The following is a 45307-nucleotide window of genomic DNA, read 5'->3' on the forward strand; positions in this document are numbered from 1 at the left end:
TGAATGACGGCAAGGCGCAAATCCGGGGTGGAGAGGAAAAGGACTTGTCTTTGGGTATAAACTTTTATCTTAACGAATATTTCGGAGTGAAGGTTAATGGCGGTTATGTATGGGGGGGGGGGCATTGCAACAGCTTTTTTTAGGAGGGTTTTTTTTTNGTATGGGTGGGGAGGCATTGCAACAGCTTTTATCAGGAGGATTTCTTTTTGGTACAGGCACGTATGCAGTATATCTTCTGAACGGCCCAATGAACATTTTCGGAATATTTATGAGGGGGGGGAATCATTTGGGTGTGGGGAATTTCATCTAACTGTTTTCCGGTGTTTCAGCTGGTTACTATATCGGAGTAGTCCAGGAAGATATGGTATATGGAAAATGTTTCTTTTATGTTTGTGTTCCGTCGGTGTATGGATTTGTAGGTACCCGGGATGTCCGGATGGATGGGGCATGGCCGTAATGGCCGTTCTGTCGTAATGTGGCTTGCATGCCGGAGTTTGGCGTTTATCTCTTCGACTATTTGCCGGTCGGACAGGGAATGGGACTCTATGAATCCCAGCTGTCCTTCGAAGGGCAGCCTTATCTCGATGTAGCTTCTGTTTGTGAATTTGAGCAGGTCTCCGATGTAGCGGCTGGTGTCTGATAGGTTACTGATTCTTTTGCATTCTATGGCGAAATATATTTTGTCTTCGTTTTCTCCCCAGGTTTGTGCCAGTCCTAATTTATTGATAAATATGTCGATTTTGTCGGTTTTTTGTTTGTAATCGGTCTGGTCTATGTATTCTTTTTGTGTTTCTGAGGTAAAACTGATTTCGTCGAGGTCGGATGTCCTGGCTTTCAGGAGGTTTTTGTTTTTGGCCAGGTAGTCTTCGACCAGTCTGAAGCGCAGGAAGTCTTCGAAGTGTATTGCCGTGTGTTCTTTTACGTATGTTTTGGAGTATTTTGCTTTGTCGTTACGGAGTAGTATATAGCATTCTCCGATGTACCATAGTATGTTTTTTATCCTGTTGGCTGTAATGGACTGCTTGCGGTTGGATACGAATATTGAGGCTTCTCTCATTTGGTTACATGTTTAACTGGTCCAACTCTGCGTTTTCAATCTCTGCTTTGAACTCTGCGACGTCATACCATGCCATAGCGCGGTGCCAACATTTGTATTCGTTCGGCTTGATGATATAGAACGAGTTTTGTTCGAATCCTTTTATGTCTTTCCGGATAAACAGGTTTTTGGCCTTGTCGGCGGTGTTTGTGATTTGCGATATGCTCAGGTTGCCGATTTTTTCGAGGACTTCTGCTTCGTTTTTCTTGTCTTGGGGATATGTGATTTTGCCGGTCGCTTCTTCGGGCGAAAAGATAAAATTCATCGCGATGAAGTGCTTCAGGGGATAAATTTCGACTTGGATATGCTCATCGGGGTATATTTTCTGAAATTCGCGGATGTATACTTCTGCATATTTTTCAAGGACTGTTTTTTGGTATCTGTAATCGGATTTGTTGTTGAATGTAAAGTCTGTGACCAGATGTTGCTTGCTGTCCTGGAACTGGTATCTGGATATTTTCAGGACGTAGTCGATGAGGTCTTTTTCGTATTCGTTTATCCGGTATATGTGGTTTATGGTATGGTTTATGGTGTCCAGGGCTTCGCGATTTATACGGGGTTCTGATTGCATGAATCCGGTGTCGCCTGCTTTGAATTGCCCGATGAGCCTGTCTATGCTGCTTGCAAGGGTGACCGATTCTTTTTCGCCGGCATCGATTATGGGGAATGACAGGAACTCTTCTTTCCATCTGATTTGGGGCCTTGTGGAGGTTCCCCACGAGCCGGATGTCATATAGATATAGTACTGGTACAGGTCGGTGATGAGGTATGTGTATAGCTTCTTGATGGTGTCTTGGGAGTGTGTGCTGCTGATGGCGAAGACTCCTTTTCGGAATACGTATTCTTTGTCTGCCAACGAGATGACTATTTCTGATTCGTTCTTGGCTTGTTCTTTAATCAGAATCTGTCGTCCTTCGTATAGTCCTTTGATTCTTCCGCTTTTGATGTAGATGTCGTCGTTCTCTATTTTGCCGGAGGGGTCTTGGGAGTATGAGAAGTATCTTTTTATGTCTGCATTTTCGATGACGGGTTTGCCGAGGATCGGTGTGAAGGGCCCGTATTCGTCTTTTGTGCCTTTGAGTATGCCTGCTCCTGCGAAGATGGTTTTGTTGTCTATGTAGTCGATTATTTTTTTCTTGTTGTTTTGTATTTTTTTGAGCAGGTTGAAGTCCAGGATGTTACCGTATAGGGCTACTTTGAACATCCAATCGTATTCGAGGAAATATCGTTGGCAGATGCTTTTCTGGTCGTATTTCTCGATGAGTATCATCTTGAAGTATTTGAGAAAGTAGTTGATTTTAAGGGATTGGTGTATGATGATGTTTTTCAGGTAATCGTTGTTGTGGGACAGTTGGTAGTATACGATACTGGCTGGACTGTCTTTTTCTTCGAAAATCAGGCGTCTTACGGGTGACAGGTCAAAGAACTTGTCGATGTTGTATGTGGTGAGAAATTCTTTTTTGAACTGTCTTGTGGTCTGTGATACGTTGTAAAATATGGTGCTCGTGACAATCAGCGCGGCTTTTGTGCCGGAGTGCATGAAGTCTTTTGTCCGCAGGAGGAAGGATTGGGCTATCTCGAACCGTCCTACGGTTTTTTTGTTCGACTTCAGCCATTCGAGATGGAAGCGGTCTTTGTTGCTTTTCCACGGCGGGTTTCCCAGGATGTAATGGGGCCTTGTCCGGTTGATTACCTGGTTGAAGGGATGGGCCGTGTCGAAGAAATTGGCATGGAAGAGGTTCTCGTCCAGCAGATTGGGAAATTGGCATGTGTTGATGTCTTTCGGCTCTTGGTAATCCAGCAGGGCGATGTATATGGAGAAGCATGTGACTTTCAGGGCTTCTTTGTTGATGTCGATTCCGAACAGGTTGTTCTTGGCTATACTCCTGATGCGTTCGCTGAATGTCTTTTTATCGTCGTTGCCGTGCAGTTCTATTTCTTTTTCGATCATCCTTCTCAGGGATTGGACTAAGAAGATGCCAGAACCGACGGCTACTTCAAATATTTTGCATTCGGATGTGTCGTTTTGGGAGAGATATGCGTCGATGGTGTCGTGGAGTATGTATTCTACCAAAAATGAGGGTGTATATACTGCGGATTGCAGGTCTCTTGTCTCGGGGTCGATCAGGGACTCGTAGATTCCGGAGATGACTTCTACGGGGATTATGGAGAAATCGAATATTTCGAAGTAGAAATCGCTTCCGTAGAAGAGGGTGCCTTTTTCGGGTGTTTCTCCTTTGAATATGTCGGATAGTGCTGATGCTTGTTCGTGTGTGAGCTTGATGTCTACGTCTTTGAACAGGACTCCGTTGAACCTGTCGTTCAATTTGGCGAATAGTTCGAATAGCTTGTCTGGTTCTTGAATCAGGTTGCTGAAGCTGTATCTTCTTGCGGGTATGTCGTCTCCTGTTATGTATCGGGTATCGATGTTTATGTTCCTGTCAATGAGGTATCTGATAAAAATCAGCCTGAGGATGAGGGAGTTCGGGATGCTGCCTTCGGGGTCGTTTTCTTTGTCGGCCAATGCATTCCTGATGTCTTTTATGTTCTGGAAAAGGCGTTCGTTGACGCGCTTTTTTATGCCTTTCTTTTTGTATGGCTCGATGTATTCTTTTTGGAACCATGTCCATATTCCGGTGCTTTGGATGTTCCAGAATGAGAATTTCCTGGTAATTTCTTCGTCTGTCAGATGCAGTTCTTCCAGGCGGCGCTTGTCTTTTATGTAGTTGAGCGCATTGTATACTTTTATTTCCCGGTTTTTGATGACAAAGGCTATGGGGGAGTAGTCGAACGACCAGACTTTTTTATGAATGTCTTCTTCTCTTTTCGTATCGGTGTTGCCCGACAGGTCAAAGAAGAGTATGAGCGGCTGGTTGTTATAGATGAATATGGCATCGGGGTCGATGAGGCTTAATTTGTTCTGTATGTCGAAATGTATGGTGGGGGAGTATGTCCCGTTTTCTTTTTTGAAGGAAACGGCTTCTCCGATGTTCAACTGAGACAGAAATTGGTTTAACGATTTTCCCATGCCATTTTGTTTTCTTCTACAAAGATAGGAAGAATTCGTGAGATTCAGCAGGTTTGGAAAGCAGAATATCGAGGGGTTATGAGGCAATTGGGCTACCACGAAAAGATTTTCGTGGCATACAGGTATGGCCGAACAAAATATCTTTGACAAACGCCTAAATATTATAAAGGGCCGCTCTAACAACTCAAAGCTATCTGATGAAAATGTGTCACAAAAGAATGTCACCGTAAGGGCAAAGTGAATTGGCTGTCGGATGAATGCTGCAAGTTGTTTTTTCCCATGAATTGGGGGCATGGCTATATAGTTAAATAATCATGGAAGGTAAACATGAATTCAAATAAAAATGATACTCGTAATAATTTTAGGTGACTATATACGATAATACCCTAAATCGTGTGACACATTCTGCGAATGTCTTTATTTAGAATCTGTCTGAATTTTATTTATTGATAGTCAGTGAATTGAATTGTTTTACAAACAAAGTTCACTAAAAATCTGCCCAAAGAATTTTTTTCACCAGAGTTACTAAACCCAAATAGCAGAACATTTTGGGTATGCGATTGTAACTCGCCGGAGAATAGCTGATGAAATAGCTTTAAGGAATCTTTCTATTAGCGGCCGTATGGATGACGCAGACTTCAGCCCGGCAAGAATCAATGTTTTGATAATATGTTTCATCTTTATTTTTTGATATGGCATGCTTTTAATTCTGTAATCATATCCTCATTGGTTTTGGATTGATTGAAATATCGTTTTTTTATAGGTATGGAATCTTGTCCTTTGCCTCCCCAAACTAATTCTCCGGAATATATGACCCTGCTTTTCCAGTACAGCGTGCCTTCGAGAAAGAACGTATAGTTTCCCGGAGGGACGCGGTTGCCTTTATCGTCTGTCCCATCCCATTGGTAGGTAATGATACCGTTCCGGGGTGTCGCTCCCGTTATGGCATCTACTTGTGCGGAAGGGATGGTTTGGGGCTTCGCCTTGCTTACCCAAAGCGGAAGGGCATCTTTCCGGTATTCGTATCCGCCTTTTGCCGTAAACGATGTGGCACAGGGTGCGTACCAACCGCCCTGCCGCATCTTCTATCCAAATGGCGTATTGGCTGGAAGCAATGCCGCCCCGGTGGAATCGGAAGGAAATCTCCAACCGTTCTTCTCCACGGTCGGCGGTCGGTGTTTCTTCTGCTCTTAAATGATTGCACTTGTATAGTGCGGTACAGGCAGATGCGAGTGTAATCAGCATAAATACAACTTGTTTCATATGTCATGTTCTTTAATGGCTTTCAGCCTGATTCGTACATAATCGATGTGCCAGCTCCCGTTATTGAACAGGATGCCGTTCAATGACTGCTCTGCTTCAGACAGGATTTCGTTTTCCGTGTTCGTGTCTACCGTGCGGAACGCTTGCTTGTCAAACATCTTTACCCAATTCCTCAAACCGCGCTCGCCGTTTTTGCAGGCTGTGGGGCGGTCGAATAGCAAGGCGTAGACTACTTTGAACCCGTTCTGTCCCAACAAGGTGGCGTATTCGCCTATGGTCGGGAAATAAAAGGGAAAGTCATATTCCATTCCTCTCTTGCGGAAACTTTGCCGCAGGGCTCCATGCACTGTTGCCGTGCATCCTTTGCCTCCGAATTCGCATACCAGTTCACCGCCGGGCTTCAAGGCGCGGTTTATCTGTCTTAAAAGAACCGGTTGCTTGTTCTCGTCGATCCAGTGGAAGACTGCATTGGAAAAGACGGCATCCACCGGTTGATTCAGAGTGAAGTCCAATGCATCCGATTTTATGAATGCCAGTTCAGGATAACGGCTTCGGGCTATGCCAAGCATGTCTTCTGAAGCATCAATGCCTGTAACGTTCAGTCCCATCTCGGACAAACGTTTTGTCAGCATTCCGTTTCCACAGCCCAAGTCTATGACATGGCTCCCGGCATGTGCGTCCAGAAGGTTCAGCACGTCTTCTCCGTACCGGGGTACGAATGAAAAGTCTTGGAGGTATTCTTGTGCATTCCAGTCTATGTTCATAGGTTTTTATTTTTCAAAATCATAAATATTCAATCCCAAGTCTGGATTGTATACGCGCTTTACTTGTTCGCCATAATTTTCCACGACAAACTCTCCGGCTCCGTTCAGAGTAGCGGCAAGCAGATGTCCTGCCAAGGCGGAATAATCGTTGCGCCCTACGGTGATATGCAGATGGAGATATGTTTTCTCGTCCATGGTTGATATATTTCCCGTAAGGTTGGAGATTTCCATTTGCTCCCGGAATGTTTTGTCTTCATAAGCTTTTGTCTGCGGATTGAAGAAACGGAGGGTAAGTTCTCCGATGGCTCCGATACCGCTGATAGAGCCCGACCGGATTTTTTTCTCCTTGCAGAAAGCATTCAGTGCATTTACGATTTCTGCGTGATTGTCGATGCTGACAATGTATCTGTTGCCAATTTTTTTGTATGAGTACATATTTTTTTCGTTTTGTGCGTTTGCCGGAGCAATCAATAGCCCGGCAAACAGCATGATAAGCCATAGTTTTTCCATAACATTCTCCATCAGAATACTTGTGTCGAAAGTTCGGGCCGCTGGTCTTGATGCCAGTAAGGATAAGGTTTCTCTGTTTTGCCGGCGGCATCGAGGCGTTGTATCTGCTCTGCCGTAAGCTTCCAGTCTGCCGCGCCGAGGTTCTGGCGGAGCTGTTCCTCGGAATTGGCTCCGATGACAAGGCTGCATACTGTGGGGCGTTGCAGCAACCAGTTCAGGGCGACTTGCGCCACGGACTTTCCCGTTTCCGCTGCCAGTTCGTCCAATACGTCTATTATATCATACAGACGGTCGTAGGACACGACATTATCCCTTACGGGTGCACCGCCACGAGCCACTCTTCCGTCTTGCGGCGCGGGGTTGTTCCTGCGGTAGCGTCCTCCCAAACGTCCGGCTGCCAGCGGGCTCCAGACCACGGTACCTACTTGCTGGTCTATGCCGAGCGGCATCAGTTCCCGTTCAAAATCGCGGTTCAGCAACGAGTAATATACTTGATGGGCCACGTACCGGCTCCATCCGCGCCTTTCGGACACTGAAAGCGACTTCATCAGTTGCCAGCCGGAAAAGTTAGAGCAACCTATGTAGCGTATCTTGCCGCTTGCCACCAAGTCGTCCAACGCCCGGAGCGTTTCTTCCACGGGTGTGTTGGCATCGAATCCGTGGATGTAGTAGAGGTCGATGTGGTCTGTGCCAAGGCGTCTCAGGCTCGCCTCGCATGCTTCTATCAGGTGGAAGCGTGAAGCACCTTCCTCATTGCGGCTTTCGCCCATGGGGAAGGTGCCTTTGGTGGCTATGAGCACCCTGTTGCGTTTTCCTGCAACCGCCTTGCCCAATATCTCCTCGGCAAGTCCGCGCGAATACATATCTGCCGTGTCAAACATATTCAGTCCGGCTTCCAGGCATATATCAATCATGCGGGCGGCTTCTGCCACTCCTGTATGGCCCCAGCCTTCGAAGCCGTGGGTGCCGCCGAATGTTCCTGTTCCCAGGGTCAATGCCGGGACGAAAAGTCCCGAGCCGTTCAGTCTGCGATATTCCATAATGACAAGTATTTAAATGTTTTATAATCCGATGGTTTCATATGAGGAGCATAAGTACCGACACGCAGGTGACGGCAGTCGTGAAATAGCGGAATCCCTTTTCAGGCAGTCGTTTGACCAGCAGAATGCCGAACATGCCGCCTAATAGGACGAAAGGCACGGCACAGGTATCCAGGAGGAGTGATGAGGCCGTGATATTGTTCCACGCCAGTGCCTGAACGGGGATTTTCAGGTAGTTTATCATCAGGAAGAACCATGCGTTGGTTCCCACAAAGCTGTATTTAGGCATCTTGACGGACAGGAGGTATATAGCCATGACCGGCCCTGCGGCATTTCCTATCATGGTAGTGAAACCGCCCAAAAGGCCGAAAAGCGGACCATACCACCAGCAAGACGGAAGCTTGTTTTCTTTTCTTTTCCATTCTGGCCAAAACATAATAAGCAATACCACGGCAAGGCATCCTCCCATCAGATGTTTGAACTCGGCAGGTGGTACTATCTTATCTACAAACAGGGCCAGGACAAAACCTGCCAAAGCGGCCGGAAGCAGTTTGAAAACATATTTCCATTCCGCGACGCTGCGGTAGTAGAGTACGGCTATCAAATCTGCCACGCACAATATAGGAAGTATCAGCCCGGTGGAAGGTTTTGCTCCGAAAGCTATTGCCATCAGCGGCACTGCCAACAAACTGATACCCTGGATACCGGTTTTCGACATTCCTATGAGTGTCGCCGAAAGGAAAAGCATTCCCCAATCAGAGGGGGATTGTATCCATGTGGAAAGGTCCATTGCTTTACTGTTTTAGCAATCCTAAGACTCTCATCAGTTCTTGCTTCATGATATCGGTATCGACGTCTTTCCCTGTCCAGTATTTTATGGCTATCATTGCTTGGTAAATAAGCATGTTCATTCCGGGAAGAATTTGCTTGCATCCGTTTGCCAAGGCATCTTTTAGTAAATGTGTATAAACGGGATTAGGGATGCAATCTGCGACTATCATCTGTGGCCGTAATGTGTCGACGCGAATATTGAGGCGTTGCTCAATGTCAGGATACAGGCCTACGGGGGTGGCATTGATTACTATGTCTGTATCGGAGGGAATGCTGAATGTACGGTTCCATGGCCGGAATGAAGCTTTTGCCGGTGTTCGGTTGTTCAGTAGGTCGGCCAATGATTTTCCTCTTTCACTCACATTCAGTATGGTGATTTCTTCTGCTTCGGCTAATGCCATCTCTACAGCTATCGCACGGGCTGCCCCGCCTGCCCCGAAAATGACAATCTTTTTGCCGGGTATGGATGTCATTTCTGAAATTGCTTTTACAAATCCTTTTCCATCTGTATTTTCACCTGTTGTCTGCCCGTCAGGGTCGATTATGACCGTATTGACCGCACCTATAATCTGTGCGGACTCTCCAATCTTGTCTAAGTACTTCATGACTTCCACTTTGTTGGGGATTGAGCAGTTGAACCCCCGCCATCCCATTGCCTTGGCACCTTCAAAGGCTGCCTGCAAATTATCGGGCCCTACTTCGCAATTGATATAGCGATAATGTAGTTTGTGGTGGCGGAATGCAGCTTCCATAATGGCCGCGGTAGGATTTTCGGCCGCAGGTTTTGCAAATGACCCAAGCAATTCATACAGGAAGTTCGGCGAAGAAGCCTTTTGTTCCTTGATGTTCATAATACCGATCTTTTTCATTTCATTTGACTCTGCAAAATTAACAGTAATAAAAGGAATATGGTTCGGTTATATTTGCAGTATTATCTATTATATTTGCAATCGAACAAAAAGCGTAAGTATGCCAATATTAGAACGTAAGATTATACATGGCGTAGCGACAGTATGCAGCCATATTTCTTATCCTCGTTTCGTACTCCCTTTGCACAAGCATGTAGAGTTTGAAATCATGTTGTTCACCCAAGGCAACGGAAAACAGTTTGTCGGTGAGGGTGTATCTGAATATAGAGCTGGGGATATCGCCCTCATCGGAAGCAATGTGCCTCATCTTCACTTGTGTGATTCCAAGTTGCATCCTATATCCGCAAACGGCCAAGATAATAAATGGAGTGCCGGAGAGGCTATACAGTTCAGGCCGGATATGTTTCCGGAAAATATGAAAGATATTCCGGATTATCGTTTTATCTACGATTTGCTGCAGAAAAGCCAATATGGAATCCGCTTCTACGATGAGGGTGTGTTTGATGAAATGCTGGGGATGGTACGGGTGTTTGATTCTTCTGAATATACCTCACGTCTTGTCTGCTTGTTGCGTATGCTCGAAAAACTGCATGACTGCCGGCATTTCAAATTACTCTCCGACACTGCATATAATCAAGCGAATCATATTCCTGATGTAAAGGAACCTGTCAATAAAGTGTATGCATATCTTTATAATCATTTCAAGGAAAAAGTGACGTTGGGGGGGATAGCGGAGTTTGTCAAACAAAATCCTACGGCATTGTGCCGGTATTTCAAACAGCGCACGGATAAGAGCATTTTCCAATGTTTGGCCGAGATACGGATTGAACACGCATGCAAATTGCTGGCTTATTCAAAAATGAATGTTTCGCAAATAGCGTATGAATCGGGGTATAATAGTGTCACTCATTTTATCGCTCAATTTGAGAAAATTACCAGACAGACACCGTCTGAATATAGGACACGGATAAAATTGTGAGAATTCTTAAGTGTGGTGAACGATGGTATACAACTTACGCTATGTCTTGATATATGGGAACAGGTTGTTTGGGTATGCCTGAAATACAAACTTGCTTTTTTTAAAACTTTGTTGGATTGATTCAGAGTAACTTCCAAAACGCCATTTCCTGCTACAAGTTGCCATCACTATGCCAATCCATTGTTTGATGCACAATGTCCGTTTGCTTTGTTTCCAAAACAGGGTATCAACGTTAAAAAAAACGTACCGTCAATGGAAGTATTGTTTTTTCGGAAAGAGATTTTCGAGGAAATGGGGGTGAAGTTTGGATGAATTTCTTTTCATGTCCCTACCGTTTTCTCGTTGGTCAAAAGTAGGAAACCATGCACGCTTTCTTGATATGCAAAATATTGCAAATCAGAGATAAACAATCTTGTTCGGTGGAGATTCGCACTCCACCTTTTCCGCTCTACTTTCTGGAACACCGGAAGCGGCCATATTCCGCATTTTTTTGCGTCCTCTCGGAAAACAAAATCCTGATTCCGTTTGGAAATCAGGATTTTACTGTCTTTTGCTTTTCTTTGAAGTGGTGCCACCAGGAATCGAAAAACGGTTTGTATAGCACTATTTCTCAATAAGTTATATCTTTATTACGATGTTAGTCCCTTGAATAAGGTTTTCACAACTTTGCACCGTTCGACATCAGTTTGTATCTTGGGTACGATTTCTGAATGCAAAGATAGAAGATAATTGTTATTTTTCTATAGGTTTTACTTCTTTTATTTCTTTTCCAGCATATGTCCCATATGCTTTTCCGGAAACTTCTCCTTTTTTATAGTAGTCTGCTAACATCTTTAATGTTAAATCTATATCATTTTCTGATTCTATATGGAGTTTTCCATCCTTAACATTCAATTGATTACCATATTTCTTGCAAATCCGTTGCATTTTGTTTATGGCTTTGGTGTCAATTCCTTTGTAATTCCCGATTTTGGTAAGTCGAACCAGTTTTTTATGGATTGATGGATTAGATTCAATTTGTTGGTTGATAATCTCTAAACCTGTAATCATCTTAGTTTCTTCAAGTTGAGTTAAAACTTCTTTTGCTTGCTTTTTATATTCCTCTTCCAATCCAACTATCTGTTCAAATTGAGTTTTCTTAGCAATATAGAAAATATCATTATAATATAAACAATCTACTTGTTTGTCAAGATTGACGGTTTCTCCTTGTATCAACTCTAATTTTTGGCTTTTGGTATTGAAGACAGTTCTTAGTGCCTTAGGAATCCATTTCCGATTGTTACTGTCTTTTTCATNAGTTTTTTTATTAATGAGATACGATAATTGTTCTTGCGTCAAGGAATATAAATGATTACGGATTTCATCATTTATATCAACTTGATATACTTTAAAAAGATATTTATCCAGAACTTTGCTATTTTTTTTCTGATTATGTTTTAAAACTCGCGTTATAAAATAGAGATATGTATCACTAACCTCTATATCCTCCAATCTCTCAAGTAAATCTTCTAATATCATATTTATTCTTTGTTTATTGCGAAAAACAGCTTGTTTCCTATTTCATATAATTTTATTTTATCTTCATCCTGTAACGAATTATTTTTTGATATGATAAATCCGTTTTTTATTTTTTTGTTCTTAGAATACTCAATATCATAAATAGAATATTTACAACTAAGAATTGGATTTATTAATATCATTGATGAATTTATATATATCCTATATATAATACCCATTAAAAATAAGATAGAAATCCCTTCATACCACCCATTAAGGCTTTGAAATAGAAAAGGAATTATATAAGTTGCTATATATCCGATAGATTCACTATTTTTATTCTTAATATCAATAATTTGCGCATTAAATCCATTTTCTGATATATCTTCAATATTTTTCAATGTATTATGCAATCCGATAATTCCCAATATAGAGACCAAAGTTAGTACACTTGATAAGCCAAAGAAAGATAGAAATATTTTAATACTATTTATTGATATTCCACCCCAATGGAGATAATTATAGTTATCCGAAAGTTGCCTGAGTATTACCAATATAAATAATGGTAAATATGAAGATACGAATAAAGCAAATTTAGCTCCTTTCTTTAAATCGTTATTCTTATATCTCATACGTTTCGTTTTTCAAAAAATATCCTCCAGTTTTAGGCGCACCTCTAAACTCTATCAAGGTTTTATCTTGTAAAACCTTGATATATCGCATAGTCGTTCTTAAACTCTTGTTGATATGCTTGCTGATTTCAGAAGCATTCAAACCGGGAGTGGTTGCCAGCAGATTGAGAATAGCTTGTTCATTCTCGTTTATTGTATCATTTACTATGTCATTTACTCTGCCATTTACTGTGTCATAGTTGGCAGAGTTAGTGATTTTACGTTTGAACACTGCTGTAAATATCCCCTCTGTGTGAAATTCCGGTTCGGGCAGATTCGCTTCTCTCATGGCTTCCTGCATACGAGGAATACCGGATGCAACTCTTTCAACCAAGTGCATACGGGTAAATAAACCAAAAATTAGCGGATTACGTGTCATGCTTTTATGCCCGAAATCTTTAGCCACAACAGGCAGAAGTCCTCCGGGATTGGAAATCTCTACCCGGTCGTCAAACATTTCTACCATAATGCTTGCGCCTTGTTCGTAATAATCACGGTGCGACAGGGCATTTATAATGGCTTCTTTAAATACGGTCAGAGGTATTTCCCAGATTTCCTCTCTTGGTCCTGCACCCTCTATTTTATAAGCTACTTGCAGTTTGCTTTCCAGCCAAGACATAGCCTGTAAATATTGTTGGTACAATGAACCTCCGAAAGTTTTATCATCTATAATATAGACTTTATTTGTTCCCTTGAAAAGAACACATCTTGTAACAGCATGTGGAAACTTTCGTTCAGGTTGTTTGCCGAAGAACATCGCTGCTCCATTCTTTGCCGTTCCGCTCTCAGTAAACAGTTCCAAGTTCTCAAAAATTTGTTTGTCGGGTGTGGACGAACTTAGTTTGGCTTCCGTTCGGAAACTCTTTATCATCTGTTCGTCTGCATCCGTGTAAATATTGAACCAATGGCAGGGTATATGGTCAAAAAAGATTTTGTTACACTCCTGAAAGAAGCTGCGCATTTCTTCGGCTGTGCGAAGTTTCTGTGAGTTTGCCCCCTCACGCACATAGATAGAACCGGAAAATATATAAGGTTTATCCTTGCCGGACGGAACATCAATCACCCAAACAGTTTTATCTCCAATATTTATGGAATACAATTCACAGTGGAGTGCAGGAGATATTTCGCTGATAGAACCTTGAATGGCAGAACGCTTATCGTTTTCTAAGTTAGTATCTACCACTTGTCCGTTATCATCTACTCCAATAAGCAAATATCCTCCGTTTGCATTGGCAAAAGCACATATTTCTTCTGTCAGTTCACGAACCTTTGAAGGAACACGAACCTTAAATTCCACATTGTAGCCTTCTCCACTATCAATGAGTGATTGTATGTTTTCTGTATTTAACATGAACTTTTATAATAGTGCCACAAAAATAGTTATTTGTTACGATTGTAAGTTGTTAGTTTCATTTTATTTATGGCAAAACATTCCTCTTTTCGCTTTTATCAATACTGTATTTATTGAACAAACCCAGTCTTTGAGCGAAGTTGACAGCTTCAATCGAATTGTTAGCTTTTAATTTTTGTAATATATTCTGTCTATGACTATTCACTGTATTGATACTAACTTTCAATGTTTCTGCTATCTCTTTACTCAATAAGCCTTTCTTCATAAATCGTAAAACTTCTAATTCCCGGTTTGTCAAAGGTTCATCCAGTGTATCAGATAAATCTATAAATATCTGTTCTCCAGTTTTAAAGTTATATAGGTGGCTTTTAATAATTTCCGATTCATGGCTTGCATCAACATCAATAACCGATAGCATAAGCCAAANCCATAATCTATATCGTCCGGATGTATAACCTCAATAACTGGCTGATGTCCATGAATAAACAACCTACGGGAGTCAAGCCCATATAGTTTAGGAATATTATCAGAAACAAAAACGAATTTATTAGTGTAGCAATCAAATACCAATACGATACTATGCGTAACTTCTGAAAGTTTAATCCAATCATTTTTCCTCTTTTCAAGAATGAAATAATCAATTTCATCGAACTCTATGCTTGATGTTGGCAGTATATTTATGACTTTCTTTTCTATTTCACTAATTATCATGCTTGCTATGACGTTTATTGTTAGATAGTTAGGTTACATCTCATTATAAATGACTATTGTCCTTAGAGTATCTTGCATCTAACTTTGTACAAAGTTAATAAAAAGAGCATAAGTGTAAGGTAAATAGATGTTTAATGTTTTAATTATTCCTATATGATAAAAAAGATTTGTTTAGTGACACGGAGAGGTAAAAGAGTTATGGGTCGCAAAGTTGTAGTGACATCAGTATTTGAAACTGACATTGAAAATATTTGGTGCAAGATTCAAGATATTGAAACGCTAAGAGAAATTTGTAAACCCAAAGCAAGTTTTATATCTTATGGCAATATTCCTCCTGTTTGGAAAGAGGGGGAAACATTTTATTTTAAGATGTTTCTTCATCGATTTATTCCTATTGGAAAACATACAATCAACGTAATTAAGATTGATAAAAAATCAAGAGAAATAGTTTCAAATGAGTATAATAACAGAGTAACTATATGGAATCATTATATTCAAATGGAAAAGATTACCGAAAATGTTACAAAATATACCGATAGTGTTGAATTGTATGCTGGTTATCTAACCCCGCTTGTTGCTTGGTGGACTCTTTATTTTTATAAACACAGACAAAAGAAATGGCAGAAAATCGCAAAGAACTTATAAAATGTTCACGATAGCTACTTAAGTTAATTATGGCAAACTGGAATTTAGCAGAAAAACAGATATATAAATTATTAAAACATCCTTTCCAAAAGGAAAAATCTGATATAGAATCTATTACTGCTGCATATCTTGAATTTGTAGAAGAATTATTCGATTACCTTAATAAAGAAAATGATAACAAAACACGTATTAGGCAATTAAATATGAGTTATATAGATTTTGGTACAATTAAGGCTTTAGAAGAAACTTCACCTACGGAAAATAGCAAGTTAAAAATTATATATCTTGACAAACTGTTATCTTTAATAAATATGGAGCAAGAACTAATCTATCGGCAAATGGAATACCCCAAATTTTTCATTAATATTGAATCAGATTGGAAATCTCCCTTTTATTTAAACAGTGAGGTAATTAATATTATAGATATAATGGAATTAGTTTGTGGTATTTTTTATATCAAAGATGGTATTATTCGCATTGATAACAAGGATATTTTTCTAAGTGATATATCACATATTTTTGAGAAAATGTTTAATATCAGTTTTGGTGATATATACAAAAAAGAAATAGCAGTTATTAAACGAAAACCTACTAAAATCACAGATTTTTTAGGTAGGTTGAAATTAGCTATTATTAAAAAGAGTAAAGACAATGGCTACGATTATTTTTAAATATTTTTTATTTGATAATCAATGAGATATAAATAATTTATAGGGGAGTGGATGTACCATTCCCTTATTTTCTTTGCTCTCGTTTTCTGAACTTTGCTTCATCAATCGATTGACAGACAAGAATGTATAATCAGAAAAATGAAGCAATCATGTATATAGATAATGACGATTTCAGCGTATGGATGCAGAAGCTGTACGCCAAACTGGAAGAACTCTGCAAGGATGTACGGGTACTGCGCAATGCCGACAGGGTGCTGCCCGAAGATGACAACCTGCTGGATAATCAGGACTTGTGCCTGCTGTTCAAAGTAAGTATTAAGACCCTGCAACGCTACCGGGCTATCGGTGCGCTGCCGTACTTCACAATCAGCGGAAAAGTCTACTACAAGGCTTCCGATGTCCGGGAGTTTATCAAGGAACGGTTCAGCGTCACCACGCTACGCCAGTTCGAGAAAGAACACTGCACGAAGAAAAAGAAGTGAATTAGAAAGCCGGGGCGGTTCTGCTCCGGCTTCGCTTTGGGTTTATGGTTTGCCCAGCTTGTCGGCTTGCTCCCTTAGCTGCTCGGCTTGTTCGTTTAACAGTCTTGCCCGTTCCAACGCTTCCGCCTGCTTCCTGCTGCGGTATTCAAAGCCTTTCACCGAATCGGTCAGGCTTCGGATGAAAGCGTTGTCCCGTTCCCGGCTGAACTTCGTTTCCAGCAAATCAAGGCTGCTGCTGTCTGCCTTTCCTTTCATCAGGATATAGCGGTATTTTATATCATTGTCCTGTAACCGTTGCATCCGTTCCGTAAAACGAATATTCAAGATTAGCGAAGTGATACAGATAATAAAACCTGCTGAAAGAAGAAAGAACTTGGGTTTCAAGTAGGGAGTTACCCGGTATATCAGTTTGCCGTACCATGAAACGGGCGTTGTTTCTCCGGTCGGTGTATCATCAGCTGGGAACACCCCCTTTAACCGCTCCTTAAAATATCGGTGCGAGGTCACGATAAGCCCCTTTATATCTTCAAGGTCTTGTTTTTGGTTCTCGAATTGCCCTTTTCCGATACTGCCGATTTGGTTTAGAATCTCCTGCACCGTGTTTTCAGTAATGCCGGATTTGCCCTGCATTTCCGAAATGTGCTGTTCGATAACGTCCAGTCGGTTAATCGTTTCCTCCCGGCTGGCTGGCGTTACCTGCTTCTCCTGCCGTTCTTTCAGTTCCGTAACCATAGAGAGAAGCCCCTCCAAAATTAAGTTATTTTCCATGTTCCTATAATTTTAAGTGTCGTTTCTTTTTCTTCTTTTTTCTTTCACCGGGATTGTCGGGCGTTTCATCAGCCGGAGAGGACGGGGCGGAGAACAGACCGCCCAAGCCTGCCAGTAACGGACTGTCGGCTTTTCCCGGTGTCTGCGCTGGCTCCTGAACAGGTGCGGAAACCGTCTGCCTATTGTTTCCGGCAGTGTTCAGCCCCACATCCCCGAAGCATTTATCCAGCTTGGAGAAACTGAAACTGCGGTCTATCTCCGAACCCTTGAACGTGTATTCGCCTTTGGAAAAGGATATGCCCTGTACTTCGCCAGTCTGTCCCCTGTACTTGAAATGAATCCCGATACCCTTTTCTGCCAGCCGGGTTTGTAACTGCTGCCAGTTCCTTGATTTCCCGATTTCATCCTTTACGGCATTGTAAATCTCGTATTTGGATTTGTCCGGCTCTCTCAAACGGTGCTGCTTTACATGCTCCTTGCCTTTAGCGAAATAAAGCCCGTGTTTGGCTTTCAGCTTCTTGCATATCTGCTCGTTGCGGTACATGTCGTTCCTGTCCGAAATGGTCTTGCCGTTGTTGTCTATACGGTTGAACACGATATGCACGTGCGGGTGTTCCCGGTCTTGGTGGCGCACGATGATGTACTGCGTATCGGTGATTTTCATTTCACGCATGTACTCCTGTGCAAGCTGTACCATTTTCCCGTCTGTCAGCTTGGGTGCGTCCACCGGGGAATAGCTTAGCGCAATATGTCCGATAGGATTTTTCAGGTCGGGGTTCATCCCGGCTTGCAGTATGAAACTGCGTATGATGTCCCGGTTGCTTTCGGCTAACACTCCCTCCGCATGAAGCAAGGTTGCCTGTTCCTTGCCGAGTACATAGTTCACGCAGCCTTTAAATCCGCTTCCCTTTCTTATTTTTCCAATCATCCGACAGTTGGTTTATGATTTCGACAATCCTGTTCTTGAGTTTCACCAGTTCCACCGCCACCAGTGCGAATCCTCCGGCATTCGCCCGGTGTGCCAGCTGGTTGATGTTGTTGGCTTCGCCCGCCAGCTTGCGGATAGTGTCCGCATCCTGCCTGTTCAGCCTGGGTGTTACCTCTGCCGAAACGACCGCCTGCCGGACGTACTCGCTGACGTGCAGCCCGGCTTCCCCGGCTCGCTTCCTGATTGCGTAGAACTGTAACTCGGTCAGCTTCGTGCTGACTAACGTAATCCTGCCAGTCGGTACAGGGCATACCCGGGCTTTTCTGTTGCTGGATAGTGAGGAATGAAAGATAGTCCATAAAGCCCTCGAACACGAAACAGGTGTCTCTCTGCTCTCCCTTTTGCCTTATGTGGGTGATGTCTTTCGATGTGCTGCCCTTGAAACGGGGATTGCGAAGCTCGTAACCTCCTGAATCATTCCTGAACGCCAGCGCAAAATAAGGCTTGCCACCGATACGGTAATACATTTCCTGCACGTATGGGGCTGCCGTTCCGGGGGAAATCCCCCTTTCCTGCAAGTAGCGCATGAGTGCCGGATTCTGTAACGGCTGTATTCTGCGTATCTCTATCGGGCTGGCTGCCTGCCTTTTCGTGTCCCTTTCGGGCAGGTCTTTCCCGTGAAAGGAAAAAGAGGTAATGTCGCCCTGCTCCAGTCGGCAGATAGCACCGTAGGCGTTGCACCCGTTCTGCTTCATCACAAGGTCGATGAGCGTCCCGCCCTCGCCAGTTCCGTAGTCACACCATAGATTGGCGTTATAATCCACCTTGAAACTCGGCGTGTTGTCCTCCCGTAAGGGGCTGCGGTACATCCCGTAGCTTCCCTTTTCCGTGACGGGCTGGATTTCCAAAGAGTTCAGGTAATCCTTGATACTGATATTGTTGGCTTCCTTGTAGGTCATAATCTTTATTTTTTTGATGTTGATAAATTGCAGTAGCACAGTAAGAAGAAAAATTGCTATGTTTCTTCGCATAATTCTTTTTCTTTCAGCGGATTATCTCTTATGCAGTAAGATAAGTAAGTTATTTCTTCAAAAGAAGATAGAAATATAACCCTGATAATTCCTGCGTTTTTTCTTTTTCCAAACTTTTCCAAAAGTTTGCGGTTTTATCTTACTGCTTACTGCGTTATTATTAAATATCTGATATACAGGATATAAAATAAAAATATATCTTACTATGGCAGTTACTGCGTTGCAGTAATACCCAATCGTAAAATGACCGTGCTAACCGTAATCGTTGTTTGTACAGGATGTTGGAACAGGCTTTATCCTATACCCATATACCGAATAGGTCTGTTTGTCGATACGTTTCTGTACCCGTTTGAACCCGGCTTTGCGTAACGCTTCCCCCAGCCGTTTTTCGGATAGTTGCATGGGGCATATATCCCGTAAGCGTGCCAGTATCTGTGCCGTTGTCATAAAAAACAGGGCTTCTTCCCTCTCTGTCGGCTTCTCAAAGTATTGTGCCAGCATCTCGAACTCGACCGTCTGCACCTCAAATTCCGCATTTGTCAGGTGCAGTTCCCCAATCTCCGCATCATTGAACCAGTAGCGTACGCCCTGACGGTACAGGTACATGATTTCGGAATAGACGTTATCCATGCGGATGCTTTCTGCCGTGGGCTTGTCTATGTGCAGCACCTCGAACGGCAAGAAACGCCTGCTGCCTGTCGGGTCGGTCAGGAACTCGTTGCCGTTCACCGAAGCCATGAAGCTGGCGAGGTGGGGGTATTTCTCTATGTAAACATCATACGGTCTGCGGAACTTTACCGCCGGGGTGGTGATAAGGTTCTTCAATGCGTTCTCGTTCTGCTTGTTGAGTTCCTTTAGCTGGTCGTCAATGTTGATGAACAGGTATTCGGCTATCAGTGTCAGGATGTCTTTACCCTGCGGGTCTATCTTCCCGGTGAACAGGTAGTTCTTAAGCGGTGTCGGGCAAAGGTTGTCCAGCCACCACGATTTGAACTGTCCCTGCTTGTCCCCTGTCAATACCAAACAGGTATGGTTCTGGCATCCCGTGTCATTCATGGCGTTGGCTACCACACCGATAAGCCATTTCGTGAAATATTCCTCCCATTTGCCGGGGTTGGCTACCTGTACCGTGTTCAGGAGCCTGCCGATATGCCCGTGTTCGGTTGGATTGAGAAGCGGCAGGGCGTTGAAGTATTCCCGTATGGGATGTACCTTTCTTGCGAAATCGCTTTCCAGTATGGTACGGATGTTCTCGGCAGAGGTGACGATACCAGCGGTCGCATCCAGCCTGCGCCTGAACGAGTTCAGAACGAATTTCGTAACGGGCTGGTACAAGCCCGAAGAATCCGCAGCCCGGTATTCCGTCCGGCTCTTTACGGTGTTGAACCGGAAATCGTACAGGACGCTCAACAGGCTTTCGATGCGCTCGTTCTTTGACTGCCAGCCCTCGATATGCCGTGCATCATCACTTCTTTTCTTTTTCATCGGGAAGTCTGTTAGAAACCGGGACATACTGCTGCTGCATCCACTTTTTGAGTTCCTCCATGTCAAAACGCAGGGTACGCCCACGCTTGACACACGGTATCATCCCCTTACTGGCTAAATGATACAGGTAATTGACCGAATACCCGGTTATGCCGCTGGCAACGGATATTTTGACTAACACAGGCTCTTTTCCGTCCTGCCGTTCTTCAGGCTGTGCGCCCATGACCGGGGCAATCATCTTTTCGATGTTCTCCAGCCGTTTGAAAATTTCTTCGAGAGGATTGTTCATAGGTGCTTGTTTTTTGAATTAGCACCACAAATAAAATAAGAAAAATCTGTAAAAAACAAAGCGTCAGCCGTTTGGAATCGCTTTGCTTCGCTCTGCGCCAAATTAATGTCGGCAAATGGAAAACGGCTTTGTGTTCATTACCTTACTTATTTAGGGAGTGGAGAAAAAACAGGTTTTTTGTTATCGGTTCATTTCTTTCGTGTTGTTGTTGGGTTGGCGGTGGACATTTTCGGACACGCAAGGTCATTTGCGGACAGGAAGAAACAACCTGTCATTCAGCCTTATATATTTGCACCAGTGAAGAAAAACGGAGTATTGACAAGAATAAATATATCGGTTATGGAAATAGTGACGATTGAAAAGAAAACGTTTGAACTATGGAAACAGAGGTTTGAAAATTTTGTGGGTCGTGTGGATGCGCTCTGCGTGCCTTTACGCAGGAAGCGTGACAAGTGGCTGGATAACTGCGAGACTTGCCGTTTGCTGAATGTTTCAGCCCGGACGATGCAGACTTACCGTGATACGGGGAAACTGCCTTATTCGCAGATTAACAATAAGATTTACTACAAGGCTTCGGACGTGGAAGCCTTTCTGCTCGACCAAGTAAGGGACAATTCTAAAAAGTAGGCGTATGGATTTGATAACGAAAGATTCCGAAACCACACTGGTACTGTTTTCCTCCCTCGACAGGGTGCTGGAAAACGTGGAGTACGTGGTAATGAACTATCGCCCGGTATTGAACGGTGAACACTACCTGACGGGCGATGAGGTGTGCAGGCGGCTTTGCATCAGCAAACGGACGTTGCAGGATTACAGGGACACGGGGCTGCTGGGGTACGTGCAGCTTCCGGGAAAAATCATCTACCGTGAAAGCGAGATTTTAGACCTGCTGGAAAGGCATTACAGAAAATGAAATCTTGAAAACATGAAATCTTGTTTTATTGATGTCTTGCTTTCTTGGAATATTGAAGTATTGAAATATAGCTGTCTTGTTTTCTATATTGTTTGATTGAAAGCCAGCAATCACGTTTTCTTGAAAACTGTGTTGCTGGCTTCTTCGTGGTTATACGGATAGCTGTTTCTCAACGGCTTGCATATCCCTTAGTATCGTTTGGTCTAATACTTTCGCATAATGCTGCGTCATTCGGGTGGATGAATGCCCCAGCATTTTAGCCACGTTCGGTAGTGACACGTTGCTAGCCAGTGCGATAACCGAAGCGAAACTGTGCCGGGCTGTGTGCGTGGTCAGGTTCTTTTTGATACCACACAGATCGGCAATCTCTTTCAGGTAACTGTTCATCTTCTGATTGCAGGGAACGGGCAACAAAGTTCCTTTATCCATGCAGTAAGGATTATCCTTATACTTTTCAAGTATCTGTTTGGGAATGCTCAAAAGCGGGATGTTACAGAGGTTGTTTGTCTTTTCACGGGGTTTCACTATCCACAGGTTGCCGTTGCTGTCCTCTGAAACGTGTTCGGGGCGCAAGTTATACACGTCTATGAATGCCAGCCCGGTATATACGCAGAAGATAAAAACATCCCGTACCAGTTCCAGCCGTTCAATCCTGAACTCTTTCTGCCATATCCGGTTTATCTCGGCTTGGTTTAGGAACTGTTTGTTTACTTCCACCTCGTGAAACTTGATTCCGGCAAACGGGTTCTTTGTCAGCCACTTGTTGGCAATGGCAAGGTTTATCACTTTCTTAAAACATTTCATGTACCGGATAACGGTATTCTGTGCGCAATGCTTCTCCGTCTTTAGGTATAAATCGAATTTGCGTACCAGTTCCCCGTTTACCTCACGCAGTAACATATCATCTACCTTGTAATCCCGTTTAACCAGTTCTATGAGGTATTTAAGGCAATTGTCGTAACGTCTTACGGTGATGTCGGCATAATCCGTCCCGATTAGCTTCCGGCAGTTGTCATTATGTTCTTTGAATACATTATATAATGTCTTGAAAGTCTTGTCCTTTCCCTGATAGCGGTTCACTATGGCACGTGCGGAGATAATCTTTCCCTCCAGTTCCAAATCTTGGTAAATCTGATAGAATTTCACACGCAGGGCGTCAATGTAATGGTTAAGTTCTACGGAGTTTCGATCTTTGCCTGTCGATTTCTCTTTTTCCTGCGACCAAAGTGGGACTTTTACGCTCCGCTTTAGTTGAAGTTCCACGTATAGGCGGTCATAAGTGACACGCACACGCACGGGTGCTTCCCCGTTTTTTAACAGTTTGCTACGCTTGATGAAGAACAACACGCTGAATCTTTTTCTTTCCATACGGCTCAATTTTTAATGATACAAAGTTAGGAAATCGAACCGAGAACCCTGTTATGTAAAATAGTGTAACGTGGTGTAAAAGAATGAAGTAAATACCTCGCAGTGGAACATTCCGGGCTTTTAAAACCAGTCCCTTGAATAAGGACGTATAGTTTGCTTCAATCCCACTAATTTTGCTTACTCTTGGAAAAGAAAAATCTCCGAACTTCTTTGAAATTCAGGGATTTACATCATTTTTCCTTCTTAAAAAGTGGTGCCACCAGGAATCGAACCGGGGGACACAAGGATTTTCAGTCCTTTGCTTTTTTTCGACATTCGAAAGCTCGCTAACGCTCACTTTTGGAAGCAACCAACTGAGCTATGTCACTTTATGAATCAGTGGAGTTACTAAAATTTCCCGTAATTTTATTATCTATTCGCTTGGTTTAAACATGGGTTTAAACGGCTTGAATTGTTAATGGATGTACTGATTATCTCTGATTACTATATTTTTTGTATGGATAGGTATTTCTTCCTTATATCAATATCCCAGTTTTCAGTATATCGGTATTGAGAAAGGCTGTATCATTTATTATTCAGTAATGCTGTTACTTCATCTTCCAGCTTCGGCAGATGATTGATAACCATGCTCCAAAGAATATCAGCCGACAAACTATCATATCCATGTATGATATAATTTCTTGCATCTACAATCTTTCGTGAATTGGTGATAGCTATGTTTCTATCTGTTTTTAAGATTCTGTTCATGGCTTCACCTATAATTTCTATATTCCGTTCAATGGCACGTCTAAGGCAGAGATTGCTGTAAAAGTCTTCAAACAGTTTCGGCTTGTCATCAAAGAAACTTTCTATTTCTTCAACGGCAGTCAGAATATCTTGCAAGTGCTTTTTTATCAAATCATCCATATATCAATGCTTTTGTTGCATCCACATTCTTTTTCAGATATGGATTCTTTATGGTCTGTTCTTCTAACAAATCAACTTCTCTGCCAAACAATTCTTCCAGCGAATATTTGAAATCAAAGTAGTTGTCGAAGTAATCGCTTACTTCTGCCTTGTTAAAAGAGACAACCAAGTCCACATCGCTATTGTCATTGAAACGATTGGTAAGGATAGAACCGAACACAAACAATTTGCTTACTTTGTGCTTCTTGCACAAAGCGATAATCTTATGTATGTTGTTTTCTATCAGCTTCATAAACGAACTTACTTATAATGCAAAGATACTAAATTTATAATTTCTTTATATTCTTGTGAGGACTTTTTTTCTAACTCTTCCTGTAAAATGAACTTTCTTCAAAAAAGGTACTCTTTATACTCATGTCTGATTTTCAGCGTATCCTATATCTTCTTTTAAGAAGAACTGAAAGAGAAATTGGACAGACAAAAAGAGACGGCTCTCATGCTTATTTTGCATAAATGCCGTTTTAGAAATTTATCGTAGCACTATTTCTTGGATGAAGTATAAGTACCATATTTATCGGTATGTTTCATCGTGTTTCCCTCAATTTGACCTTTTATTTTAAAACCGTCATATTCACAAGGAAACACGCTTGTTGTTTCACTGTAAAGATAAGCATATTTCTCTTGGTTGTATAGTTCGGTGCTATTAGGTTCATAAACTGTGATTACGCATTTGGACATTCATGCCTTTGGCTTATTCTTGGAGATGTCCCAATGTGCAGATTCACGGATATGCCCAGACTGGCATATTTTGGTTTTCTGTCTTTTGTCACTTCTCAGTATTGGAGGTGATTCGTTGTTAGTGGGTACCTTATACTTGTAACAAAGCTCTTTTACTGTGATTGCCACGGTTGAAACAAAGGGTTGAAACTGAGGCTCAATCAAGGGGTGAAGATAATAAAAAAGAGAGCTATATTTTATTTTAACTCTCTGATTTTCAGTGGCGCTACCAGAAAATGAATTCCATTTCTAAATGGCTTTATATCTTTACATTAAAGAATCGCTACAAACATAATCTCCCGCTATTGCTCCACCTAAATTCTGCACTATTATGCAGTGTCTCGCCAAGTCGAGTTCCTACTTTGATGCAAAGGTAGTGAAATAATTTGAAACAGAAATGGAGGCACTTAAATTTTGCTCCACCTCAGTTCGGAATCCCTAATTCTCTACCTTCTGCTAAGATTATTAAACGCATCAATCAGCAAAGATATACCATCAATAATTGTCATTGTTCCGTGCTTGGCAATTTGTTGATTGCACTCTTCAATTTGACGTTGGCATTCAACAGCAAGATTGTATTCATCTTGCGTATATGATCCTATAATTTGAGCCTTTGATACAATGTAACTGCATATTTGAGATAATTCTACAATCATAGAACGGTATCTTGCCATCTGTGAAGCATTATATACTAATGATGCTCCACCAACAATCATTCTTGCTTTTTCATCTTTTATAGCAGCAATTTTTGTAGCAATAAAAGCAATGTCTATTGCATTATTGTTCATATCAAATCTATTATCAAATAAACTTATTAGCACAATCTATCATAAAATATAGAAAATATATGGTTATTATATATTATATGATAGGTTATACAAAAATTACTTATTGTCTTTTAGTTCCTCTTTCAATGCCATTCCCTTTGCTGTAAGGCGGTATTTTTGATTTTGACTATTTGGCCTCTCTGGAATAGTCTGTTCCAATATGCCAGCATCTAAAAGTGGGCGAATATATTTTCTCCTAAATTTAGTTCTATCGGTAAGACTCATAAAAGCCAACATTTCACCAAAAGAACGTGCTTCTGTACAGAAAACAATTAGCTTATCGATGTTTTCAACATTAGGGATCGACTGGGTGCCGACTGGGTGCCATCTTGTTCACTTATAGGGAAAGTTATTCTAATAAAGTTATCCGTAAACTTAAAGCAATCTTCACCGTATGCTTGTAAAATACGAGGAATGCCGGAGCCTAACGACTCTACTAATTCCACATCACGATAGATACGCATCAGCTCCTTATTACGAGGAATGGAGATGCCATTGAAGAACTCCTCCCTTGTAAGAGATTCGGGCAAACGACCAGCCGATGTAATTTCAAGTCTGTCGGGGAATATCTCAAACTTGGGTGGTACTTCAAACGAATAGTCATTATGCACGATGGCATTGATAACAGCTTCACGCAAAGCAACTTTGTTCCATAATGGAGTTTCGATGCGTTCCATCGGGGTTATGGTTGCAGCCACCTTATTCTCAATATCCAACTTCGACAACACACTTTTGGTCGCTTTGATAAGAGAGCAATATCCATACTCATTGTTCTCTATCAAATTGCAACGGTCGAGACTTGAATACTTAGCCACTTTGATTGAATTGCCGTTCTCATCGGTCAACAGATAGGCTACATAGTTGTATTTGCCATCATCTGTTAGCAACTCCAATGTCCGCTTGAAATTATCATTGAGCCTTTTGCCTCGCTCATCATAATAGATACGCAACTGCTCAAAGCTTAAATCCTGGCGGTTGGACACAATGCGTCCGATGGAATTTGCGTGTACGCATGGCAAACAGGCGGTCAATCTGCTCTTGTGGCATAGGCTCTGCCGATGTTCCCACACGCAGATATGTACCTCTCGGGGTCATTCCGTATTTTGTTTTGAAATATGGTTTCTCAATGCCGCTTGCTACTGTGACTTTGATAATGCTATGTCCATCCTTTTGTTCCTCAGCAATGTCAAACAGCCCCATTGCAGAAGGAGATATATTGTGCTTGATGCGGTCTTTCAACTTAAGCATACAATCATCTATGTCATTCACGCCCACAGTTGAACCGTCCTTGTCTATGCCGATATAGATGTATCCGCCCTCTTTGTAATTCAAAAGGGCCACGACTTCTTTTTCTATATCAAGTTCGGGAGTCAATTCTCTTTTATATTCTGTGCGGCTGGTTTCTGTCATATAAAAGTCAATTTTAGTGTTATGCTTTAACTATTTTGTTTTAACTTGATAAAGTCATATATTAACTTGATATAATCTTCTTTTATTTTATTATCTGATATATCAGCATGTATGTTATACTCCTTAATGATGCTTATCATATATGGGGTGATATATGACGACAAGTTTTCACGGATATAACTTTTTATATCTGATTCCGGCATATCCTTGGCATGATTCAGTAAGTTTTCTATTTCTCTCTTATTTGTGAATGGGGAATAAATGCAACACGAACTATATGGTGGAAAGTTTTCAAAGCCGGATATCCAACATCTTTTTACTGATATGTTGGGATATTCTTCTAATCCGTAGATTACTTTTCGCGAGCATTTATGGAGTCCCATATTGTCCAGTATATTCAAATATTCCACAACATGCTTTATTGGTTTGTAGTCGTTGCTATTTGATGTGATTTTTTCCAGTTTATATATTTTGCAATCGTTGTTGTAGAGGAGAACTTCAGAACATATATAATTGAACGTAAAGGCATTTTGAAGATAGTTGTCTCCCCAAATTATTATCTTATCAGCTAAAATTTCACTATATTTTTCTTCGATACGATTTATCTCTTCTTCTAAAATATTGCCTACTGTATTTATTTCGAAACCACTGATCAAAATCAGTGTTTTAGCTTCGATTAACTTGTCAGCTGTTATTGCCTGCTTATTATATGAGGCTATATCTTTAGGAATTTCTCTTTGAGATAATTTTGTTAGGTCATAGTTATTTTTACCATATGCAAATGCAGTTAAGCAATAATTTAGGTATTGAATATCCAAGTTCTTTGCATTTTCGTCAGTACCGTTCAATTCTTGGTCAAAGACTTCGGATATCAATTCTATTGTATGAGGGAGTAATTCAGATAGAAGGGTATCTGCCACCCATTCTTTACCGGTATATGTAAGATTATCTCTTGATATATCAACAATGGTGTCGGTAGTTTGATTATTTAAATTCCACTCGAATCCTAAATATCCGGTTTTCCAATAATTGAATTTAGCGTTAGAAACTATCACGTCTCTTAATAACAACCGTTGGTAGAGGTAATGATGATATTTCATGTCATTGTTAAACCACAGGCTGAATGATGAACCAAATTGTTTTTCGATGAAATCAAAAACCAAGAGGCCATTTACATATTTATGTGAAAGCTTATAATCTTTATCAACGGGAGTATATTTTATAGAATCTGATAGGACATCTTTTTCAAAGTTGCGTTCAGAATTTATTGTTTTGTAATTAAAGCAAAGGTTTTTGATGTATTTGAATGTATTGACGACAAAATTATCTATCTTCGCCAAATATATATCGTCTTCTTCACCCTTAAATACATCGACAGAATCTAGGATATCCCAACTAAAGGTTGTCCCGAATAGTTCGGGAAACTTTTCTTTGTTTATATCAACAATGACTGTTGTACCTCTTTTTCTGTTTATATTCTCTTCTGCAATAGAGCAGTATTGATTGTCTGCAGCAGATCTAAATATTATACGCTTGGTTTTTTCGTTTGGGAATGCAGTCTCTACTTCGAATGTTTTTGCAACAAAAAAGATGGACTGCAATCCGATTCCAAATGCTGCTGTCGGTCTTAACCAATATGGCATATTTTTGTAATTCTCGGTATATTCCTGCTCTCTTTGATGGCTATCACCCACATATTTCGTCATTCTTAATAATGTAGCTTCTGAAATTCCCGTGCCTTTGTCTTCACACGTAATGCGAATGGTATCCTTTTGTTCATTTGACCAAGTTATAGTTAAGCATACCGGGTATTGACGATAAATGGATGGCATAATCTCATCAGGGAATGATATTGTATCTACTGTTGTATTGTTATCCTCAAAATATGAGTCATATATACCGGCCTTGATATCATTCCACATTTGAATTTTGCTTGCATCAAAAGCATTTTGCACGATTTCCCGGATAAAAGCAAGTCCTGGTTCTTTGTATATGCCGCCGCCTTGCAAGATGTTGAACATCTTCTTTTGTGACATTGTGAATTTTAAATTCAGCAGTTCGGGACTTGCTTGGATTCCCTTGTATAATATTTTTATGGAATCCTTACTGATAATAGGGGGTAATCCTCCTAAATCAGGGGGTGCGATGTTTGGCCATTCTTGGCTTTGATTATTGACTTCTTCTTCCAACCAGTCGAACCAGCTTCTCGCTGTCCTATAGACACTTTCATCGGGACAATCTAATTCTGCTTCTATTTTTGACGGAGATATAAGCATGTGTCGTACTGCAGCATGTTTTTGCTGATGTAAAATGGATGTTTCCGGCATCTGTTTAATAGAGGCAATGGAAAACGCATCAAATCTATTGTTGTCAAAGTCCAACAAATCTCCTATTCGAATCATGCAGGCTATGAAACGAGGGTGTATATAGTCTCCTTTATATCCATTAGCCTTTTGATATAAACGGATTATTACATCATTAAAATTCTCTCCGTGTAATAGAGCGATGCTCGCCAATAATTCTATAAAACGATTAGGCAGTTGTTCTGAATAGTAATTGTCTGCAAGTTTCTTAAACTCGTCATTAGAGAGAATGTTGTCTGCACTCTGTTTGGCATGCTTATTCCTAAAAATTTCGGCAGTCAGTATAGTGACAGCATTCTTAATCTCTAAAGCCCATTTGAAGTTATCTTGTTTTGAATCGTTTGTATTACTTTTATCTAATAATAATTTGGCAGATTCTGCTATTATCGAATCATTGTTATCTGCCATCTTGGTTAGAATTTCTTTGAAACTATCGTTCTTCCATTCTTCTTCGATTATTTTATATGTGAGTATCATTCCTATGTCGTGGGTCAGGCAGGCCATTAATATAAGGAATGTATCTGTTGCTCCTAAACGTTTGATGCGTTCTTCTCCCAATAGACATTGAATATTGTTTATAATAGTCATAGAATGACTAATGTCATGTTTACTATAATGAGGATATGCGTTAGAAACTAAGTTTAATCCCTGAGCAAGATTCTGTTTATTTAACCTCCAGATAGAGTATAATAACTCATAGTCCCTATCCATTTCAGATAGAGATTTCAGATGCTTCTCTAAGGTGTAGTTCTTATAGTAGGTATTATCATTCATATTTTTTCCGTTTTATTTATGCCAGTCACTTGTTCTTCTTGAAATTGCATTAGATTCGAGATTTATCGAGGAAAACAGACTCAAACGTACACAGCCTTTGAGTGTATCTCCAACGATGGCTGCATTTTGTTTGAGTATCATTCGGAAACTGTCGAGGGGGCTTTGCTATGTTGTTTGGCAAGCCACTCGCCGGTTTTCTTTTGTTCAACCAATACAATTTTCAGTCTGTTTAAATCTTTCATTGCAACGCTTTTATTTGACTAATTTATTTTCTGTTCTTAAGGCTTCTAAAGCATATTCTTGAATAGAATCTGCAAGTTTCTCATATAGAATTTTCATCTTTGCTTTATCACATGTTTTTAGATTGCTATTATCGATGCTGTCATCATGCTTACTTTTCATGGTCTCAATCATAAGTTTAAACTCTGTTTCAGAGATAGGGTCCCCTGTAAAGTATTTATTTGCTAAATCTGAAAATAGCAGATTGGAAAGGGCTTGTTTATAATCCATGGCTCGATTTNAAAATTGCTATTTTAATAATGAAAGAATAGAAATGCTGATCATTTGTATGATTGTTGTAGTGCGTGTATTTACTATATGAAGATTTTCCGGTTTTCTCTCGTCGGACAGCCCCGCTATCTTCCTTGTAAGAACGGAAAAACATCTGCGGGAGGGGCTTCCGAACCTGGTCTGGGCACAAAGTCCGGACAGGTTCTTGGTGCCGCTTCTGTTTCGGATTTTGATGTGGCTGTAGTGACGGGGCTGAATCAGAATAATATCTGTTTTTTGTAATCGGGTTCCCAAACGTCCGGATCCAGCAAATGGTAGATTGGGGATAGTACGGTATTCTGGTCGAGCACTTTGAAGTGTAGATTTTCCATTGGCCTCAGTTGTCCTATTTCGTCCAAGCTGATAGGGGTATCGGTTTTGGCTCCTAATAGCAGGGGGCCATAATAGAAGCGTTTGTTGAAGGTGTCGTTGTCTTGTGCATGTGACATGGGGACAGCGGCCAGTTTTTGTTTGAATTTTAATTCAATGATATCGCCGGGGTGAAAATCGGCACATAAAGTGAAGAATCCGTTTTTTGCATTGGGTTTGCATTCTTTCCCGTTGAGGGATATTGTGTAATCGAAGGTCCAAGGCAGTATCGGAAGTTTTAATGATTTTATCCCGGCCGTGTTCTTTTTCACTTTTAGGGATACCGTCTCACCGAACGGGTAATGTGTGTCTTGTTGCAGGGCGAATGCCTTGTCTGTATCTTTCTTCCACGAGAGCTCGCTCTGGTGGAAGAAGGGGATAAACAGGGTGTCTTGTTCGAGCCGATATGCGTATTTGACCGCTTGTGACAATCCTTCGGCTCCGCGCATTGTGCAGCACCAATGGGCCTCGGGGGCATGGACTTTCAGATAAGGCATTTTCCCATTGGGGCAATTGTCGCATCCGAAGCCTCCGTTAAAGCGCTGTGTGTGGCAGATTCCGTTATAGTATATGAGTTCGGCGTCGTTCCGGTACTCGACTTTTCCGGTGTGTTGCCATAGTTGTACGGCGAGTAGGTACGAGTCTACAATTACACAGGGTTCTGTCCAGGTGTCGAAGCGTCCGAACCAGTTGTAATTTTCGTGATTGTTTGTCATGCCGTTGCGTTTGTAAGTTTGCCATCGTTCCTCGACTTCCTGCAAGTATTTGTCTTCTCCTGTAATATCGTCATAGCGCAATAATCCCCGGCAGGCGGTTAGGGAAGCATGGGTCTGGGCTTTGATTTTGACCAGGTCGATTTCCAGAAAGCGGGTTATCATTTCTTCTATCACTTCCTTGAGTTCTGGCATACGTAGGTATTGGTAGGCATGGATTGTCCCTTCCATCCCTATGAATACGCATCCTATATCTGAGGATAGCATCCAATCGTCTACTGTGTTCTGTATAGACCCGGACTCGGCGCCTACGTCTGCCTTCCGGGATTTCGGGTCGATGGGATAGTTGGCATAGAATCCTTTTCCTTTGATGAAAAGGTTTTCGACAATTGTTTTCATTATCGGCAATACGTCCGGGTCTTTCTTCCAGGCGTAGTATTCGCATAGCCCGCGTAGCATCCAGCCGTTGCCGGAGACTTGCTGTTCGTTCATTTTCCCTTCGTAAACCGGCCCCATGTATCCTTTCTCGTTCAGATGTGCCGGAATCTGGTCAAGGATTTGTTTTAAATGGAGGGGGGCTTTATGGGAGGCTTGTGCGTCTAAGACTAAGGCGAGAATTGTGCGGCCTTCTGTATCACCGGGCCAGTTGCCGGACTCTTCTTCTGTTAAGAATACATTTTGGGGCTGATATTTTTCTTCGTGCAATCGTCCGAAGTTTTTACTTATCCGTTGGTATAGCTCTCCTTGCATCTCTATGTCTGCAAATGGAATTTCTTGCAGGCTGCGTTGTGCTTGCAGGCCGGCGGTAATGTAAAATAAAAGAATTCCTAAGGCAAATCTGATTTTCTTATTCTGGTTCATTTCTTCGGTTTATTGTGGTTGGTAATGATGATTGTGATGCTTTTCGGGAGTCGGTTCCCGATGTATGAAGGGTACTCGTCAGGGTCATTCGTTTTGATTCCAGAAACATGGTATTCTCCACGGTATCGTTGTGTATCGTGTGATTTTCATGGTGGGTATCCTCGGTGCATCTTCAGTGTTATCATATTTGGAAAAAGGCACAAAACACTGCAAAGATAGTTTTTAAATTGGGGATTTTATGCGTTGGTACCCTAAAATGTAAGAGGGGGATTCTTATAACCAAGTTGTTTGCAACGATTTTTACATTCAGATTACATCAAGAGGGTTCTGGGAAAATCGGGTATCCATGTTTGGGCTTTCCGACAATGGGGAGCAGGCGGTAATCAGGCGCAGAGGAAGGATTTCCTATTTGTAGGTCTCCATTTGCGAAAGCGATTTACGGCTAAATAGCACCAATTATGACTAAGAATTAGTCAATTTATTTGTCCAATTAAGGATTTTGGCTACTTTTGCACAAAGAGTTATTTGGGGGCAGCGTATTTTTTCAGTGGTCGAATAATTGATATCAGGAGGAAAGTGTGGAGAGCTGGAACATGAAGAATGTGATGTTGCTCACGTCTCGGAACTGGTTTCTGAAAAACCTTTATTTTTACATTGAAAGATTCTGTGGAGGCGTTTGTTAGTCTTTGCTTAAAATATATTCATATCATGAAAAATATGTTATTGTTATTTTTGTTTGTATTATCTTTCTTTTTTAGCCAAGTTCAAGCTCAAAATGTTCAAAATTCGCAAGTCGCTATGGTTTCTTTGGTCCAAAGAGTTGATTCTCTTGAACATGAATTATCATATTTAAAGTTGATTTACGAATTAAAAACCCTTAATTCAGACATAACGATATTTTATAATGAGGTGTATACTAAGGCAATAGAAGTTAAATTATATCTTTATAATAAAAATTTTGACAGAAAATTAGGTGAATCATACCATCAAACTTATGATTCATACTTGGACAAAATGCAAGCATTTTCGAAACTTATTGAGATGAAAAAGAAACTTTTTATGCTTGAACTTGTTACATATCCTTATACGGAAAGGGAGTCGAATACATTAGTGTCAAATTATAATATTATTGATAAAGCTTTTGCTGTATTACAAAACTCTATGGATTTGTTGAAGCTTACCATTGATACTTATGAAGAATTTATGTAATTGTTTTTTCAATGCATAAATAAACACTTTTTTTATAGAAAATAGCTGTTAAGGTGCTTATTTTATGCAGATCTACATTGTCAACTGTTTTTTGTTGTACTTTTAATATCGAGTAATGGAATTTCTACTTTGCATAGTTCGCTTTAGTCGAAAGTCTCTCCTACGCTTCCTCAAGAATTAAAATGGGAGTAACAGTTAAATTCGCTATGGTAAGTATAAATATTCCGGCAATGATTTGTTGTGATCTTTGTAATGGAAATTTTCGTAGGATGAGGTATAAAATAAGTGTCTTATTGTTCATTGCCAATGATATTTTTCCTCCATTGTGAGATGTAATAGTTACATAGCTAAATTTACGAGGTTTAAGCGATTTATACGAAACCAGCGATACATCTTTCATGTTGGCTTTTGTAGGTATAAATTTTTTCTGAATACTTATACCGCACACATCATTTAAGATTGCATTAAGTTTTACCGCTTGCACATTGATAAGTTTGCTTCAATGAGCCGTTTTTCAGTTACATAGGTTACATTTTGATAGCGGGTAGGGCTATTGAAGTATGCTTCGGTTCATTGAAAAGAGATATATGTTCCTCGTACAGAAGGCTTGGAAATTCGCTTTTTGATAGGATAGGGAAAGCTGATAGTTGGAAATAGCGCATGTGCCAAGAATCGGGGTCAAGTTGTTGCTGTGTTTTCATGGAGTGGAGGTTCTGGAAGAGTAGCCTTGATGTTCGACCCATTGTCGGCTGAAAGGCTTCCTAAGGAGCTTGCACGGCCTTGGGCTTTCTGCAAGGTGGCCGGGGAACACTCGGACTTCACCTTGGATGGTGCATCCGTTTGCGTGCGATGAAATAAATATGCCTTATCCGTCATTGGACAAGGCATATTGACAGTAGTTATATACTATATTGAAGAGAGAATATTTTTGTAGTTATAAAGGTAGACTATACCATCAATGCAGCTACCAGCGCCAAAATGGCGTAGAATTCAGGGAGTGCAGCGTAAATCATCGTATTGGTCTGTACGTCGTGTCCTTGGGATATGCCTACGATACCGTTTGCACAAATCTGGCCTTGGCGGATAGCGGAGAACAGACATACCAGTCCGACACCCAGTCCGATGCCCAGCATCAAAGGACCGTCCGTAGCAAAGTCTCTACCCATGGACATCAGGAAAGCTACGAACCCGTAAAGTCCTTGTGTGGCTGGAAGGGCCGACAAAATCATATAACTTGCTGATTTATAGTGGTTTTTCTTTAAAGCTCCTTCTGCCGCATTACCGGCAATGGTTGTACCGAAGCAACTGCCAATTCCTGCAAGGGCCAACATCAGGCCCAGACCGAGATAACCTAAAATTTCATTCATAATGTTTCTGTTTTTATTTGTTTTTTTGATTGTTTATTTCTTTACTGTTGTGAAAGGTTTATAGGCTTCGCCTTTACCGTTGTAACCGGAATTCTTGAAGTATTCGACGAATGTCAGGCGGAGCGGGTGTACGAAAGCGCTCAGACAGGACATGGCGATGTTCAGTGTATGTCCGAATATCAGTATCAGTCCGCAGAACAGCCAGCCAAGGGCAGGGCCTGTCGCATCATACACCGTGAAGGCAAGCTGGTTGAATACGCCGCCAAGCATGCCTCCTGCCAAGCCGAGGGCATAGAGACGGATATAGGAAAGTATGTCGCCCATCAGTCCGGTGGCCATGTTATAGGTATCCCATACTCCGGCACCGATGTTGACAAATACATTCCGGTGGATATTGTTCAGCAGATAGATGCCGATGGCGGAAGTACCGCCAATCACGGCAAATGCCCATGCAGACACGTTTTCCGAGATGATTTTGAAGAAGGAGAGTCCGACGGTACAGGAGAATCCCACTACCAGCAATAGCCATCCCCAAGCGCTGAGTGACTCTTTGAAGCCGAAGCGCACGGTTTGCCCTACGGCTTTCACTGTCATGGCAATGCAGATATGTACCGCACCGATAATCAGTGCCAGCAACATTTGCTTGTCATAGGTGGTCTCGCCTATCTTGCCCACAATCATGAATTCTTTCAATTTGGCGGGTATCTCCAAGTCAAAGAGGCTTACGCCGAAGAAGGTTCCCAGTATGGCACCGATGACAGTTGTGAATATGCCCAGCGTAATCACCAGGTTCATCATGCCTTTCATGGACTTGGACATCTTCTTTTTCAGAATGGATCCAAGTGCAATCAATGCTAATCCGTAGCCTGCGTCTCCCATACAGAAGGCAAAGAAGAGCGAGAAGAATGGTGCAAGTATCGGTGTCGGGTCGAACTCGGCATATTCGGGCATGCCGTACATTTTGGTAAGTACTTCGTACATGCGGGCAAAGGCGTTGTTCTTCAGCTTGATGGGGGCATTGTCCTCGCGCCTGGCGGCCCTTATTTCATAATAAGTGCCGCTTTCGTCGAGAAGTTTCCTCACATCTGCCTCGCAGTCTTCGGGAATCCAACCTTCAATCAACACTACGGTGCCTTCGGCCAGGTGTTTGCTGTTCAGCTTGACTTTTAGCAGGTCTATTTCTCCTTGAAGCCGGAGGGCGTGTTTCTCCATCGTGCTGTAATTTGCTTTGCAGAAGGCTTTCAGCTCGGCTTGTGCCTGCATAAGGGCTTCTTCCGTGCCGGCTTTCTTCCGGTTCAGTTCCGAGAGGCTGGACGAGGGCAGACGGAGCGGTTCCATGTCCGGCCCTACCGGTCGGGGGGTGACGGTTACGAAATAAAGATGTCCGCCGCTCTCTTTCACCACAATGGCGTTGTAGTACTCTGACCACGTTTCGTTATAATTTTTTTCCGGACAAGTGTAGAATTGTACGAACCAGCCAGCCTCTTCCAGCATGCTGATGGTTTCCCAGTCAAAATCACCCCAAACCTCCATTTGTGCCACGTCCTTGTCGATGGCGGAAATCTGTTGGTTCGAGTCTTGTATCTGTGCCTGCAGATCTTCGTAGGATTTCATCAAAGCATCAGCCGACAGTTCTTCATGTACCTTTTCTTCCGGCTGTTTGTCTGCTAGGATGTACATGCTCTGAAGCGTGTTCTTGTAGAGGGTATGCTTCTGCATGAATTGCAGCAAGGTGTCGTCCATCTCACCGCACTGCCTTTCTATTACGTGCACCACGCCCGCTTCCCGGATTTGTGCCAGAAACGCTTCGTACTCCTTATGGTATACAAGGAACGTGAGCTTCTTCATTTTGGTAATCATGCCTCAGCCTCCTTCCTTTTCTCCTGATGGGACTTCATGATTTTCTGTGATGACTTGGAGAGGTTCTCCTCGTCTTCCATAAACCGCTTGATTTTGCGCAGGGCATCTTGATAGCCCGGAATCTGTACTTTTTCAAAAAGATTCACTTTTTGGGTGGTCTTTTTACGCGCATGTTCCAACAGGTTCAACTTGGCGATGACAAATTCACGCTCGATGGCGGTATGTGCCAGGGACTTGAGCAAATGCAACCCGTCTGTATACCATCCGGGCGCATTGAACAGGCTGTAGGGGCGTATCTCGAAATCTACGTTTTCGAGTAGCGGCACTTGTACACCGGCAATCTTTTTCACACCGAGATGGACATCGCTGACTTTTATCAATGAAGTGTCGAATTCATTCCAAAGGGCGAACATGGCTTCGTAAGCTTGGATTTCTTTTTCCAACTGCGCATCCAGCGCGGCAGCGTCGCTTTTGCAACGCTTCACTTCCATACGCAGGGCACTCTCCTTGTTCTTGATGATGGGGAGCGTACGCACGCGTACTTTCAGTTGCTTTTCCAACTGCTGGAGGGAGGTCTTGTTATATTGAAACTTGATAGCCACTTTTTTCAGTTGTTAGTTATGGGTGATTCGTTATTTGCTTTCGGCCAGAATTTGTCTACCAACTCTTTTTTGATATTCACTTCTTCCGGACGGAAATACTTGCCGAATAGGCTCCATGCTACGTCAAGCATTTCTGTGGTATCGAGGTTGACGTCGATGGCTAGCAGCCGGTTGGAGTAGTCTTTGGCAAAGGCAAGGGTGCGTTCGTCGTAGTTCGTTAGGTCGAAACCGTTTTCAAGCTTGGTCTTGGTCTTGGCATTGGCATTGGCAGCGTCGGCGTACAGGCGCACGGCTGCATTCATCACCTGCGGATGGTCCTTGCGTGTCTTTTTACCTGTGACAAGTTGTTTCAGACGGGACAAGGAACGGAACGGGTCGACGATGATCTTACCGATGTCGCTGTCACGACGGAGGAACAACTGCCCTTCCGTGATATAGCCTGTATTGTCGGGCACGGCGTGCGTGATGTCGCCACCTGATAGAGTCGTCACCGCAATAATCGTGATGGAACCTCCGCTTGGGAACTGTACAGCCTTTTCGTATATCTTCGCCAAATCCGAATAAAGGGAACCTGGCATGGAGTCTTTCGAAGGAATCTGGTCCATACGGTTGGACACGATGGCGAGTGCGTCGGCGTATGAGGTCATATCTGTCAACAGTACCAGCACTTTTTCGTTGTTTTTCACGGCAAAATATTCGGCTGCTGCCAGTGTCATATCCGGAATCAGCAGGCGTTCTACCGGGGGATTCTCGGTCGTATTCATGAAGCTGACGATACGGTCGAGCGCACCGGCATTGGAGAATACGTTTTTGAAGTAAAGGTAGTCGTCGTTCGTCATACCCATACCGCCCAAGATAATCTTGTCGGTCTCCGCACGCAGGGCCACATTCGCCATTACTTGGTTGAAGGGTTGGCCGGGGTCGGCAAAGAAAGGAATCTTCTGTCCGGACACCAGCGTATTGTTCAGATCGATGCCCGCAATACTGGTTGCAATCAGTTCTGAAGGTTGTTTACGCCGTACCGGATTCACGGACGGACCACCAATTTCCACTTCCTCGCCTTCAATGGCGGGACCACCGTCGATGGGGTCGCCGAAGGCGTTGAAGAAGCGCCCGGCAAGCTGCTCGCTTACTTTGATTGTAGGAGCCTTGCCCAAGAATACTACCTCGGCATTGGTCGGAATACCTTCTGTACCCTCGAACACCTGCAAAGTCACTTCTTCACCGGCAATCTTTACCACTTGGGCGAGTTTGCCGGTGACGGTTGCCAGCTCGTCATATCCCACTCCGGTTGCTTTCAACGAACATGTAGCTTTCGTAATCTGTGTGATTTTGGTGTATATTTTTTGGAATGCTTTTGTTGCCATATTTTCGTTTTTTATGCTTTACGTTCTTCGACCAGTTCCTGCAATTGCTTATGGAACTTGTTATATTCTTCGGACTTGAACTTCGAGTAGTTCATCTGCTTGCAGATGTTGATCATCTTCTTGAAGTAATCCATGACTTCGTTGAAGTTGTCGAACTCGAATTCGGTATGGCAAATTTCTATCACTATATTCAGAATTTCTTCCTGACGCTCCATCGGAGTCACGGCATCAATCTCGTCAAAGGCATCCTGTTGCAGGATAACGAAGTCAATTAATTCCGATTTCCAGAAGGTCACGTGATATTCTACGGGCACACCGTTGTCACCCAAGATGTTGATTTGCTCGGCAATCTCCTTACCGCGTTGCAAGCGGGTCTTGATTTCATTCACCTTGCCGATCCACTCACCGTTGATGTGCTTGGCAATATACTCTTCGAATTCGGGATATTCTATATATTTGGAATACGAGTCAATCGGATTTACGGCAGGATAACGCTTCTTGTCGGCGCGGTCTTGCTCAAGGGCATAGAAGCAGCGTGCCACCTTCTTTGTATTCTCGGTCACCGGTTCCTTCAGGTTGCCGCCGGCAGGCGATACTGTGCCGATGAAGGTAATGGAGCCGGACTCACCGTTGTTCAGCTTCACATAACCTGCGCGGCCGTAGAAGTTGGAGATGATGGAGGATAAGTCCATCGGGAAGGCATCGGGACCGGGCAGCTCTTCCATACGGTTGGACATCTCACGCAGCGCTTGCGCCCAACGTGAGGTGGAGTCGGCTATCAGCAAAACCTTCAACCCCATGCTGCGGTAGTATTCAGCGATTGTCATTGCCGTATAGACGGATGCTTCACGGGCAGCCACCGGCATGTTCGAGGTATTGGCGATGATAATCGTACGTTCCATCAGCTTCCGTCCTGTATGCGGGTCTACCAGTTCGGGGAATTCGGTAAAGATTTCTACGACTTCGTTGGCACGCTCGCCACAGGCAGCGATGATAACGATGTCTGCTTCCGCTTGTTTTGAAATGGCGTGCTGGAGCACCGTTTTTCCGGTACCGAACGGACCGGGTATAAAGCCCGTGCCACCTTCCACAATCGGGTTTACGGTGTCGATGACGCGTACACCGGTTTCCAGTAGTTTGAAGGGGCGCGGTTTTTCCTTATAGTTGGTCATGGCACGCTTCACGGGCCATTTCTGTATCATGTTCACCCGGATGTCATTGCCTTCGCTATCTGCCAGCACTGCAATGGTATCTTCAATGCTGTAATCGCCTTCCTTTGCTATGGATTTCACGGTGCACACACCTTTCTGTCCGAAGGGTGCCATGATTTTCAGAGGCTGGAAGTTTTCGTCCACTTGTCCCAGCCAGGCAGCGGCTTCTACTTGGTCGCCCGTCTTCGCCAAAGGCACAAAGTGCCATTTGCTTTCTTTGTCCAGCGGATAGGTGTATTGCCCGCGTTTCAGGAAGACGCCGTCCATCTTATCAAGGTCGTTTTGCAGACCGTCGTAGTTCTTCGAAAGCATACCGGGCCCCAGTGTCGCTTCGAGCATGTGTCCGGTAAACTCGGCTTCGGCTCCCACTTTCAGCCCGCGGGTACTCTCAAATACCTGTACATAGACTTGGGTGCCTACCACCTTGATCACCTCCGCCATCAGCTTGTCTCCACCGGTCGAGATGTAGCAAATCTCATTTTGTGCTACCGGTCCGTCGACGACGAGGGTCACCATGTTGGCTATTACGCCACTAACAGATCCTTTTGTTGCCATATGTTTTTTGTTGTTTGTTTTATCTGAATTCCGCGGGTATCTGCACCTCGTCTTTCAAGGCGGCTATGATGTTGCGAAACAGTTGTTTGCCCTTCTCTTTGTCCAGTGAAACCCACCGTTCTATCATCTCCAGTTGCAGCAGGAAGACAAACAGGCGTTCTACGGTAAAGTAATCGAAGAATGCAGCTTCTTCCATCCACTCCCACCGAAGCCGGTCCAGTTTCTTTTCCCGGTCCGCCAGTTCTTCCGTCTCGCTGATTTTCACCAGTCGCTCCAGAGAGTCTACTTCGGTACCCAGGCCAAAGTCACGGGCATTGGAGGTACGCAAAGCCTCGCACACTTCCGTATCGCCCACAATCAGCGGGGCGGTGTCCATCTTAAATTTGCGTGCTGTGAGTGCCACCAGTATGTTGTTGACAGCGAGGTTGAAACCGAACCAGGAAGACACGAACCGATTCTTGCATTTCATGGCGTATGCGTAATAAAGTGCGGCCAGGCGGTCTTCGTGCAAGCAGCCGTTCTCGGCAGGCTGGCTGATGTATTTGGAAATGAATGTGGAGAGATAAGAAGGGAATACATTGACAGAGACTTTGTCGCCGTCCTTCAGCCGTAAGATGTATTCTGCCAGTTCTTCCGACGAATAGTTTCCGCGGGGGTCAATGGTGGCATCCTTATCTTTCAACAGTTTCAAGACATTCGCGTTGTCGAATTTCAGATAAAACAAATCTATCAGCTTTTTATCATCTTCCGACAAGGCAGGATATAGTTCTGTCTTGAAATCGGCTACTGTATAGCTCAGTTTGCTGTCTTCCAAAGTGAGTTCGGGCAAACCGGCTATCAGGTAATAGTATTTGCTCATAATCTTGTGGGAGTTTTTAGAATAGCATTTCCACTAATTGCGGACGCAGGAGTTCTTTGAAGTAGTTCATAAATTCTTCTTCGCCGAAGTTCACCTTGTACGAACCGTCGGCAGGCGAAACGGAGAACAAGGTCTTGATACCGTTCACTTGCTCAATCTTCACCCCTTTGTCAAGCAGGTCTTTTGCCTTGGCTGCAAAATATTTCGTCAGGTCTTCCGCATCGGCGGTAGAAATGACAATGGGTTCATTCGCACTCCATTTGGATGCCAATGTAACAATGAAAGCATTGAGATAATCCTTGTTTGCAGTAAAAGCCTTTACATCGGTATTTACTATGTTGTCCGTCACCAAAGTCGCAATTTCAGACTTCAGAGCGTTTACAGCCTGACCGGCAAACAACTTCAATTCCGATTTTGTATTCTCTGCCAGTTCACCGGCAGACTTATGGGCGGTAGCCACGATAGAGTTTGCTTCCTTGTGAGCGTCTTCTATAATCTTCTTGGCTTCTTCCTGTGCTTTCGCGATAAGTTTCCGAGCCTCTTCGTTTCCTTTCTCTACGCCTTCGCGGTAAATCTTATCGGTCAGCTCTTGAATTTTGTTTTCCATATTTACAGGAGTTATTATATGATTTATATTACAATATTAATTGCATATAGCCGCAGCGGAAGGTACGGAATCGGACCGGTTGTCTGGCTTTTTCTCTTCGCTGTTCCATGTTTTCCCCTCGCATCGTTGTTTTTACTCAAATCTTCTTCATTAAGAGAAGGTTGGGGTCATCATTGTTACGGACGGAAGTACTATTTGTAAGATAATAGTCTGTACATGGGGCATTTGGATTTTTTGCTATTGATGATGACGGGGCAAACTTATATAATTGGCAAGAATACTGGAAATAAAAAAGTCTGAAGTGGGTAAAACGGATAACGAATTGCCGTTTATGGAGAATGGACCCATTTTATAGAGATATGGTTCTTGTCGGATTTCACATCGATAGGTAAACCGATGTTGCAGTCATAATCGTGCCTGTTTTCAGTTTTCTCTTTCATATACCGGCAGGGGAGAAATGAACCGTGCAATCTAAAATCATTTGCCACGACTCTGTCACAAAGACAAACTGTATGGTCACTTTACGACCGGTGAGATAAGGTATATGGCCGACAATGGAATACTGTCTGGACATGTCAGCGGTTCCGTCAAATATAAAAAGGGAGGCTGTTTTGGTGCATTCCAATGGCAGCTTCCCTTTTTACTGCAAGCGGGGTCTTGAAAATCTTCCTGTCAGAATGAATATACGAAGCCTATTGTCAGGTCTTCCGTGCTCAGGCTAAGTCCGGATACACTGTTGTCATATTTATAGTCATCGCGGTATCCCAGAAAGCCGAATTTGGTAACAAATGAGAAATGGTCGGTCATGTCCAGGGCTATTCCCGGCTTGATTCCGATTTCAAAACCGTTATGGTTATTATGGCCCTTCACCTTATAGGTTGAAATTCCCAAGCCTCCTTCCAAAAACAGACGTACCATGCCTTTGTCGAAATAATTCCACCGTGCATACGGTGCGAAATGGAAGGCATTTACATTCAGATTCTCACCTTTTCTGGTTTTACTTGAATGGGTATATCCGATTTCCAATCCGAAATGCCAGGTATCGTTCAACATATAACCGATTTCCGGTGCCAATGTGAAATTTGTGGCATCGATGTCATTGTCATGGGTGATACCGAATGAACCGCCCAGATACACTTGTGCTTTCGCCGATACGGTGAAAGCTGCTACACATAATAATAATAAAATCTTTTTCATCTTTATAAGTTTTATTTGTTAATAATATAGAATAGGGTTCACTTATTTTTTGCATGTGATCTTTTTCTTTTTTACACACGGCTTCTCATGTAGCTTGCCCAACCCCAAAAACGGTCAAGATAGGTACTCCGAGAATGACTGTCATAAACAGCATAATCTGCCCTGGCATCCTCCTGACAAGTGCAGGCAGGACATCTGATGCTGTACGGAGGGTATTGTCGACCGTCACTTGCATTCTCTCCATAATGCTTTTTCCGTTCCTCCGATGGGTGACGCTGCATTTCTTGATACCGGTCGTCGAATTTGTAGAAGGTTTCGTTCGCCACCGGGTTCATCGGTTCTGTGATTTCTTGTGCCTGCCGTTCTGATGAATCCGGCATGAAGGCGCTTAAAATGTGACACACCCTTTACAGGGGTCCAAAAGTATACCATTTCTTTGATTTGACAAAAGCATTTTTTCCGCTTTGCTTCTTTTTGAGACCTATTCATTTGCCTTAATCTGTCATCCGTTATTCGAAAATCGGGGTTCATGTACCGTTTTTCCGCCTTGGATAAATTATATCAGAGGATACGTTTTTTATTCCCTACTTTTGCCGTTGTTTAATTTTGAATATACTCATGAGGATAAGAACATTTTTATGCATGTCTGCAGTACTGCCACTGCTGGTTTCCTGCACCGGAGGGAAAGAACAGTCCGGAGCGGGGATTATTGTCAAAACAGAGAAAACAGTCCGGTATTCGGATGGAGGCGGGAAGGAATATGCCTTTATCTCCAACCCTTATCGCACATCGGAACTCTCATTCCGGGTAGGGGGGCCGATAGACCGCTTTGATGTATATGCTGGCAACTATTACCCGCAGGGGAGCGTCATTGCCGAGATCGATCCCCGTGACTTCCGTATCCGTAAGGAACGGACGGAGGCTGTGTATGTGCAGATGAAGACCGAGTTTGAGAGGATACAGAAGCTGTATGAGAAGAATAACATCTCTGCCAGCCAATATGAAAAGACCCGTGCCGACTACACGATGGCCAAGACAGCCTTTGACATGGCTTCCAACGAACTGGAAGACTCGCGGCTGATTGCCCCTTTCAACGGATATGTGGGTGAGGTATATATTGAGAAGTTCCAAGACGTGAGGGCTGCACAGCCTGTTTTATCGTTGATAGACATCGACCAGCTCCGTATAGAGGCTTATGTAACGCAGGAAGTAGCTGCCGCCGCCCGGTCGATTGATTCGGTGGAAGTCCGTTTTGACATGTATCCCGATAGGGTCTATAAAGCTCCGGTCATTGAAGTGTCTAAAGGTACTACCCGCAATAACTTGTCCTACCTGCTGACAGCCTTGTTGCCCAATTCGGACCGGAAATTGCTGGCGGGCATGTCCGGTAAGGTGTATATAAATTCGTTCGTTGGGAGCAATAAAGCAGGGGTAGTCATTCCGCAGTATGCGCTTTGCCACCGTCCGACGGAAGGGGACTTTGTCTGGTTGGTCGATGAGGGGACTTCCGAAGTAAGTATGCGGAAAGTAACGAAGGGCAGCCTGCTCCCCGACGGGAAAGTACTCATCGCGGAAGGATTGTCAGGTGATGAGACAATTGCCACAAGCGGCCTTCGCTTTCTTTCGGATGGTATGAAAGTAGAACTGTCTTCTAAAAAGAATTGAACCGTATGAAGTTTGTAAAATATTTCTTGCAGAAAAGATCCGTCACTATCCTGTTGCTGGTACTGGTAC

Annotated in this window: 46 protein-coding genes, 1 tRNA gene and 3 pseudogenes (1 of these 50 running past the window's edge); 10 read left to right on the forward strand and 40 right to left on the reverse strand. The window is 42.8% G+C overall.

What is annotated here, in order from left to right; genetic code table 11:
- Positions 1 to 143 carry the 3' end of a porin gene (locus BN2628_RS01720; protein WP_257606343.1) on the forward strand. The gene continues 937 nt to the left of window position 1, outside the view, so only the last 143 of its 1080 coding nucleotides appear in the window; the start codon falls outside the window, past its left edge; its stop codon occupies positions 141 to 143.
- 182 nt (positions 144 to 325) lie between these two features.
- On the opposite strand, the gene BN2628_RS01725 is transcribed toward BN2628_RS01720, so the two are convergent.
- The 8 genes from BN2628_RS01725 to aroE form a co-directional block, all read right to left on the reverse strand.
- Positions 326 to 1057: a hypothetical protein gene (locus tag BN2628_RS01725; RefSeq protein WP_055095762.1), complete on the reverse strand. Its 732-nt coding sequence runs from the start codon at positions 1055 to 1057 to the stop codon at positions 326 to 328.
- A gap of 4 nt (positions 1058 to 1061) precedes the next feature.
- The gene (locus BN2628_RS01730; RefSeq protein WP_055095764.1) at positions 1062 to 4124 is read right to left on the reverse strand and encodes an Eco57I restriction-modification methylase domain-containing protein; all 3063 of its coding nucleotides are present in this window, start codon (positions 4122 to 4124) and stop codon (positions 1062 to 1064) included.
- A 680-nt stretch (positions 4125 to 4804) separates the two neighbouring features.
- The gene (locus tag BN2628_RS01735; RefSeq protein ID WP_257606344.1) at positions 4805 to 5206 is read right to left on the reverse strand and encodes a DUF2271 domain-containing protein; all 402 of its coding nucleotides are present in this window, start codon (positions 5204 to 5206) and stop codon (positions 4805 to 4807) included.
- A gap of 177 nt (positions 5207 to 5383) precedes the next feature.
- Positions 5384 to 6151, reverse strand: a complete 768-nt coding sequence (locus tag BN2628_RS01740) for a class I SAM-dependent methyltransferase (protein ID WP_055095766.1) — start codon at positions 6149 to 6151, stop codon at positions 5384 to 5386.
- Positions 6152 to 6157: 6 nt separating this feature from the next.
- Positions 6158 to 6661: a PPC domain-containing DNA-binding protein gene (locus BN2628_RS01745; RefSeq protein WP_257606345.1), complete on the reverse strand. Its 504-nt coding sequence runs from the start codon at positions 6659 to 6661 to the stop codon at positions 6158 to 6160.
- A gap of 11 nt (positions 6662 to 6672) precedes the next feature.
- Positions 6673 to 7701 (reverse strand): aldo/keto reductase, encoded by a 1029-nt coding sequence (locus BN2628_RS01750; protein ID WP_044230855.1) that lies wholly within the window; start codon positions 7699 to 7701, stop codon positions 6673 to 6675.
- A 37-nt stretch (positions 7702 to 7738) separates the two neighbouring features.
- Positions 7739 to 8491 carry a sulfite exporter TauE/SafE family protein gene (locus tag BN2628_RS01755; protein WP_044230854.1) on the reverse strand — a complete coding sequence of 251 codons (753 nt, stop codon included), beginning with the start codon at positions 8489 to 8491 and terminating at the stop codon, positions 7739 to 7741.
- A 4-nt stretch (positions 8492 to 8495) separates the two neighbouring features.
- Positions 8496 to 9383 (reverse strand): shikimate dehydrogenase, encoded by an 888-nt coding sequence (gene aroE, locus BN2628_RS01760; protein WP_044230874.1) that lies wholly within the window; start codon positions 9381 to 9383, stop codon positions 8496 to 8498.
- Positions 9384 to 9501: 118 nt separating this feature from the next.
- Between aroE and BN2628_RS01765 the strand changes: the two genes are divergently transcribed.
- Positions 9502 to 10380: an AraC family transcriptional regulator gene (locus BN2628_RS01765; protein ID WP_044230873.1), complete on the forward strand. Its 879-nt coding sequence runs from the start codon at positions 9502 to 9504 to the stop codon at positions 10378 to 10380.
- A 732-nt stretch (positions 10381 to 11112) separates the two neighbouring features.
- On the opposite strand, the gene BN2628_RS01775 is transcribed toward BN2628_RS01765, so the two are convergent.
- From BN2628_RS01775 to BN2628_RS01790, 4 genes and pseudogenes are all read right to left on the reverse strand, one after another.
- The gene (locus BN2628_RS01775; protein ID WP_055095769.1) at positions 11113 to 11898 is read right to left on the reverse strand and encodes a Kiwa anti-phage protein KwaB-like domain-containing protein; all 786 of its coding nucleotides are present in this window, start codon (positions 11896 to 11898) and stop codon (positions 11113 to 11115) included.
- A 2-nt stretch (positions 11899 to 11900) separates the two neighbouring features.
- Positions 11901 to 12509: a hypothetical protein gene (locus BN2628_RS01780; RefSeq protein ID WP_055095771.1), complete on the reverse strand. Its 609-nt coding sequence runs from the start codon at positions 12507 to 12509 to the stop codon at positions 11901 to 11903.
- A complete protein-coding gene (locus BN2628_RS01785) occupies positions 12499 to 13899 on the reverse strand; it encodes an AlbA family DNA-binding domain-containing protein (protein WP_044230852.1) in 1401 nt (466 codons plus the stop codon). The genes BN2628_RS01780 and BN2628_RS01785 overlap by 11 nt, the downstream gene beginning before the upstream one ends.
- 67 nt (positions 13900 to 13966) lie before the next feature.
- Positions 13967 to 14610, reverse strand: a pseudogene (locus tag BN2628_RS01790) (response regulator transcription factor).
- Between the two features lie 153 nt (positions 14611 to 14763).
- Here BN2628_RS01790 and BN2628_RS01795 point away from each other — a divergent pair.
- The 3 genes from BN2628_RS01795 (at position 14764) to BN2628_RS01805 (ending at position 16408) form a co-directional block, all read left to right on the forward strand.
- Entirely contained in the window at positions 14764 to 15255 is a 492-nt protein-coding gene (locus BN2628_RS01795; RefSeq protein ID WP_044230850.1) for a hypothetical protein, read from the forward strand.
- Between the two features lie 29 nt (positions 15256 to 15284).
- Positions 15285 to 15926: an RteC domain-containing protein gene (locus BN2628_RS01800; RefSeq protein WP_044230849.1), complete on the forward strand. Its 642-nt coding sequence runs from the start codon at positions 15285 to 15287 to the stop codon at positions 15924 to 15926.
- Positions 15927 to 16075: 149 nt separating this feature from the next.
- Entirely contained in the window at positions 16076 to 16408 is a 333-nt protein-coding gene (locus tag BN2628_RS01805) for a helix-turn-helix domain-containing protein (protein ID WP_005645903.1), read from the forward strand.
- Between the two features lie 42 nt (positions 16409 to 16450).
- Here the strand turns inward: BN2628_RS01805 and BN2628_RS01810 are convergent, their stop codons facing one another.
- From BN2628_RS01810 to BN2628_RS01830, 6 genes and pseudogenes are all read right to left on the reverse strand, one after another.
- Positions 16451 to 17176 (reverse strand): hypothetical protein, encoded by a 726-nt coding sequence (locus tag BN2628_RS01810; protein ID WP_044230848.1) that lies wholly within the window; start codon positions 17174 to 17176, stop codon positions 16451 to 16453.
- A gap of 4 nt (positions 17177 to 17180) precedes the next feature.
- Positions 17181 to 18104, reverse strand: a complete 924-nt coding sequence (locus BN2628_RS01815) for a relaxase/mobilization nuclease domain-containing protein (RefSeq protein ID WP_044230847.1) — start codon at positions 18102 to 18104, stop codon at positions 17181 to 17183.
- A pseudogene (locus tag BN2628_RS16640) lies at positions 18070 to 18387 on the reverse strand (MobC family plasmid mobilization relaxosome protein); the annotation flags it as partial. The gene BN2628_RS01815 and the pseudogene BN2628_RS16640, both read right to left, overlap by 35 nt.
- Positions 18386 to 19063, reverse strand: a pseudogene (locus tag BN2628_RS17700) (mobilization protein); the annotation flags it as partial. The pseudogenes BN2628_RS17700 and BN2628_RS16640, both read right to left, overlap by 2 nt.
- 324 nt (positions 19064 to 19387) lie before the next feature.
- Positions 19388 to 20620: a virulence-associated E family protein gene (locus BN2628_RS01825; RefSeq protein ID WP_055095773.1), complete on the reverse strand. Its 1233-nt coding sequence runs from the start codon at positions 20618 to 20620 to the stop codon at positions 19388 to 19390.
- The gene (locus BN2628_RS01830) at positions 20601 to 20909 is read right to left on the reverse strand and encodes a helix-turn-helix domain-containing protein (RefSeq protein WP_055095776.1); all 309 of its coding nucleotides are present in this window, start codon (positions 20907 to 20909) and stop codon (positions 20601 to 20603) included. The genes BN2628_RS01825 and BN2628_RS01830 overlap by 20 nt, the downstream gene beginning before the upstream one ends.
- 339 nt (positions 20910 to 21248) lie before the next feature.
- Here BN2628_RS01830 and BN2628_RS17705 point away from each other — a divergent pair, with 339 nt between their 5' ends.
- Together BN2628_RS17705 and BN2628_RS16645 are read left to right on the forward strand one after the other, a co-directional pair.
- Entirely contained in the window at positions 21249 to 21536 is a 288-nt protein-coding gene (locus BN2628_RS17705) for a helix-turn-helix domain-containing protein (RefSeq protein ID WP_025815054.1), read from the forward strand.
- A gap of 4 nt (positions 21537 to 21540) precedes the next feature.
- On the forward strand, positions 21541 to 21822 hold the full coding sequence (locus BN2628_RS16645) for a helix-turn-helix domain-containing protein (protein WP_024988805.1): 282 nt from the start codon (positions 21541 to 21543) through the stop codon (positions 21820 to 21822).
- Between the two features lie 150 nt (positions 21823 to 21972).
- Here the strand turns inward: BN2628_RS16645 and BN2628_RS01840 are convergent, their stop codons facing one another.
- The 11 genes from BN2628_RS01840 to BN2628_RS01875 form a co-directional block, all read right to left on the reverse strand.
- Positions 21973 to 23190, reverse strand: coding sequence for a site-specific integrase (locus tag BN2628_RS01840; protein WP_044230844.1), 1218 nt, complete (start codon positions 23188 to 23190; stop codon positions 21973 to 21975).
- A 251-nt stretch (positions 23191 to 23441) separates the two neighbouring features.
- A tRNA-Phe gene (locus BN2628_RS17145) sits at positions 23442 to 23552 on the reverse strand.
- 202 nt (positions 23553 to 23754) lie between these two features.
- The gene (locus BN2628_RS01845; protein ID WP_044230843.1) at positions 23755 to 24096 is read right to left on the reverse strand and encodes a HepT-like ribonuclease domain-containing protein; all 342 of its coding nucleotides are present in this window, start codon (positions 24094 to 24096) and stop codon (positions 23755 to 23757) included.
- A complete protein-coding gene (locus BN2628_RS01850; RefSeq protein ID WP_044230842.1) occupies positions 24089 to 24388 on the reverse strand; it encodes a nucleotidyltransferase family protein in 300 nt (99 codons plus the stop codon). The genes BN2628_RS01845 and BN2628_RS01850 overlap by 8 nt, the downstream gene beginning before the upstream one ends.
- Before the next feature lie 248 nt (positions 24389 to 24636).
- A complete protein-coding gene (locus tag BN2628_RS01855; RefSeq protein ID WP_044230841.1) occupies positions 24637 to 24834 on the reverse strand; it encodes a hypothetical protein in 198 nt (65 codons plus the stop codon).
- Between the two features lie 485 nt (positions 24835 to 25319).
- Positions 25320 to 25661: a hypothetical protein gene (locus BN2628_RS01860; protein ID WP_055095778.1), complete on the reverse strand. Its 342-nt coding sequence runs from the start codon at positions 25659 to 25661 to the stop codon at positions 25320 to 25322.
- A 96-nt stretch (positions 25662 to 25757) separates the two neighbouring features.
- Positions 25758 to 25925: a Fic family protein gene (locus BN2628_RS17400; RefSeq protein ID WP_257606347.1), complete on the reverse strand. Its 168-nt coding sequence runs from the start codon at positions 25923 to 25925 to the stop codon at positions 25758 to 25760.
- A gap of 47 nt (positions 25926 to 25972) precedes the next feature.
- Positions 25973 to 26683, reverse strand: a complete 711-nt coding sequence (locus BN2628_RS17405; protein ID WP_257606348.1) for an ATP-binding protein — start codon at positions 26681 to 26683, stop codon at positions 25973 to 25975.
- Complete coding sequence (locus tag BN2628_RS17410) at positions 26655 to 27110, reverse strand: AlbA family DNA-binding domain-containing protein (RefSeq protein ID WP_257606349.1); 456 nt, start codon at positions 27108 to 27110, stop codon at positions 26655 to 26657. The genes BN2628_RS17405 and BN2628_RS17410 overlap by 29 nt, the downstream gene beginning before the upstream one ends.
- Positions 27111 to 27136: 26 nt before the next feature.
- Complete coding sequence (locus BN2628_RS01870; RefSeq protein ID WP_082430119.1) at positions 27137 to 30247, reverse strand: HD domain-containing protein; 3111 nt, start codon at positions 30245 to 30247, stop codon at positions 27137 to 27139.
- A 252-nt stretch (positions 30248 to 30499) separates the two neighbouring features.
- A complete protein-coding gene (locus BN2628_RS01875) occupies positions 30500 to 30757 on the reverse strand; it encodes a hypothetical protein (RefSeq protein ID WP_055095782.1) in 258 nt (85 codons plus the stop codon).
- A gap of 87 nt (positions 30758 to 30844) precedes the next feature.
- On the opposite strand from BN2628_RS01875, the gene BN2628_RS01880 reads away from it, so the two are divergent.
- Complete coding sequence (locus tag BN2628_RS01880) at positions 30845 to 31039, forward strand: hypothetical protein (protein ID WP_055095784.1); 195 nt, start codon at positions 30845 to 30847, stop codon at positions 31037 to 31039.
- Here BN2628_RS01880 and BN2628_RS01885 read toward each other — a convergent pair.
- A complete protein-coding gene (locus BN2628_RS01885; RefSeq protein ID WP_055095786.1) occupies positions 31015 to 32739 on the reverse strand; it encodes a glycoside hydrolase family protein in 1725 nt (574 codons plus the stop codon). The genes BN2628_RS01880 and BN2628_RS01885 overlap by 25 nt on opposite strands.
- Before the next feature lie 708 nt (positions 32740 to 33447).
- Between BN2628_RS01885 and BN2628_RS01890 the strand changes: the two genes are divergently transcribed.
- Positions 33448 to 33948, forward strand: coding sequence for a hypothetical protein (locus tag BN2628_RS01890; RefSeq protein ID WP_055095788.1), 501 nt, complete (start codon positions 33448 to 33450; stop codon positions 33946 to 33948).
- A gap of 527 nt (positions 33949 to 34475) precedes the next feature.
- On the opposite strand, the gene BN2628_RS17155 is transcribed toward BN2628_RS01890, so the two are convergent.
- The 10 genes from BN2628_RS17155 to BN2628_RS01940 form a co-directional block, all read right to left on the reverse strand.
- A complete protein-coding gene (locus BN2628_RS17155) occupies positions 34476 to 34649 on the reverse strand; it encodes a hypothetical protein (protein WP_154668369.1) in 174 nt (57 codons plus the stop codon).
- A 246-nt stretch (positions 34650 to 34895) separates the two neighbouring features.
- Positions 34896 to 35315 (reverse strand): ATPase, encoded by a 420-nt coding sequence (locus BN2628_RS01900; protein ID WP_055095793.1) that lies wholly within the window; start codon positions 35313 to 35315, stop codon positions 34896 to 34898.
- Between the two features lie 33 nt (positions 35316 to 35348).
- A complete protein-coding gene (locus tag BN2628_RS01905) occupies positions 35349 to 37175 on the reverse strand; it encodes a V-type ATP synthase subunit I (protein ID WP_055095794.1) in 1827 nt (608 codons plus the stop codon).
- Complete coding sequence (locus BN2628_RS01910; protein ID WP_055095796.1) at positions 37172 to 37777, reverse strand: V-type ATP synthase subunit D; 606 nt, start codon at positions 37775 to 37777, stop codon at positions 37172 to 37174. The genes BN2628_RS01905 and BN2628_RS01910 overlap by 4 nt, the downstream gene beginning before the upstream one ends.
- A 5-nt stretch (positions 37778 to 37782) precedes the next feature.
- Positions 37783 to 39144 (reverse strand): V-type ATP synthase subunit B, encoded by a 1362-nt coding sequence (locus BN2628_RS01915; protein WP_055095799.1) that lies wholly within the window; start codon positions 39142 to 39144, stop codon positions 37783 to 37785.
- 11 nt (positions 39145 to 39155) lie between these two features.
- The gene (locus BN2628_RS01920; protein WP_055095800.1) at positions 39156 to 40910 is read right to left on the reverse strand and encodes a V-type ATP synthase subunit A; all 1755 of its coding nucleotides are present in this window, start codon (positions 40908 to 40910) and stop codon (positions 39156 to 39158) included.
- A gap of 19 nt (positions 40911 to 40929) precedes the next feature.
- Positions 40930 to 41769 carry a DUF2764 domain-containing protein gene (locus BN2628_RS01925; RefSeq protein WP_055095802.1) on the reverse strand — a complete coding sequence of 280 codons (840 nt, stop codon included), beginning with the start codon at positions 41767 to 41769 and terminating at the stop codon, positions 40930 to 40932.
- Between the two features lie 16 nt (positions 41770 to 41785).
- Positions 41786 to 42376 (reverse strand): ATP synthase subunit E, encoded by a 591-nt coding sequence (locus BN2628_RS01930; RefSeq protein ID WP_055095804.1) that lies wholly within the window; start codon positions 42374 to 42376, stop codon positions 41786 to 41788.
- Positions 42377 to 43048: 672 nt separating this feature from the next.
- Positions 43049 to 43573 carry an outer membrane beta-barrel protein gene (locus BN2628_RS01935; protein WP_055095806.1) on the reverse strand — a complete coding sequence of 175 codons (525 nt, stop codon included), beginning with the start codon at positions 43571 to 43573 and terminating at the stop codon, positions 43049 to 43051.
- 71 nt (positions 43574 to 43644) lie between these two features.
- Positions 43645 to 43953, reverse strand: a complete 309-nt coding sequence (locus BN2628_RS01940; protein WP_055095808.1) for a hypothetical protein — start codon at positions 43951 to 43953, stop codon at positions 43645 to 43647.
- A 238-nt stretch (positions 43954 to 44191) separates the two neighbouring features.
- Here BN2628_RS01940 and BN2628_RS01945 point away from each other — a divergent pair, with 238 nt between their 5' ends.
- Positions 44192 to 45238 carry an efflux RND transporter periplasmic adaptor subunit gene (locus BN2628_RS01945; protein ID WP_055095810.1) on the forward strand — a complete coding sequence of 349 codons (1047 nt, stop codon included), beginning with the start codon at positions 44192 to 44194 and terminating at the stop codon, positions 45236 to 45238.
- The last annotated feature ends 69 nt before the right edge of the window (positions 45239 to 45307 follow it).

Origin of the sequence: Gabonia massiliensis (assembly GCF_001403595.1) — a bacterium.
In the GTDB taxonomy this organism is placed as follows: domain Bacteria; phylum Bacteroidota; class Bacteroidia; order Bacteroidales; family Coprobacteraceae; genus Coprobacter; species Coprobacter secundus.

Bases quoted from the DNA above. Each gene is read 5' to 3' on its own strand.
- BN2628_RS01725 (WP_055095762.1), bottom strand. From the start codon at position 1,057: ATGAGAGAAGCCTCAATATTCGTATCCAACCGCAAGCAGTCCATTACA.
- BN2628_RS01730 (WP_055095764.1), bottom strand. From the start codon at position 4,124: ATGGGAAAATCGTTAAACCAATTTCTGTCTCAGTTGAACATCGGAGAA.
- BN2628_RS01735 (WP_257606344.1), bottom strand. From the start codon at position 5,206: ATGCGGCAGGGCGGTTGGTACGCACCCTGTGCCACATCGTTTACGGCA.
- BN2628_RS01740 (WP_055095766.1), bottom strand. From the start codon at position 6,151: ATGAACATAGACTGGAATGCACAAGAATACCTCCAAGACTTTTCATTC.
- BN2628_RS01745 (WP_257606345.1), bottom strand. From the start codon at position 6,661: ATGGAAAAACTATGGCTTATCATGCTGTTTGCCGGGCTATTGATTGCT.
- BN2628_RS01750 (WP_044230855.1), bottom strand. From the start codon at position 7,701: ATGGAATATCGCAGACTGAACGGCTCGGGACTTTTCGTCCCGGCATTG.
- BN2628_RS01755 (WP_044230854.1), bottom strand. From the start codon at position 8,491: ATGGACCTTTCCACATGGATACAATCCCCCTCTGATTGGGGAATGCTT.
- aroE (WP_044230874.1), bottom strand. From the start codon at position 9,383: ATGAACATCAAGGAACAAAAGGCTTCTTCGCCGAACTTCCTGTATGAA.
- BN2628_RS01765 (WP_044230873.1), top strand. From the start codon at position 9,502: ATGCCAATATTAGAACGTAAGATTATACATGGCGTAGCGACAGTATGC.
- BN2628_RS01780 (WP_055095771.1), bottom strand. From the start codon at position 12,509: ATGAGATATAAGAATAACGATTTAAAGAAAGGAGCTAAATTTGCTTTA.
- BN2628_RS01785 (WP_044230852.1), bottom strand. From the start codon at position 13,899: ATGTTAAATACAGAAAACATACAATCACTCATTGATAGTGGAGAAGGC.
- BN2628_RS01795 (WP_044230850.1), top strand. From the start codon at position 14,764: ATGATAAAAAAGATTTGTTTAGTGACACGGAGAGGTAAAAGAGTTATG.
- BN2628_RS01800 (WP_044230849.1), top strand. From the start codon at position 15,285: ATGGCAAACTGGAATTTAGCAGAAAAACAGATATATAAATTATTAAAA.
- BN2628_RS01805 (WP_005645903.1), top strand. From the start codon at position 16,076: ATGTATATAGATAATGACGATTTCAGCGTATGGATGCAGAAGCTGTAC.
- BN2628_RS01810 (WP_044230848.1), bottom strand. From the start codon at position 17,176: ATGGAAAATAACTTAATTTTGGAGGGGCTTCTCTCTATGGTTACGGAA.
- BN2628_RS01815 (WP_044230847.1), bottom strand. From the start codon at position 18,104: ATGATTGGAAAAATAAGAAAGGGAAGCGGATTTAAAGGCTGCGTGAAC.
- BN2628_RS01825 (WP_055095773.1), bottom strand. From the start codon at position 20,620: ATGAAAAAGAAAAGAAGTGATGATGCACGGCATATCGAGGGCTGGCAG.
- BN2628_RS01830 (WP_055095776.1), bottom strand. From the start codon at position 20,909: ATGAACAATCCTCTCGAAGAAATTTTCAAACGGCTGGAGAACATCGAA.
- BN2628_RS17705 (WP_025815054.1), top strand. From the start codon at position 21,249: ATGGAAATAGTGACGATTGAAAAGAAAACGTTTGAACTATGGAAACAG.
- BN2628_RS16645 (WP_024988805.1), top strand. From the start codon at position 21,541: ATGGATTTGATAACGAAAGATTCCGAAACCACACTGGTACTGTTTTCC.
- BN2628_RS01840 (WP_044230844.1), bottom strand. From the start codon at position 23,190: ATGGAAAGAAAAAGATTCAGCGTGTTGTTCTTCATCAAGCGTAGCAAA.
- BN2628_RS01845 (WP_044230843.1), bottom strand. From the start codon at position 24,096: ATGGATGATTTGATAAAAAAGCACTTGCAAGATATTCTGACTGCCGTT.
- BN2628_RS01850 (WP_044230842.1), bottom strand. From the start codon at position 24,388: ATGAAGCTGATAGAAAACAACATACATAAGATTATCGCTTTGTGCAAG.
- BN2628_RS01855 (WP_044230841.1), bottom strand. From the start codon at position 24,834: ATGTCCAAATGCGTAATCACAGTTTATGAACCTAATAGCACCGAACTA.
- BN2628_RS01860 (WP_055095778.1), bottom strand. From the start codon at position 25,661: ATGAACAATAATGCAATAGACATTGCTTTTATTGCTACAAAAATTGCT.
- BN2628_RS17400 (WP_257606347.1), bottom strand. From the start codon at position 25,925: ATGAGTCTTACCGATAGAACTAAATTTAGGAGAAAATATATTCGCCCA.
- BN2628_RS17410 (WP_257606349.1), bottom strand. From the start codon at position 27,110: ATGACAGAAACCAGCCGCACAGAATATAAAAGAGAATTGACTCCCGAA.
- BN2628_RS01870 (WP_082430119.1), bottom strand. From the start codon at position 30,247: ATGAATGATAATACCTACTATAAGAACTACACCTTAGAGAAGCATCTG.
- BN2628_RS01875 (WP_055095782.1), bottom strand. From the start codon at position 30,757: ATGGATTATAAACAAGCCCTTTCCAATCTGCTATTTTCAGATTTAGCA.
- BN2628_RS01880 (WP_055095784.1), top strand. From the start codon at position 30,845: ATGAAGATTTTCCGGTTTTCTCTCGTCGGACAGCCCCGCTATCTTCCT.
- BN2628_RS01885 (WP_055095786.1), bottom strand. From the start codon at position 32,739: ATGAACCAGAATAAGAAAATCAGATTTGCCTTAGGAATTCTTTTATTT.
- BN2628_RS01890 (WP_055095788.1), top strand. From the start codon at position 33,448: ATGAAAAATATGTTATTGTTATTTTTGTTTGTATTATCTTTCTTTTTT.
- BN2628_RS17155 (WP_154668369.1), bottom strand. From the start codon at position 34,649: ATGAAAACACAGCAACAACTTGACCCCGATTCTTGGCACATGCGCTAT.
- BN2628_RS01900 (WP_055095793.1), bottom strand. From the start codon at position 35,315: ATGAATGAAATTTTAGGTTATCTCGGTCTGGGCCTGATGTTGGCCCTT.
- BN2628_RS01905 (WP_055095794.1), bottom strand. From the start codon at position 37,175: ATGATTACCAAAATGAAGAAGCTCACGTTCCTTGTATACCATAAGGAG.
- BN2628_RS01915 (WP_055095799.1), bottom strand. From the start codon at position 39,144: ATGGCAACAAAAGCATTCCAAAAAATATACACCAAAATCACACAGATT.
- BN2628_RS01920 (WP_055095800.1), bottom strand. From the start codon at position 40,910: ATGGCAACAAAAGGATCTGTTAGTGGCGTAATAGCCAACATGGTGACC.
- BN2628_RS01925 (WP_055095802.1), bottom strand. From the start codon at position 41,769: ATGAGCAAATACTATTACCTGATAGCCGGTTTGCCCGAACTCACTTTG.
- BN2628_RS01930 (WP_055095804.1), bottom strand. From the start codon at position 42,376: ATGGAAAACAAAATTCAAGAGCTGACCGATAAGATTTACCGCGAAGGC.
- BN2628_RS01935 (WP_055095806.1), bottom strand. From the start codon at position 43,573: ATGAAAAAGATTTTATTATTATTATGTGTAGCAGCTTTCACCGTATCG.
- BN2628_RS01940 (WP_055095808.1), bottom strand. From the start codon at position 43,953: ATGCCGGATTCATCAGAACGGCAGGCACAAGAAATCACAGAACCGATG.
- BN2628_RS01945 (WP_055095810.1), top strand. From the start codon at position 44,192: ATGAGGATAAGAACATTTTTATGCATGTCTGCAGTACTGCCACTGCTG.